Annotated in this window: 45 protein-coding genes; 19 read left to right on the forward strand and 26 right to left on the reverse strand. The window is 62.4% G+C overall.

The genetic code is table 11. The features are described 5' to 3' along the window. The first annotated feature begins 498 nt into the window (after window positions 1–498). Window positions 499–1,446, forward strand: coding sequence for a tRNA glutamyl-Q(34) synthetase GluQRS (gene gluQRS / locus HMPREF1546_RS14795; RefSeq protein ID WP_198016094.1), 948 nt, complete (start codon window positions 499–501; stop codon window positions 1,444–1,446). 38 nt (window positions 1,447–1,484) lie between these two features. On the opposite strand, the gene HMPREF1546_RS14800 is transcribed toward gluQRS, so the two are convergent. From HMPREF1546_RS14800 to HMPREF1546_RS14860, 13 genes are all read right to left on the reverse strand, one after another. Continuing rightward, window positions 1,485–1,949 carry a MarR family winged helix-turn-helix transcriptional regulator gene (locus HMPREF1546_RS14800; RefSeq protein WP_021751414.1) on the reverse strand — a complete coding sequence of 155 codons (465 nt, stop codon included), beginning with the start codon at window positions 1,947–1,949 and terminating at the stop codon, window positions 1,485–1,487. 54 nt (window positions 1,950–2,003) lie between these two features. Further along, window positions 2,004–2,441, reverse strand: a complete 438-nt coding sequence (fabZ, locus tag HMPREF1546_RS14805; protein WP_021751415.1) for a 3-hydroxyacyl-ACP dehydratase FabZ — start codon at window positions 2,439–2,441, stop codon at window positions 2,004–2,006. A gap of 4 nt (window positions 2,442–2,445) precedes the next feature. Beyond that, a complete protein-coding gene (gene fabF / locus HMPREF1546_RS14810; protein WP_021751416.1) occupies window positions 2,446–3,687 on the reverse strand; it encodes a beta-ketoacyl-ACP synthase II in 1,242 nt (413 codons plus the stop codon). Window positions 3,688–4,026: 339 nt separating this feature from the next. Further along, window positions 4,027–4,770, reverse strand: a complete 744-nt coding sequence (gene fabG / locus HMPREF1546_RS14815) for a 3-oxoacyl-[acyl-carrier-protein] reductase (protein ID WP_036631366.1) — start codon at window positions 4,768–4,770, stop codon at window positions 4,027–4,029. Next, window positions 4,770–5,714: an ACP S-malonyltransferase gene (gene fabD / locus HMPREF1546_RS14820; RefSeq protein ID WP_021751419.1), complete on the reverse strand. Its 945-nt coding sequence runs from the start codon at window positions 5,712–5,714 to the stop codon at window positions 4,770–4,772. The genes fabG and fabD overlap by 1 nt, the downstream gene beginning before the upstream one ends. Next, on the reverse strand, window positions 5,711–6,658 hold the full coding sequence (locus HMPREF1546_RS14825) for a DUF561 domain-containing protein (RefSeq protein ID WP_021751420.1): 948 nt from the start codon (window positions 6,656–6,658) through the stop codon (window positions 5,711–5,713). Before HMPREF1546_RS14825 ends, fabD begins: the two co-directional genes overlap by 4 nt. A gap of 98 nt (window positions 6,659–6,756) precedes the next feature. After that, on the reverse strand, window positions 6,757–7,704 hold the full coding sequence (locus tag HMPREF1546_RS14830; protein WP_021751421.1) for a beta-ketoacyl-ACP synthase III: 948 nt from the start codon (window positions 7,702–7,704) through the stop codon (window positions 6,757–6,759). Next, entirely contained in the window at window positions 7,701–8,519 is an 819-nt protein-coding gene (locus HMPREF1546_RS14835; protein ID WP_021751422.1) for an acetyl-CoA carboxylase carboxyltransferase subunit alpha, read from the reverse strand. Before HMPREF1546_RS14835 ends, HMPREF1546_RS14830 begins: the two co-directional genes overlap by 4 nt. Continuing rightward, window positions 8,516–9,370 carry an acetyl-CoA carboxylase, carboxyltransferase subunit beta gene (accD, locus tag HMPREF1546_RS14840; RefSeq protein WP_036631369.1) on the reverse strand — a complete coding sequence of 285 codons (855 nt, stop codon included), beginning with the start codon at window positions 9,368–9,370 and terminating at the stop codon, window positions 8,516–8,518. The genes HMPREF1546_RS14835 and accD overlap by 4 nt, the downstream gene beginning before the upstream one ends. A gap of 5 nt (window positions 9,371–9,375) precedes the next feature. Beyond that, entirely contained in the window at window positions 9,376–10,767 is a 1,392-nt protein-coding gene (gene accC / locus HMPREF1546_RS14845; protein ID WP_021751424.1) for an acetyl-CoA carboxylase biotin carboxylase subunit, read from the reverse strand. Next, on the reverse strand, window positions 10,761–11,186 hold the full coding sequence (locus HMPREF1546_RS14850; RefSeq protein WP_021751425.1) for an acetyl-CoA carboxylase biotin carboxyl carrier protein subunit: 426 nt from the start codon (window positions 11,184–11,186) through the stop codon (window positions 10,761–10,763). The genes accC and HMPREF1546_RS14850 overlap by 7 nt, the downstream gene beginning before the upstream one ends. A gap of 66 nt (window positions 11,187–11,252) precedes the next feature. Next, the gene (acpP, locus tag HMPREF1546_RS14855) at window positions 11,253–11,483 is read right to left on the reverse strand and encodes an acyl carrier protein (RefSeq protein ID WP_021751426.1); all 231 of its coding nucleotides are present in this window, start codon (window positions 11,481–11,483) and stop codon (window positions 11,253–11,255) included. A gap of 160 nt (window positions 11,484–11,643) precedes the next feature. After that, complete coding sequence (locus HMPREF1546_RS14860) at window positions 11,644–11,970, reverse strand: hypothetical protein (RefSeq protein WP_021751427.1); 327 nt, start codon at window positions 11,968–11,970, stop codon at window positions 11,644–11,646. Between the two features lie 210 nt (window positions 11,971–12,180). Between HMPREF1546_RS14860 and trkA the strand changes: the two genes are divergently transcribed. Then, window positions 12,181–13,548 carry a Trk system potassium transporter TrkA gene (trkA, locus tag HMPREF1546_RS14865; RefSeq protein ID WP_025544909.1) on the forward strand — a complete coding sequence of 456 codons (1,368 nt, stop codon included), beginning with the start codon at window positions 12,181–12,183 and terminating at the stop codon, window positions 13,546–13,548. Between the two features lie 17 nt (window positions 13,549–13,565). Next, window positions 13,566–15,032 carry a TrkH family potassium uptake protein gene (locus HMPREF1546_RS14870; protein WP_025544910.1) on the forward strand — a complete coding sequence of 489 codons (1,467 nt, stop codon included), beginning with the start codon at window positions 13,566–13,568 and terminating at the stop codon, window positions 15,030–15,032. 509 nt (window positions 15,033–15,541) lie between these two features. Here the strand turns inward: HMPREF1546_RS14870 and HMPREF1546_RS14875 are convergent. From HMPREF1546_RS14875 to HMPREF1546_RS14900, 6 genes are all read right to left on the reverse strand, one after another. Continuing rightward, window positions 15,542–16,426 carry a fumarylacetoacetate hydrolase family protein gene (locus HMPREF1546_RS14875; RefSeq protein ID WP_021751431.1) on the reverse strand — a complete coding sequence of 295 codons (885 nt, stop codon included), beginning with the start codon at window positions 16,424–16,426 and terminating at the stop codon, window positions 15,542–15,544. Further along, entirely contained in the window at window positions 16,423–17,253 is an 831-nt protein-coding gene (locus HMPREF1546_RS14880) for a carbon-nitrogen hydrolase family protein (RefSeq protein ID WP_301547034.1), read from the reverse strand. Before HMPREF1546_RS14880 ends, HMPREF1546_RS14875 begins: the two co-directional genes overlap by 4 nt. Before the next feature lie 14 nt (window positions 17,254–17,267). Beyond that, the gene (locus HMPREF1546_RS14885) at window positions 17,268–18,491 is read right to left on the reverse strand and encodes a LeuA family protein (RefSeq protein ID WP_036631370.1); all 1,224 of its coding nucleotides are present in this window, start codon (window positions 18,489–18,491) and stop codon (window positions 17,268–17,270) included. A 96-nt stretch (window positions 18,492–18,587) separates the two neighbouring features. Continuing rightward, the gene (locus HMPREF1546_RS14890; protein ID WP_021751434.1) at window positions 18,588–19,748 is read right to left on the reverse strand and encodes a UxaA family hydrolase; all 1,161 of its coding nucleotides are present in this window, start codon (window positions 19,746–19,748) and stop codon (window positions 18,588–18,590) included. A gap of 21 nt (window positions 19,749–19,769) precedes the next feature. After that, the gene (locus HMPREF1546_RS14895; protein WP_021751435.1) at window positions 19,770–20,069 is read right to left on the reverse strand and encodes a UxaA family hydrolase; all 300 of its coding nucleotides are present in this window, start codon (window positions 20,067–20,069) and stop codon (window positions 19,770–19,772) included. 31 nt (window positions 20,070–20,100) lie between these two features. Further along, window positions 20,101–21,081, reverse strand: coding sequence for a 2-keto-3-deoxygluconate permease (locus HMPREF1546_RS14900; RefSeq protein WP_021751436.1), 981 nt, complete (start codon window positions 21,079–21,081; stop codon window positions 20,101–20,103). 474 nt (window positions 21,082–21,555) lie between these two features. On the opposite strand from HMPREF1546_RS14900, the gene HMPREF1546_RS14905 reads away from it, so the two are divergent. Further along, window positions 21,556–23,346, forward strand: coding sequence for a sigma-54-dependent transcriptional regulator (locus HMPREF1546_RS14905; RefSeq protein WP_021751438.1), 1,791 nt, complete (start codon window positions 21,556–21,558; stop codon window positions 23,344–23,346). Between the two features lie 69 nt (window positions 23,347–23,415). On the opposite strand, the gene HMPREF1546_RS14910 is transcribed toward HMPREF1546_RS14905, so the two are convergent. Genes HMPREF1546_RS14910 through HMPREF1546_RS14920 form a run of 3 tightly spaced genes read right to left on the reverse strand, consistent with a single transcriptional unit; the run spans window position 23,416 to window position 27,086 of the window. Further along, window positions 23,416–25,545 carry an FtsX-like permease family protein gene (locus HMPREF1546_RS14910; protein ID WP_021751439.1) on the reverse strand — a complete coding sequence of 710 codons (2,130 nt, stop codon included), beginning with the start codon at window positions 25,543–25,545 and terminating at the stop codon, window positions 23,416–23,418. A gap of 4 nt (window positions 25,546–25,549) precedes the next feature. Then, window positions 25,550–26,293, reverse strand: coding sequence for an ABC transporter ATP-binding protein (locus HMPREF1546_RS14915; protein ID WP_021751440.1), 744 nt, complete (start codon window positions 26,291–26,293; stop codon window positions 25,550–25,552). Window positions 26,294–26,312: 19 nt separating this feature from the next. Next, window positions 26,313–27,086: a TraX family protein gene (locus HMPREF1546_RS14920; RefSeq protein WP_025544916.1), complete on the reverse strand. Its 774-nt coding sequence runs from the start codon at window positions 27,084–27,086 to the stop codon at window positions 26,313–26,315. 247 nt (window positions 27,087–27,333) lie between these two features. On the opposite strand from HMPREF1546_RS14920, the gene HMPREF1546_RS14930 reads away from it, so the two are divergent. Together HMPREF1546_RS14930 and HMPREF1546_RS14935 are read left to right on the forward strand one after the other, a co-directional pair. After that, complete coding sequence (locus HMPREF1546_RS14930; protein ID WP_036631374.1) at window positions 27,334–28,047, forward strand: LytTR family DNA-binding domain-containing protein; 714 nt, start codon at window positions 27,334–27,336, stop codon at window positions 28,045–28,047. Window positions 28,048–28,049: 2 nt separating this feature from the next. After that, complete coding sequence (locus HMPREF1546_RS14935; RefSeq protein ID WP_051320048.1) at window positions 28,050–29,339, forward strand: sensor histidine kinase; 1,290 nt, start codon at window positions 28,050–28,052, stop codon at window positions 29,337–29,339. 129 nt (window positions 29,340–29,468) lie between these two features. Here the strand turns inward: HMPREF1546_RS14935 and HMPREF1546_RS14940 are convergent, their stop codons facing one another. Together HMPREF1546_RS14940 and brnQ are read right to left on the reverse strand one after the other, a co-directional pair. Then, a complete protein-coding gene (locus HMPREF1546_RS14940; protein WP_021751445.1) occupies window positions 29,469–29,861 on the reverse strand; it encodes a VOC family protein in 393 nt (130 codons plus the stop codon). 40 nt (window positions 29,862–29,901) lie between these two features. After that, a complete protein-coding gene (gene brnQ / locus HMPREF1546_RS14945; RefSeq protein ID WP_021751446.1) occupies window positions 29,902–31,182 on the reverse strand; it encodes a branched-chain amino acid transport system II carrier protein in 1,281 nt (426 codons plus the stop codon). A 277-nt stretch (window positions 31,183–31,459) separates the two neighbouring features. On the opposite strand from brnQ, the gene HMPREF1546_RS14950 reads away from it, so the two are divergent. Continuing rightward, on the forward strand, window positions 31,460–32,275 hold the full coding sequence (locus HMPREF1546_RS14950) for a DUF4358 domain-containing protein (protein WP_021751448.1): 816 nt from the start codon (window positions 31,460–31,462) through the stop codon (window positions 32,273–32,275). A gap of 63 nt (window positions 32,276–32,338) precedes the next feature. Here the strand turns inward: HMPREF1546_RS14950 and HMPREF1546_RS14955 are convergent, their stop codons facing one another. After that, window positions 32,339–33,460: a DUF362 domain-containing protein gene (locus HMPREF1546_RS14955; RefSeq protein WP_021751449.1), complete on the reverse strand. Its 1,122-nt coding sequence runs from the start codon at window positions 33,458–33,460 to the stop codon at window positions 32,339–32,341. 87 nt (window positions 33,461–33,547) lie between these two features. Next, complete coding sequence (locus HMPREF1546_RS14960; protein WP_021751450.1) at window positions 33,548–33,958, reverse strand: hypothetical protein; 411 nt, start codon at window positions 33,956–33,958, stop codon at window positions 33,548–33,550. A gap of 201 nt (window positions 33,959–34,159) precedes the next feature. Here HMPREF1546_RS14960 and murI point away from each other — a divergent pair, with 201 nt between their 5' ends. The 12 genes from murI to HMPREF1546_RS15020 all read left to right on the forward strand — a co-directional run. Further along, window positions 34,160–34,975 (forward strand): glutamate racemase, encoded by an 816-nt coding sequence (gene murI, locus HMPREF1546_RS14965; protein WP_021751452.1) that lies wholly within the window; start codon window positions 34,160–34,162, stop codon window positions 34,973–34,975. After that, the gene (locus tag HMPREF1546_RS14970; RefSeq protein ID WP_021751453.1) at window positions 34,962–35,408 is read left to right on the forward strand and encodes a DUF1934 domain-containing protein; all 447 of its coding nucleotides are present in this window, start codon (window positions 34,962–34,964) and stop codon (window positions 35,406–35,408) included. Before murI ends, HMPREF1546_RS14970 begins: the two co-directional genes overlap by 14 nt. Window positions 35,409–35,710: 302 nt before the next feature. Beyond that, window positions 35,711–37,456, forward strand: coding sequence for an arginine--tRNA ligase (gene argS, locus HMPREF1546_RS14975; RefSeq protein WP_021751455.1), 1,746 nt, complete (start codon window positions 35,711–35,713; stop codon window positions 37,454–37,456). Window positions 37,457–37,490: 34 nt separating this feature from the next. Continuing rightward, on the forward strand, window positions 37,491–37,760 hold the full coding sequence (locus HMPREF1546_RS14980) for a GNAT family N-acetyltransferase (RefSeq protein ID WP_021751456.1): 270 nt from the start codon (window positions 37,491–37,493) through the stop codon (window positions 37,758–37,760). After that, window positions 37,751–38,488, forward strand: a complete 738-nt coding sequence (locus HMPREF1546_RS14985) for an AzlC family ABC transporter permease (RefSeq protein WP_021751457.1) — start codon at window positions 37,751–37,753, stop codon at window positions 38,486–38,488. The genes HMPREF1546_RS14980 and HMPREF1546_RS14985 overlap by 10 nt, the downstream gene beginning before the upstream one ends. After that, window positions 38,485–38,820 carry a branched-chain amino acid transporter permease gene (locus tag HMPREF1546_RS14990; RefSeq protein ID WP_021751458.1) on the forward strand — a complete coding sequence of 112 codons (336 nt, stop codon included), beginning with the start codon at window positions 38,485–38,487 and terminating at the stop codon, window positions 38,818–38,820. Before HMPREF1546_RS14985 ends, HMPREF1546_RS14990 begins: the two co-directional genes overlap by 4 nt. A 192-nt stretch (window positions 38,821–39,012) precedes the next feature. Then, window positions 39,013–40,200: a hypothetical protein gene (locus tag HMPREF1546_RS14995; protein WP_147629944.1), complete on the forward strand. Its 1,188-nt coding sequence runs from the start codon at window positions 39,013–39,015 to the stop codon at window positions 40,198–40,200. A gap of 71 nt (window positions 40,201–40,271) precedes the next feature. Next, a complete protein-coding gene (locus HMPREF1546_RS15000) occupies window positions 40,272–40,808 on the forward strand; it encodes a DUF6512 family protein (RefSeq protein ID WP_036631375.1) in 537 nt (178 codons plus the stop codon). 125 nt (window positions 40,809–40,933) lie between these two features. Then, window positions 40,934–41,656 carry a 5-bromo-4-chloroindolyl phosphate hydrolysis family protein gene (locus tag HMPREF1546_RS15005; RefSeq protein WP_036637052.1) on the forward strand — a complete coding sequence of 241 codons (723 nt, stop codon included), beginning with the start codon at window positions 40,934–40,936 and terminating at the stop codon, window positions 41,654–41,656. A gap of 14 nt (window positions 41,657–41,670) precedes the next feature. Continuing rightward, entirely contained in the window at window positions 41,671–42,048 is a 378-nt protein-coding gene (locus tag HMPREF1546_RS15010; RefSeq protein ID WP_021748861.1) for a hypothetical protein, read from the forward strand. Between the two features lie 26 nt (window positions 42,049–42,074). Next, window positions 42,075–43,247, forward strand: coding sequence for a toxic anion resistance protein (locus HMPREF1546_RS15015; RefSeq protein WP_051320049.1), 1,173 nt, complete (start codon window positions 42,075–42,077; stop codon window positions 43,245–43,247). 217 nt (window positions 43,248–43,464) lie between these two features. Next, window positions 43,465–44,419 (forward strand): YgcG family protein (locus HMPREF1546_RS15020; RefSeq protein ID WP_021752084.1); only part of this gene is annotated, 955 nt, incomplete at its 3' end.

Raw genomic sequence — 44,419 nt, forward strand, 5'->3', positions numbered from 1 at the left:
AGGGCCGCCGCTATCAAGCGGCGGCCCTTTTTGCTGCGTGAAGAACGGTATGGTGCCTCAATGGCGCGGCAAAACTCCAGTGTGCAGTCCAGGAGGATATAAATGCGGGAAGCCCCCATATACCTCCAGATTTGCCCGACAGCGTAACAGGGATACAGCGTGTGGAGCTGCAGGGGGTACTGTACCGGTCGGGAAAGACGGGGCGTTTCATTTTCTCCTTTGCTTGTCCACGCCGATCTTTTATGAGAAATGCCGATCAGGAGATGCACGCTGAACGCTGAAGCATGGGATGAGGCAGGGGAATTCAACTGTCATGTTCACGCTTTTCTGGCATATACCTGCCTGTCGTTATGGTTATATCATAAATAGAGCGAAGATATTGCGCATGTTTTGCATCTGATACATTTCACCATGGAGAAACGGGAGGAACGGCCTTGAAGAAGCGGAGAAATCCCGCTATAATGGGGTGGCATGAACGGACAAGGAGGGCAGGAGACCATGGCGGTGACCGGACGGTTTGCGCCGTCGCCAAGCGGGCGCATCCATTTGGGGAATATTTTGTGCTGCCTGCTGGCTTGGCTCAGCGCCCGGCAGAAGGGCGGGAGAGTGATCCTGCGGATCGAGGATCTGGATATCGCGCGATGCCCGCGGCGCTATGGGGAGCAGATGTGCCGGGACATCCGGTGGCTGGGACTGGACTGGGACGAGGGACCTGTCATCGGCGGCCCCAGCGGCCCCTATGAGCAGAGCCGGAGGACGGCGCTGTATCAGGCTGCTCTGAGGCGACTGGAGGCCCAGGGGCTGGTCTACCCCTGCTTCTGTACCCGGGCGGAGCTCCATGCCGCCAGTGCTCCCCACCGGGAGGATGGACAGGTGGTCTACCCGGGGACCTGCCGCGGTCTGACCGCGGAGCAGGCGGCAGAGCGGGCCCGGCGCACAGGCCGCGCCCCCGCCCTGCGGCTGTGGGTGCCGGAGGAGGAGATCACTTTCACCGACGGCCACATGGGGGAGTACAGGGAGTGGCTGCCTGCGGACTGCGGGGATTTTCTGCTGCGGCGGTCGGACGGCATATTTGCCTATCAACTGGCGGTGGTGGTGGATGACGCGGCCATGGGCGTCACAGAAGTAGTGCGGGGGGCGGACCTGCTGGCGTCCACCCCCAGGCAGCTGCTGCTGTATCGGCTGCTGGGACTGGAGGCACCGGCGTTTTACCATTTCCCGCTGCTTCTGGGAAGCGATGGACAGCGGCTCAGCAAGCGGAACGCGGATGCGGGGCTGGACACGCTGGGAGAGCGGTATACGGCACCGGAAATCCTGGGAAAGCTGGCATATCTCGCAGGCTTCAACCCCTCGGCAGAACCCAGAAGCGGGGAGAGCCTGCTGGAGGACTTTGCCTGGGAGAGGGTCCCCAGAGCGGATATCCGCATTCCGGAGGGACTGTTTTGAAAAGGAAGCGGCACAGGCTGACAGCCTGTGCCGCTTCTTTAGTTGCTTTGTCCCGAAAGGGCGTCTGGAATCTCCACTTCTGCCATCAGCTCCCGGCTGATGATGGTGAGCATCTCCTCCAGCTTGGCGCACTCCGCCGGGGTAAACCGCTGCGTGATGCGGTTCATGACGGCGGTCATGTAGGCCGTGCTGATGTTGTAGTAGTCGATATACTTCTGAGTGATCTCCAGATGGTATTCCCGCCGGTCGTCGGAAGACTGGACCTTGCGGATGTAGCCTTTCTTGATGAGGCTGTTGACCTTGTATGCCGCGTTGGGAGGGGAGATCCGCATGAAGGTGGCAAATTCATTCACCGTGGGACTGCCCAGAGCCTGAATGGCCTCCATGCAGAAGGTCTCCACCGTCGTCAGACTGGCCTCACGATCCTGAAAGCGGCTGAAGATCTCCTGGTAAAAGTGCAGCTTGAACTTGGTGTACACGTTAAAAAAAGCGTCTTTCAGCATGGCTGCAAGCCCTCTTTCCCGCGCCTTGCCCGCATGGCGGGAAAGCGTCGGCTGTCATTCCGCACCGATGGCGAAGGTCAGTTCCGCCGTACAGGCCAGTTCGCCGTTGACCGTGGCCTTGCACTCGCCGATGCCCACCGCCCCGCGGCGCTTGGTGAGAACGCACTCCATTTCCAGCACGTCGCCGGGGGTCACCTTCCGGCGGAAGCGGGCGTTTTTCACGCCGCCGAACAGGGCGATCTTGCCCTGGTTCTCCGGCAGGGAGAGGATGGCCACGGCGCCCACCTGGGCCATGGCCTCCAAGATCAGCACACCGGGCATGACGTGCTCCTGGGGAAAGTGGCCGCAGAAGAACTGCTCATTGACGCTGACGCACTTGCGGCCCTTGGCCCACTGGCCGGGCTCGTAATCGGTGATCCGGTCCACCAGAGCAAAGGGGAACCGGTGGGGTAGGATCTGCGCGATCTGGTTGGAATTCAATTCGTTTGCCATGGTCTCACGCCTCCCATCGTTTGAACAGCAGGCTGCCGTTGTGGCCGCCGAATCCCAGAGAGTTGGACATGGCGTAGCGCACATCGGCGCTGCGGCCGTGACCCGGCACCACGTCCAGGTCGCAGGCGGGATCCGGCACCTGATAGTTGATGGTGGCGGGAAGATAGCCGTCATGCAGCGCCATGGCGCAGAACATGGCCTCCACAGCACCGGCGGCGCCCAGCATGTGGCCGGTCATGGACTTGGTGGAGCTGATGGCCAGCTTGTAGGCGTGGTCACCGAACACAGTCTTGACGGCGGCCGTCTCGCCGGCGTCGTTCAGGGGGGTGGAGGTGCCGTGGGCGTTGATATAGTCCACATCCTCCGGCTTGGCGCCGCCGTCTGCAAGGGCCATCTCCATGGCCTTGGCGGCACCGCTGCCGTCGGGCCGGGGAGCGGTCATGTGATAGGCGTCGCAGGTGGCGCCGTAGCCCACGACCTCCGCAAGGATTCGGGCGCCCCGGGCCTTGGCGTGCTCCAGCTCCTCCAGCAGGAGGATGGCCGCACCCTCGCCCAGCACGAAGCCGCTGCGCTCCGCGTCAAAGGGGATGGAAGCCCGCTTGGGATCGGGATTCTGGGTCAGGGCCTTCATGGAGGTGAAGGCGCCGATGGCCAGAGGCGTCACAGCGGACTCCGTACCGCCGCAGAGCATCACATCAGCATAACCGTCCCGGATATAGTGGAAGGCATCGCCTACGGCATTGGTGCCGCCGGTACAGGCGGTCACCGGACAGGAGCACATGCCCCGGAAGCCGGTGTGGATGGCGATCTGGCCGGCGGCCATGTTGCAGATGCCAGTGGGGATATAGAAGGGAGAGACCCGGTCCCAGCCCTTCTCCTTGCCCTTGTCGTGCTCTGCCTCCGTGATGGAGAGGCCGCCGATGCCGCTGGAGACAATGACGCCGCAGCGATCCGCCTCCGCTTCATCCAACGTGAAGCCAGCACCGTCCAGTGCCTCCTTGGCGGAGACGACGGCCATCTGGGTGAAGCGGCCCATCCGCTTGGCCTCTGGCTTGCTCATGTAGTTCTCCGGCACGAAGCCCTTGACCTCCGCGGCCAGATGGACCTTCAGATCGGTGGGATCGAATTGGGTGATGGGAGCGATGCCGCACACACCGTCCTTCACAGCCTGCCAGCTCTCTGCCGCGGTAAGGCCAATGGGGGTCACGGCCCCCAGGCCGGTGATCACGACTCTCCGTCGTTCCATAGTATACCTCCTGTAGATAGAGTTGGGAGCACCCGGAAAAGGTGTTCCAAAAGGCCCCGCAAAAGGAAGGGGGCTGGGGAAATCCATTCGGGGTTCCCCGGTTGATCTGCCAGAGGCAGATCAAGAAATTCCAATCATTTTCGGCAGGGCGCACCCCAGGGCGGCTTCTCTTGCCCCTGCGGGGCAATTCACCTTCTGTACCTGCCGAAAATACTTTGACCCAAGCCGCTGAAAGCGGCGCGGAAGTGCCCTTGGGGTGCAGACTGGTGATGGGGGTTCAGCGGAGCCGGTGGCATACCGGCGGAGCGTCCAAGGGGGACACTGTCCCCCTTGGATGCTTCACATCGCCATGCCCCCGTCGACGGCCAGGACCTGGCCGGTGACATAGGCGGCCTCGTCGCTGGCCAGGAAGGCCACGGCCTTTGCCACATCCTCCGGCGCACCCAGCCGCTGCATAGGGATGGTGGGCATCATGGCGTCCTTGGCGGCCTGGGGCATGGCAGCGGTCATGTCCGTCTCAATGAAGCCGGGGGCCACGGCGTTGACCGTCACGCCCCGGGAGGCCAGCTCCTTGGCCAGGGACTTGGTCATGCCTACCACACCCGCCTTGCTGGCGGCGTAGTTCACCTGGCCGGCGTTGCCCCGGAGGCCCACCACGCTGGAGAGGTTCACGATCCGGCCGTACCGCTGCTTCATCATGATTCGGGACACGGCCTTCATGCACAGGAAGGTGCCTTTCAGGTTCGTGTCGATCACCGCGTCGAAGTCGGCCTCCTTCATCATCATCACAAGGCCGTCCCGGGTGACGCCGGCATTGTTCACCAGAATGTCGATCCGGCCGAATTCCTTCACAGCGGCATCCATCAGGGCCTTCACCTGGGCCTCGTCCGCCACGTTGCACTGCACGGCCAGGGCCTTGGCACCCAGGTCCTCGCAAGCGGTCACGGTCTCCTGGGCAGCTTCCGCCCGGCCGGCGTAGCACAGCACCACATTGGCGCCGCCCCGGGCCAGCTCCTCGCAGATGGCCCGGCCGATGCCCCGGCTGCCGCCGGTGACCACGGCGGTCTTTCCAGCAAAATTCATCATGCCTTCTCCTTTATCAGTTGTTCCAGCGTGTCGGGCAGGTTCTCCACATTCGCTGCGGTCTCCACCGCGCAGACCGGTATGCCGGGAACGGTCTTTTTCACAAAACCGCTGAGGGCTTTGCCCGGGCCGATCTCCACGATGGCGTCCACGCCCATGTCGGCCATCTTCCGGATGGAGTCCTCCATGAACACGCTGCTCTGCACCTGCTTTACCAACAGCTCCTGGATGGGGGTGCTGTCATCCTTCACATCCCCCAGGCAGTTGAAGATCACGGGGATCTGGGGATCCGCAAACGCCACGCCCTGGAAGTATTCCCGCAGGGCATTCCCGGCAGGGGCCATCAGGGGGGTGTGGAAGGGGCCGCTGACCTTCAGGGGCAGGCACCGGCGGGCGCCCTTCTCCTTGGCAATGGCGGCGGCCTTCTCCACAGCGGCCTTCTCACCGCCGATGACCAGCTGGCCGGGACAGTTGTAGTTGGCGATTACCACGCACCCCAGGTCAGAGGCCGCGTCGCAGGCATCCTGCAGGGGGCTGCGGTCCAGATTCAGGACGGCCATCATGGCGCTCTCCCGGCCGGCAGCCGCCTCCTCCATGGCCTTGCCCCGGAAAGCCACCAGACGGATAGCTGTGGCGGCGTCGAACACACCGGCGGCGTGAAGGGCAGAGTACTCACCCAGGGAGAGGCCCGCCGCCACAGCGGGGGTGATGCCCTTCTCCCGCAGCACCGCCGTCATACCGGCGGCAAAGGCCACCATGCAGGGCTGGGTGTAGCGGGTCTGGTTGATGATGCCGTCCGGGTCCTCAAAGGAGACCTTCTTCAGGTCAAAATCCACCTCCGCATGGTCGTAAACAGCCCGGAAAGCGGAAAACGCCTCGTACAGATCGGCGCCCATGCCGGCATGCTGGCTGCCCTGACCGGCGTACAAAAAGCCCAGTTTCATTCTGCGTCGCTCCATTCTGCGGCGGTGGCCTTCGCCCGTGCGATACCGCTCTCATACAGATCACGGAAAATCTCGGCCACGGGCCGGATCTCGTGGAGCATACCAGCCACCTGGCCGCTCATGACGCTGCCCATTTCCACATCGCCCTCCAGCACGGCCCGGCGCAGGCCGCCCAGGGTGACCTTCTCCAGCTCCTCCAGAGAGGCGCCGCGCTTCTCCAGGGCCAGATACTCCCGGGCCATCTTGTTCTTCAGGATTCGGACCGGGCCGCCGATGGAACGGCCGGTGACCACCGTATCACTGTCCTTGGCCTTCAGCACAGCCTGCTTGTAATTGGGGTGGATGGGGCACTCCTCGCTGGCAAGCAAACAGGTGCCCACCTGGATGCCGCAGGCACCCAGGGCAAAGGCCGCAGCCGCCTGACGGCCGTCCGCGATGCCGCCGGCCGCCACCACGGGAACGCTTACCGCATCGATGACCTGGGGCACCAGGGCCATGGTGGTCATCTCGCCCACGTGGCCGCCGGACTCCGTGCCCTCGGCGATGATGGCGTCCACGCCATAGCGCTCCAGCCGCTTGGCCAGAACCGCCGCCGCCACTACGGGCATCACCTTGATGCCCTTTTCCTTCCAGGCGGGAATGTACTTGCCGGGATTGCCGGCGCCGGTGGTGACCACTTTCACGCCCTCTTCCAGAATGATCTGGGCGATGTCGTCGGCATAGGGGCTCATCAGCATCAGATTGACGCCGAAGGGCTTGTCCGTCAGCTCCTTGGCCCGGCGGATCTCCTGGCGGAGACGGTCGCCGTCCCAGCCGCCGGTGGCGATCATGCCCAGGGCCCCGGCGTTGGAGCAGGCGGCGGCGAACTCGCCGGTGGCGATGTTGGCCATACCGCCCTGGATAAAGGGGTACTTGGTTCCCAGGATTTCATTGAGCTTTTTCATAAAAATCTCCCATTCGCCGCTGTGCGCGGCCTAAATAAAGCTGAAGTTTTCGCCGGTAACAGGCTTGCGTCCAGAGCGCCTGCTTGACGTGCAGGGAGTCAGGCGAACTCCACCAGGGCGCCGCCCCAGGTGAGGCCGCCGCCGAAGCCCACCACCAGGACCCGGGAGCCGGGCCCCACCTTTCCCAGGTCATGGAGCTCACTGATGACCAGGGGGATGCTGGCGGCGGAGGTGTTGCCGTATTTCTGGATGTTCTTGTAGTACTTCTCCGGGGGGATGTGGTACTTTTTGGCTGCCAGGTCGATGATCCGGGCGTTGGCCTGGTGGAAGACGAAGAAGTCCACGTCCTCAATGGCCATGACGGCCTTTTCCAGCACCTGGTCGATGCAGTAGGGCACTGCCTTAACGGCGAACTTGAAGGTGGGCTGGCCGTGCATGAAGATGCGGGCCGGCGCCGGCTTCTCCGCGCCGGTGACGCCCAGCATGTCCGGGTCGCCGTGGCAGCCCAGAACGGCGTGGATGGAGGGATAGTCCTCCCGCCACTCCACCACCACAGCGCCGGCGCCGTCTCCGAAGAGGACGCAGGTGCCCCGGTCCTCCCAGTTGATGAACCGGGAGAGCATCTCCGCGCCGATCACCAGGCCGTACTTCCGGGGGGCCTGGGCCAGCAGGCACTCCATGGTGTGGATGGCGAACAGGAAGCCGCTGCATGCGGCATTCAGGTCAAAGCACACCGCGTCGTGGGGCAGCCCCAGCCCCCGCTGCACCATGCAGGCGGCAGAGGGGGACAGGTAGTCGGAGGAGAAAGTGGCCACCACGCAGGCGCCGATGTCCTCCGGGGAAATCCCGGCGTTTTCCAGCGCCTGCCGGGCGGCGCCCACGCACATATCCGTGTGGGTCTCCGTGGTGCAGTGGTGGCGGGTCTGGATGCCGGTGCGGGTGGTGATCCACTCGTCGCTGGTATCCACGATTTTTGCCAGGTCGTCGTTGGTGACGATTTTCGCAGGGGCGAACCGGCCGGTGCCTCTGATTTTGATTCCGCTCATGCTTCCTCCTTCTGGGGTGCTGCGCCCATGCGTCTGAATTTTTGATACCGGCCTGCGGCCAGAGCGGCTCCGCTCTCTTTGGAGAGCTCCGCCAGGCAGCGGCTCAGAGCCCGATCCACCTGCCGCATGTGGGCGGCAGGAGCCAGATGGGCGCCGCCCTCCGGCTCAGGGATGATGCCGTCGATGACGCCCAGCTCCAGCAGGTCCGGCGCCGTCAGCTTCATCAGCTCACAGGCTTCCTCATGTCTGGCGGAGTCCTTCCACAGAATGGAGGCGAAGCCTTCCGGAGAGAGGATGGCGTACACGGAGTTCTCCAGCATCAGCACCCGGTTGGCAACGCCCAGCGCCAGCGCGCCGCCGCTGTTGCCCTCGCCGGTGATGAGGGCGATGACGGGGACGGTGAGGCGGCTCATCTCATAGAGATTCCGGGCGATGGCCTCGCCCTGGCCGTGGGCCTCGGCCTCCAGGCCGGGATAGGCGCCGGAGGTGTCGATAAACGTGAGGATGGGGCGGCGGAACTTCTCCGCCTGCCGCATCAGCCGCAGAGCCTTGCGGTACCCTTCCGGATTGGGCATGCCGAAGTTGCACTTGAGGTTCTCCTCCAGCGTTTTGCCCTTCCGGGTGCCGATGACGGTCACGGGGCGGCCGTGGTACAGGGCCACGCCGCCCAAGATCGCGGCATCCTCGCCGCAGAGGCGGTCGCCCTTCTGCTCAAAGAAGTCTGTGAACAGCGCCTGAATATAATCTGTGATATTGGGCCGCTGGGGGTGGCGGGCAATGGCCACCCGCTGGGCGGCGGTCAGCGGTTCGCTCATGTGCGTCCCCCTTTCTCATGGAGCCGCAGCAGCTGGGACAGGGTGTCCCGCATCTGAAGGCGCGGCACCACCGCGTCCACAAAGCCGTGCTCCTCCTGGAACTCCGCCCGCTGGAAGCCCTCCGGCAGGGTCTGGCCGATGGTCTGCTGGATGACCCGGGGACCGGCAAAGCCGATCAGAGCGCCGGGCTCCGCCAGGATGATATCGCCCAGAGAGGCGAAACTGGCAGTGACCCCACCAGTGGTGGGGTCCGTAAAGACGGAAATATACAAAAGCCCTTTCTCCGAGAAGCGGGCCAGCGCCGCACTGGTCTTGGTCATCTGCATCAGGGAGAGGATGCCCTCCTGCATCCGGGCACCGCCGCTGGCGGCGAACAGGATCAGGGGCAGGCGGTTCTTGGTGGCGTACTCAATGGCCAGGGTGATCTTCTCACCCACGGCGGCACTCATGGAGCCCATGAAGAAGCGGCTGTCCAGCACACCCACTACGCATTTGCGGCCCCCGATGGTGCCGGTGGCGGTGACCACGGCCTCCGTCAGGCCGGTCTTGCGCTGGGCGGCCTCCACCTTGGCCCGGTAGCCGGGGAAGGAGAGCGGGTCCGCCGCAGGCAGCTTTTCAAACAGCTCCCGGAAGGAGCCGGGGTCCAGAATCGTGCTGAGCCGATAGTAGGCGCCGATGGGGAAATGGTAGCCGCACTTGGGGCAGACCGACAGGTTCTGCGCCACGGATTTGCGGTCGCTGTCCTGCCCGCACTTGGGACAGGTGATGGCTTTATCGCCGGGAATGTGATTGTCCCGGATGGCCTTCATGGCCAGCAGGCGCGCCCGGCGCTTGGCGAAGACGCCGTTCATCCCACTCATGCATCCACCCCGCTTTCACTGAGCTTGCGGCTGAATTCCAGCAGCTCCGACAGGTGTTCATCCAGGAAGGCAGTGGTGCACTCTCCCAGAATGAACTCCGGATGGTACAGAATCTGATAGGAGAGCTCCGCATTGGTGGGGAAGCCCTCCAGAGTGAACTCCTCCAGGCAGCGGCGCATCCGCCGGATGGTCTCCATCCGAGTGGGGGCGTAGGCCAGGATCTTGGCCGCCATAGAGTCGTAGTAAGGAGACAGCTCGCACCCGCTGTACAGGCAGGAGTCCACCCGCACGCCGGGGCCGCCGGGGAAATGGAGGAAATCCACCCGTCCGGGGCAGGGGCGGAACCCCTGCACAGGGTCTTCGGCGTTGATGCGGCACTCGATGGCATGGCCCTGGAGCGTCACATCCTCCTGCCGCAGGCGCAGCGCCAGGCCGGAGGCAATCCGCAGCTGTTGGCGCACCAGATCCACACCGGTGACCAGCTCGGTGACGCCGTGCTCTACCTGGATGCGGGTGTTCATCTCCATGAAATAGAAATGCTCCCGGTCCGGGTCCAGCAGGAACTCCACTGTGCCGGCATTCTCATAGCCAACGGCTTTGGCCGCCTTTACGGCGGCGGCGCCCATCCGCTCCCGCAGCTCCGGCGTCAAACACCGGGCAGGGGCCTCCTCGATGAGCTTCTGGTTCCGCCGCTGGACCGAGCAGTCCCGGTCCCCCAGATGGATGACGTTGCCGTAGCGGTCCGCCAGCACCTGGAACTCGATGTGCCGGGGCCGGAGCACCAGCTTCTCCAGATACATCTCGTCATTGCCGAAGCAGGCCTGGGCCTCTGCCTTGGCCTCCGCAAAGGCCGCGGACAGATCCTCCGGCCGGTCGCACCGGCGGATGCCCCGCCCGCCGCCGCCGGCGGACGCCTTCAGCAGCACAGGATAGCCTACGGACTCTGCCGCGGTCAGCGCCTCCTCCACAGAGGCGACCGGGCCGTCGGAGCCGGGGGTTACGGGCACGCCGGCGGCGCGCATCAGGTCCCGCGCGGCAGATTTGGAGCCGGCCTTGCGGATGGCGTCGCCGGAGGGGCCGATGAAGGTCAGGCCAGCTGCGGCGCAGGCGTCTGCAAAGTCGGCGTTTTCAGAGAGGAAGCCATAGCCGGGATGGACGCCGTCGCACCCGGTGGCTTTGGCCACCGTCAGAAGAGCATCCTGATTCAAATAGCTGTCTGCCGCCCGGGCAGGGCCGATGCACACCGCCTGTCCCGCCAGCTGGACATGGAGCGCGTCCGCGTCCGCCTGGGAGTATACGGCCACCGTCTCGATCCCCAGCTCCCGGCAGGCCCGCAGGACCCGCAGGGCGATCTCTCCCCGGTTGGCGATCAATACCCGCCTCAGCATGGCCGATAACGGAACAGCGGCTCGCCGAAGGCCACCAGCTCGCCGTTGCTCTTGCACACGCTCTCAATGACGCAGTCACAGGGAGCGGGAACTTCGCTCATCATCTTCATAGCCTCGATCAGGCAGACGGTCTGGCCCTTGGACACCCGGTCGCCGGGCAGGACAAAGGGGGCCTGGTCCGGGGCGGGCGCCGCGTAGAACGTGCCCACCAGAGGCGCGTCGATAGAGGAGGAGCTGCTCTGGGGCGCAGGCACCGGAGCAGCGGCGGCAGCCGGAGCGGCCGCAGGTGCGCTGGCCGCAGGCGCAGACGCGCCGCCACGGGTCAGCTCTATGGTGAACTCCTGCGTGGACAGCTTCATCGTCTGAGCGGTGCTGCGGTCGAAGCAGGCGACAATCTCAAAAAACTCTTGGTTGGTCATAGCGCATTCCTTTCTCAGCGGAAAGTGAACCCGCCGGAGGGCGCGGGCCCGCCGGCGGGGCAGGGATTACTGCTTGTGGGCGTTCAGGTAGTTCATCACGTCGCCGACGGTCTTCATCTCCGCCAGGGCGCTATCCTCAATGGAGATGCCGGTGGCCTCTTCCAGAGCCATCACCAGTTCCACGGAAGCCAGGGAATCAGCACCCAGATCGTCAGCCAGGGAGGCGTCCATTGTGACCTGCTCCGCGTCGCAGCCCAGGGTCTCCACGATGATATCACGTACTTGCTCGAATTCCATATTGGTACTCCTTATGTCGAAAAATGATGAAATTATTTTAATTAAAATAATTTAACTAAAATAATTTCACGTTGATTTTATGCGGTTTATGCCGGTTTGTCAAGTAAAATTTTGGAGAACGCCCGCCTTCTCCGGGACGTGGCAGCCGCACCTTATTTAATTATAAGGAAGACAGCGCCTGCCGCAGCGCGTCGTCGCTGGCGGGGACGCCCCAGAACCGGAGTGTTCCATTGATCTCCAGGGCGGGAGTGCAGAGGGTCTCCGGATGCTCACTCGTCACCTGTTCGTTCAGCACCCGGCAGCCGGGGCAGTAGGCGTACAGGCAGGGCATCAGCAGGTCCATCCGGTCGATCACATCGTCGTCTGTGATTTTCTCCAGAGTGTAGTCCAGGCCGAGACCGTCGGCAACGGCCCGGATGCGGTCCATGTAGAAGTCGTTCCGGGCACAGATGGAACAGTACAGGCGCAGTTTGACAGGGGTGCTCATTTCATCGTCTCCTTATTCTCCGGGCGGGGCCCATATTCCGCAGAACAGCATACCACAAGGGGAGGCAGGGGGAAAGACGGCGTCCTATTTTTTGGAGATTTGACGAAAAAGATATTTGCTTTTGCCGATATATCCGCTATAATGTGGGAGGATTGCGCCGGAGGATCCCCAACGGAACCTGTCCCGGCGGAAGAAAGGATGGAGGACCGCATGAAGATCGTCATTGTGGGCGCGGGCAAGGTGGGCGTGGCCCTGACGCGCCATCTGGCCGTGGAGAACAGGGTCACAGTGATCGACCAAAATCCACATCTGGTTGAGAACATCATCAACATCTATGATGTGATGGGCGTATGCGGCAACGGCGCCAGCTACGATGTGCAGAAGGAGGCGGATGTGGAGCAGGCCGATCTGCTGATCGCCACTACCTCCAGCGACGAGATTAATATCCTCACGTGCCTTGTGGCGAAGAAAATGGGTGTGCAGCACACCATCGCCCGTATCCGCAGCCCGGAATACGGCCGCCAGCTGCGGTTTATGCGCAGTGAGCTGGGGCTGTCCATGGCCATCAATCCGGAGGCGGCAACGGCCCGTGAGATCGCCCGTGTGCTGCGGTTCCCCACCGCCATGAAGCTGGAGTCCTTCTCCAAGGGGCGGCTGGAGCTGGTGGAGTACCGGGTGGCGGAGCACACGGCCCTGGACGGCACCCGGCTTTCGGAACTGTACCGGAATTTCAAGGTCCGGGTGCTGATCTGCGCCGTGGCCCGGCAGGGGGAGACGATCATTCCCTCCGGCGATTTCACCTTGCGGGCGGGAGACAAGATCTATCTCACCGCCGCACCCCGGGAACTGGAGAAGTTCTTCCGGCTTCTGGGCGTATTCCGGGCCCGGGCCTCTTCGGTCATGATCGTGGGCGCCAGCAAAATGTGCTACTATCTGGCATCTGAGCTGCTGGAGATGGGCATGTCCGTAAAGATCATCGACCAAAACGAGCAGCGGTGCGTGGAGATGAGCGAGAAACTGCCCCGCGCGCTGGTGATCGTGGGAGACGGGACGGACAGCGAGCTCCTCAGCGAGGAGGGAATCAGCCAGACGGACGCCTTCGTGGCCATCACGGGCCTGGACGAGGCCAACATCCTCATGGCACTCAGCGCTGCCAAGCAGTCCGGCGACTGCTGTAAGGTGGTGGCGAAGATCAACCGCAAGTCCCTGCTGGAGCTGGTCTCCACCGAGAGCCTGATCGACAGTGTGGTGTCCACCGGTGCGGTGACCACAGAGCTGATCCTCCAGTATATCCGGGCCATGAAGAACGCCTCCGCCTCCAAGGTGAAAACGCTGCACCGCATCGTGGATGAGAAGGTGGAGGCTCTGGAGTTCAGCGTGACGCCGGACATCTCCTTCGCCGGCGTGCCCCTGCGGGATCTGAATCTGAAGCGGGGCCTGCTACTGGCAGGTATCGTGCGGCAGAACGGGCAGATCGTCATCCCCTCCGGCAATGATGTCCTGCACCTCCACGACGATGTGATCGTAGTGACCACGGACACCCAGCTGGAGGATCTTCGGGATATCCTTGCAGAGTGAGAAGGCAGGTAAGTTCTGTGAATTATCGAATGATCGGCTTTGCCATTGGCCGTATCCTGCTGGTGGAGGCGGCGCTGCTGCTGCTTCCCATGGCGGTGGCTCTGGGATATGGGGAATCCCCTGTCCCGTATCTGCTCCCTGCGGCGCTGCTGGTGCTGTGCGGAGGATTGCTGAGCTTCAAAAAGCCGCGGCAGGCGTCTCTGTTCGCACGGGACGGCCTGGCGGTAGTGGCGCTGGCGTGGATTGCCGTGTCCCTCTTCGGTGCGCTGCCCTTTTACATCTCCGGCTCCATAGAGAGCTTTGTAGATTGCTTCTTTGAGACAGTCTCCGGCTTCACCACCACGGGGGCCACCATCCTGACGGAGGTGGAGTCGCTGAACCGGGGCATTCTGTTCTGGCGCAGCTTCACCCACTGGGTGGGCGGCATGGGTGTTCTGGTGTTCGTCATGGCCATTCTGCCTATGGGCGGGGATGGCCACGGGATGCACATGCTGCGGGCGGAGATGCCTGGACCCGCGGTGGGAAAGCTGGTGAGCCGCATGAGCGACACCGCCAAAATCCTCTACGGCATCTACCTGGTGATGACTGTCATTGAGATCGTGCTGCTGCTGGCGGGCGGGATGCCGCTGTTCGACGCCTGCATCCACTCCTTCGGCAGTGCGGGCACCGGCGGCTTCAGCAGCCGGAATCTCAGTGTGGGAGCTTATAACAACCCCTATTTTGAAATTGTGATCGGCATTTTCATGCTGCTCTTCGGCATCAATTTCAATCTGTATTACTTCCTGCTGGTGCGGCGGTTCCGGGACGTGTTCCGGTCCGAGGAGCTGTGGGCCTATGTCCTCATTGTGGCGACGGCAGTGGCTGCCATCACCCTGGATATCGTGCACATGTACGAGTCGGTGGGCACCAGCCTGCGGCACGCGTTTTTCCAGGTGTCCTCCATCATCACCACCACCGGTTATGCCACGGTGGATTTCAACACCTGGCCCACCTTTTCAAAGGCCATTCTGGTGGCGCTGATGTTTATCGGCGGCTGCGCCGGTTCCACCGCTGGCGGCATCAAGGTGGCCCGGGTGGTGATCCTGCAGAAGGTGTCTGTCAGCGAGATGCGGCGGATGCTCCACCCCAATGCGGTGCCCGCCATCCAGTTCGAGGGCAAGCCCCTGAACGAGCGGAGCATCCGGGGCGTCCATCTGTTTCTGGCGGTGTACCTGATGGTCTTCGTGGCGTCCTGCCTGTTGGTGTCTCTGGAGCAGTTGGACCTGGTGACCACGTTCACAGCGGTGGCTGCCTGCATCAACAACGTGGGGCCCGGTCTGGAGATTGTAGGTCCCATGGGTAACTTCTCCAGCTTCTCCCCTTGGTCCAAGCTGCTGCTGTCCTTCGACATGCTGGTGGGACGGCTGGAGATCTTCCCCATGCTGCTTCTGTTCGCCCCTTCCATCTGGAAACGGCGGCTGCCGTCCCGCAGGCTGGTGGACTGACTTGCCTGAAAATCAAATCCAACGGAACAGGACCGCCGCGGAGATCTGCGGCAGTCCTGCCGTCCTGTCAAGCGCCCTCCGCCGCCGCGGAGGGCGCTTTTTTTCTGCGGTGGGGGGAGATTGCCGGGCAGCGCGGGACAACGGCCACCGGCAACCGCGTCTCCAAAGCTGCCCGCCCCAAACAGAGGAATATGTTTCCCCGGAGCGCCGCCCCACCGGCAAGCGGACAGGAGGGCCTGCGGGACGCTGTGAGCGGCGTCCCGCGGGATGGGCTTCGGGCATCACGGCGGCTAAAGGATCGGCTGACGGATACGAAGAGGAGGCAAGTAGACGGCGGCATCCGGACAGAGGCGGGCTCTGGAGAGACGCCCGGCCCGGACCCTGATGGGCGAGAAGAAGCTGCACCCCGGCGGAGCTGTGGAATCAAAAGAGCGGGGCCCCGGAGGACAATGGCAAAACCTCCGGGGCCCCTTGAAGGGATTGGACAGGAATCGTTTCAAAACAGAACGCTAGCGGATGGGGTTGGAGATGCGACCGATCCCGTCGATCTCGCAGGTGACCACATCTCCGCGCTTGAGGAAGCAGGGGGGATCCATTCCCATCCCCACTCCGGCGGGGGTGCCGGTGATGAGGATGGTGCCCGCCGGCAGCGTCATGCCCTGCGAGAGCTCACTGACGATGTGGCGGATATTGAAGAACACCTGGTCCGTCACGCTGTTCTGCCGCAGCTCTCCGTTGACAAAGCTTCTGATGGATAGCGCGGGCGGGCAGGGGAATTCGTCCGCAGTGACAATGACCGGCCCCATGGCAAAAAAGGTATCCAGGCTTTTTCCGAGGAAGTTCTGCTTGTGGCGGTACTGGACGTCCCGGGCGCTGACGTCGTTGGCCACGCTGTATCCGAAGATGTAGTCGCCCACATCTTCCTCCCGGACATGGAGCGCGTCCCTGCCCAGGACAACGGCCAGCTCCACCTCATAATCCAGCTTGGAGACAAAATCCAGATGACCGTCGATCGCCTCCCCATCGCCCAGGGCTCGAAGGACCTTTTTGTCGAAATAGACCGCGTAGGGCTGTTCGCCGTGATAGTCCACCTTCTGGAAACGGTAGGATTCCTCGGCGTGCTGCATGTAATTTTCGCCCAGGCAGATGACATTTCCCACGGGATGGGGGATGGGGGCGCATTTGCACACCTGTGCATAGTCCAGTCCGCAGCTGTGGCCGTGCTCAGCCGCTTCCTGCAGCAGACGGCGCTTCTCCGGCGTAAAGGTCCGGATGAGATCGTTCATCGTGGCGTCCTGCAGGCCCAGCTTTTGCAGGGGGTAGACTTTGGCGGAATCCTGAGACAGGACGCAGACCTGCTCCAAGTCTCCGATCCGACAGGTGAGGAGCTTCATGAGAGTCGACTCCTTTCTTGTTTGCAGATGGTGTCGTAGATATCGGTGCGGCGGCCTGACAGGATCGGCAGGGACCGGCGCACGGTCGGGAGGGTGTCTAGGTCCAGTTCTGTGACGGTGACGCCCTCTTCCGTGCCCATCCGCCGCAGGACTTCTCCCCATGGGCCGGCGATCATGGAGTGTGCATAGCTGTGATAGACGCAGTCCATATTTCTCGCCGGTGCGCAGGAGATCAGAAAACACTGCTGGTCCAGTGCCCGCATCCGCACGGAAATGTCCCAGTGTGCCGGACCGGTGGACAGGTTGAACGCCGCCGGATGGAAGATCATGCCCACGTTCTGGAGGCTCATCAGGCGGAAGAGCTCTGAAAAGCGGATGTCAAAACAGATGACGAGGCCCACCGGCCCGAATTCCGTCTGGACTACGGTGATGTGGTCTCCTGCCTGAATGGCGTCGGACTCCCGGTAAACGCTGCCGTCCTGAAAGACAGCGTCGAACAGGTGCATCTTTTGATGTTTGCCCAGGACCTGCCCGTTCCGGTCGAAAAAGTAGCTGGTATTATAGACCTTGCCGCCGTTCAGCTCCGGGATGGATCCGGCCACGAGATACAGCCCGTGGTACTTGGCGAGATTGCTGAGGAACTGAACGGTGGCACCGCCCGCCTCCTCTGCATTTGGCCTAAAGTTACAGTTGGCAAAGGGGCACACAAACATCTCCGGCAGGATCGCAAAATCTGCCTGGGCGCGGGCAGCCTGACCGACCAGCTCCGCCGCCCGGCTGAGATTGACGGCTTTTTCCTCTGCAATGTCCAGCTGGCAGAGGGCCACTTTGACAGGCCTCATCAGCCGCAGATGTTCGCCGCCAGCTCATCGAAGTCGGCGCCATCCAGAAGGCCGTGCTTCTCATAGGCGCGCTCCTTCACGGCGTCCACCAGAAGCCGCTTCTGCTCCTTGGTGAGGTCCAGCTTTCTGGCGGCCAGATAGCAGTCCACGGAGGAGATGCCGGAGTGCTTGCCCAAGACGATTTTTGCGTCGGGATGGCCCGTGAGCGCGGGCAGATAGGAGTTGGTGATGAGGGGATCGGAGTCGTGGGACTTCATGTACCAGTCCGCCACAATGCCGGACTCGATATCGAATACCGTGTCGCCGGTGATGCCCCGATTGCCGCGGAATTGCAGGCCGGAGAATTCTCGCAGCATTTTGGACAGGGGATAGATCTGGCTGTAATCCAGGCCCAGGTCCACGCCGTACAGGGTCAGCAGGGACAGCACCACATCTTCATAGGGTGCGTTGCCGGCCCGCTCGCCCACGGCACCGATGGTAGTATGGGCCACATCCGCGCCGGCGGCCAGGCCCATGATGGTGTTGGCGGCGCCCAGGCCGTAGTCGTCATGGAAATGCAGCTCGACAGGCTTGCCCGGGATGCGGGCCTTCACGGCCTTGACCAGATAGGGGACGGTGTGGGGGGCCAGCACGCCCATGGTGTCCACAATGGCCAGGGCGTCCATGTGGCCGTTGTCGGCCACGTGCTCCAGGAGATCCAGAGACCACTTCATGGAGGCCCGGGTCATGTCGATGGGGAAGAATACCGTGTAGAGCCCGGCTTCCTTGGCGGCCAGAGAGGCCTGGATGGACAGCTCCAGCGCCCGCTCCATGGTCCAACCGTATGCCTTGGTGATCATCTCCTCGTTACAGGGGATCTCGATGACAACACCCTTGACGCCGCAGTCGGCGGCCCGCTTCACATCGTCCACCATGCAGCGCGCGAAGGCGAAGATCTCGCTTTTGATATCGCTGCGCTTGGCCAGGTCCACGATGACCTGCCGGTCCTGGGCGGACACGGCGGGCATTCCGGCCTCGATACGGTGGATGCCCATTTCGGAGAGCTTTTCGGCCAGGGCAATTTTCTGCTTATAATCAAAGATCAGGCCGGCCTGCTGCTCACCGTCCCGGAGCGTCACATCATGAATTTTGATATGGTCGGAGAAGTGCAGGCTGTTGCGCACCTCCTCCGCAAAATTCCAGCTGCTGGTAAACCAGTTTTCATTGCGCCATTTTTCACTCATGTGAATCATACTCCTTTTTATCAGTATCGGCCCGGGGCCGAAGAGCGGACGCGGAGCCGCAGGCGGTGTGCCAGGGCTCCGCGTTCCGGGACCGGATCAGATGAACCGGCAGATGCGGTCGATGGCGATATCGGAGAAGCCATAGGATTCAGCCTTGGTGGTCTTTCCGTTGCAAACCTCCAGTACCTCGTCCAGCATGGAGGCGCCGGCTTCCTCAATGCTGACTTCGCCCTCGGTGACTCCGCTGGCATCAATATCCATGTTGTCGATCATGTTCTGGTAGGTGGCCCGGTTGGCGGTGACCTTCAGCACCGGAGCCAGCGCGTGGCCGGTGGGCGTGCCGCGCCCGGTGGTAAAGACAACCACCTGGCAGCCGCCGGCCACCATGGCCGTGACGGAGGCGATGTCATATCCTGGGGAGTCCATGACGATGGCACCCTTCTTTGTGGGCCGCTCGCCCTCCATAACCACCTCCACGATGGGACGGGTTCCGCCCTTGTAGATACAGCCCAGGGATTTCTCCTCAATCGTGGAGAGGCCACCCTCCTTGTTGCCGGGCGTGGGCTGGCCGTGGCGGCAGTCTTGCCCGGCGGCTGCCAGATGGGCTTCGTAATCCCGGCAGATCTGGATGATCTGGTCGTGGATTTCCTTGGTGGCGCCCCGGCGCGCCAGGATGTGCTCCGCACCGACGAATTCGATTGTCTCGGACATCATGGTGGACGCGCCCAGATCCACCAGCCGGTCGCTGAGATTTCCGACGGCGGGGTTGGCGCCGAAGCCGCTGGTAGCGTCGCTGCCGCCGCACTCGATGCCCAGCATCAGATTGGAGATGTCACAGGGCTCCCGGGTTACCCGGGAGGCGTCCGCCACCATCTGGCGGGCCACGCGGACCGCCTTTTCGATGGTTTTGAGCGTGCCGCCCTCCTCCTGGATGCCGAAGGAGACGACGGGCTTGTTGGTGACCTTGAGAATGCTTTCCCGCAGCTGACTGTGAGAGACGTTTTCACAGCCCAGGCCGATGACTACGACGCCGTAGACGTTGGGGTTGGCAGCAAAGCCCACTAAGATCTTCTGGGTCATGTCCTCGTTGCCCTTGACTTCGGCGCAGCCGGAGTTGTTGATGATGTTAACAGCCCCGCTGACCTGAGAGGCTACCACGCGGCAGGTTTCGCTGGCGCAGGCACAGCCCGGCAGGATCAGAACATGATTGCGGATTCCGACGGAGCCGTCCGGCCGCTTATAACCCATAAAATTCATATATGTACCCTCTCTTTCGCCTTATTTGCTCAGTTCGCTGCCATAATCCCGGGGCAGGCTTTCAATATTCAGGTGAGAGACCCAACTCCCCACGGGGATGTCAACCTGTGCGCCGCCGATGATCTCGCCGTACTTGATGATATGTGCGCCCTTTGCAATGGGGGCTACTGCAATTTTGTGGCAGGGGGGGATGTCCTCCGTGGTGATGACAGAGCAGAGTTCTGCGCCCTTGAAGTAGTGGACCTCCTCCCCGGCCTTTGCGCCGTGGACGACCGTCACAACATTGTCTTTCGGTGTTACCATGATGGCTTCCGCTTTCATAAGATTTTCCTCCGATCAAAAAATAGCTGTATCAGGTGTTTCCGGCCTTGGCCGCCTTTTTGGCCTCCCACTCAGCGGCAGTGCCCCACTTTTTGGCGGCCCAGGTGGTCACCAGGGGCACCAGAAGGACTGTAACGATCACGGCGGCGGCGCACTGCGCGGTAGCGGATTCCACATAGGGCTCAAAGGCGGGCGCCGCCACGGCAACAGCCGCAGGCGTCGCAACGCAGTTTCCGGCTGCGGAGGACAGCGCGGCACCGGCGTAGCCGGGGCGCTTGAGGATGAACTTATCCGCCAGGATGCAGAACAGACCGGACCAGGCCACGCAGATGACGCCCAGCAGGATTCCGGACAGGCCGCCCGTCACCAGGTTGCCAAGGCTGATGCCGGCGCCCAAGCAGAAGGCAAAGAACGGAATCAGAACATTCAAACCAGGCTTCAGGAAGTCTGCGATATCCTTGTCCAGATTGCCCAGGATCAGGCCGACCAGGATGGGGGCCACAGCGCACAGGATGCTCTGCAGGGGAATATCGGCCATGCCGGAAGCACCCACAGCAACCAGGGTCAGGAAGGGGCCGTCATTGATATTCAGAATGGCCTGGGCCGCGATGTCGGTATCATCGCCGAAAGTTCCGGCCAGGGACATGAACAGGCCGCCGTTGGAGTTGGTGACCGCGCTGATGATGGCCAGGGTAGAAAGACCGAGAACACCGGCGGTACCGAAGATGGCACCGATCACCCAGCCCAGTACAGCGCCGGCCAGGAATTTTGCAAACAGCAGAACAAAGCCGCGCTTGAGAATCTGTCCGCCCTGGCGCAGCTGGATCTGCGCGCCCACGCAGAACAGGAAGATGGCAATGGCTGTGTTGGCGCCGCCGCTGGACCAAAGCGCCGTGACATAGCCTCCGGCCTGGAGCAGGGAGGGACAGACGGTATTCAGAATCACACCCAGCAGCAGCGGAATAACCATCATGCCGCCAGGAACCTTTTGCACGGTTTTTAAAATCTTCATTGTGTATCCTCCTAAAAATGTAACGATCAGCACGATATGGAAAGACTAAAAACACGGTTTTTCTCAGGAAATGATGGATCCAGATACGGGGTCCGTATTTTGTGCAGCTGCCGGCAGTCGGGCGGACTCATCTGCTATTGCGAAAATGAAACACATGTGCTTCGGGATCCGGATGATTGTAGTTTAGCGAGCCGCTGGAGCGGAATCAACATAGAAAAAGATTAAAAACGATTCAATATGGAACAATATATTTTAACGAGATTAAAATTTAAACAGAAATTTGTTCAATTTGACACAATTTGGGAGAAAAATCCAAAAGAAACAAATGTGTATTTGGTAGAGAAAAACAAGAAATGAAGCGTTTTGAAACAGAGGACTGTTGAGTAGGGGCAAGACTTCACGGCTTGGCACGAGAGAGTGTTCTTGCAAAAGGTGTTTTGTTTTGATACACTTTGAGGAGATGAGGTGAGGAAGATGGAAAAAATAAAAATTTTGGGAATCGCGCCGTATCAGGAAATGGAGCCGTTGATGCGGGACATCGCCAAATCCTATGACAATCTGGAGCTCTATACCTTTACCGGCTTCTATAAAAACGCCATTCAGTTTGCAAAGGCGTTTCCGGACAAGGAGTTTGATGTGATCGTCTCCCGCGGCGGAACAGCGGATCTGGTGCGCTCCCTGAATGACACGCCGGTGGTAAAAATCAAAGTATCCACCCTGGACCTGCTGCGGGTGATCACCCAGGCGCTGCAATGCTCCTCCCGGGCGGCGGTGGTCAGCTATTCATATATTACTGACCGGGTGGAGATGCTGGCGAAGTTCCTCCGGCTGGATATCCGGACCTTTTCTTTTGAGACGCCGGAACAGATCGAAGATACGGTTAAACAGTGTGCCCGGGCCGGATATGATCTAATCGTGGGCGGCGCGGCGACCAGGGACTACGCCGTGGCAGAGGGGGCGCAGTTCCTGCTGATTACCTCCAGCCGCGAAAGTGTAGAGGCCAGTATCCAGCAGGCCATTGAACAGCACCATCTCATCAACGATGTGCTGGACAAGAACCGACTGTTTCAGAGCGTCATTGACAAAAGCGGCTCCGCCGTATTCATCTTCGGGGAACAGCGGGAGCTCCAGTATACGAATGTAGCGGCGCGAAAAATGCTGAACGACGTGGAGCGGATGGAGCAGTTCCTCTCCCGGGGGATCTCCACGCTGCAGGATACAGGGACACTGCACCTAATCAAAAAGCTGAACAATGATTTTTATGAGATCACGGGCGGTATTCTTCAGGTCCGCCAGGAGATCCGCTATCTCTTTGAGGTACACTTCCGCGCCGCTGGCTATCGGGTATCCTCCTTCGCCAAGCTGGAGGACCCGGAGGACATCCGCCAGGCGCAGAGCCTGCCGGCTTCCAGCGAGCTGTATCTGCGCCCAATGAACAAGCTCATCCAGACTGCCGGCAGTTCCGCACTGCCCGTTCTGATCCAGGGGGCGGTGGGGACCCACAAGGGCGTGGTGGCCCGTCGCATTCACACCAAAAGCGCCACGGAGGGGACCACGCTGATGCGCCTGCAATGCAGGGACCTGACGGAGAAAAACTGGGACATGCTGTTGAATAATGCCGCGTCTCCCATTCACGCCACGGGATACACGGTATATCTGGAAAACGTGGATACGCTGCCGAAGGATCTGCAGCAGCAGGTGGGGACCTATATTGAGGATACCAAGATGACCCACCGCCATCGGGTAATCAGCTCCAGCTGCTGCGACCTGTCTGCCGAGGTGGCCCGGGGACAGTTCTCCAGCCGGCTCTATCTGCAGCTCAGCGGATTCACCATCAATGTGCCGTCTCTGGCCCAGCGGAAGGAGGATATTCCCGCCTTTGTCAATATGATGATTCCCCAGTACAATACCGCGCTGGCCAAATCCACCGTGGGCATGGAGCCGGATGCCATGGAGCTGATGGTGGAATTTGAGTGGCCGCTGAATCTGGTGCAGCTGGAAAAGGTGCTGCGCCAGATGATCGCGGCGTCCTCGGGATTTTATATCACTGCCGCTGAGGTGGCCGCGGTCCTGCAGAACGAGATGCGGAAAGTGAGTGCCCTTCCGCCGGCGGTGGATCTCTCCGGGACCTTGGAGGACATCGAGCGGAGAGTGATCGAACAGGTGCTGCGGGAGGAGAACATGAATCAGTCCGCTGCGGCCAAGCGGCTTGGAATCGGCCGAAGCACCTTGTGGAGAAAGATCGCCGGCAGCGGCGGAAAATAAACAAAAAGGTCCGGGGGCACAGGGAATATCCCTGTGCCCCCGGACCAAATTTCCGGCAGCGCGGAAGCTTCACTTGCCTTGGATTCCCAGCGCGCGGCAGACGCTGCGGCGGGTGATGCGGTATACCCCATAGAGCACCGCCGAAAGCACGGCGATCACCGCAGCACAGACGGCCATGCCGGCCATCTCGCCGGGGGTGAAGCGGTTATCATTGAAGTACATAATCATGAGGTAGAAGGCGGAGATGACTGCCGTGCCCACGATGGCGGGCACAAGAAACACCTTGGACACCTGCCCCTTTACGGACCGGAACAGATAGCGGTTCGGCGCCCCCAGGTGCCGCAGGTCGTCGTACACCCGTGCGTTGGTGAGGGCGATGGTCATGCACCGGGTAAAGGCAATGACGATGACCGCCGCGAAGCAGATCAGGGCGATAAAGATGAACAGCACCAAAAACACCGCCATGGTGGTGACGAAGTCGTTCTGATCCAGCACCCGGAACTGGGGCATGTAGAGCCAGTAGTTGCGGAACTCCGAGGTGTCCCGGTCCTCCCGCTCTATCACCGGGAAGCCATGGGCGGCGATATGTGCCCGGTCGTAGTCATAGACCTCGCCGGCCTCCTCCGCCAGCGCCGCACTTACCAGGTCGTAGGCGTCCATCTGCAGCACATCGTCGCCAGAGCGGTCCACGATCTCGTTGAACAGGGCGTCGGCAAAGGGATAGCTGGCCTCCGCGTCCGCCACATTGAAGAATACCCAGGTCTCCCGCCAGAGGTCGGTGAGTCCGGCGGTGAGGATCTCGTAGTCGGCGTCATCCAGCACGTAGCAGCCCAGCAGCATGGTGAAACACAGAGGCTCCGCCGGGGTAACGGACAGACTGGCCCCGGTGACCATATTGGTGACCAGCGTCACGTCGCCGCCGGAGAGGTAGTCGCTGCCGCCTTCATCATCCAGCACATTGGCACAGGTGCCGGGGGCCAGGTCCACAGCTTGGCCGGTGAGGGCGTTCCAGGCGCTCTCGGAAAAATAGGTGGCCCCGCCTTGGATCTCCCGGTATTCCTTGGTGTAGGTGGTGCCCAGAGCTCCGGCGCTCTGCTCGATGGAGACGGTGCCGTCACAGCCCAGGGTGGCGGCGTCCACCTGGGTCCAGGAGGTGATGTCAACACCATGCTTCGACGCCAGAGATTCCACCTCGCCCCGCTCCGGCCAGTTCTGATCATTCCGCCAGTGGTACTCGAAGTCCACCGGCCGGGTGGAGAAGCTGTAGGTGGAGCTGGTATTCAGCATGGGGGCGTAAAAGGAGGCGAAATAGGCACCGGCGATCAGCAGCGTCATCACCAGCATGTTCCGCACCGTCTGGCGGCCTTGGAACTTCATCATGGACGTGGCGATGATGTCCCGGTACTTATGGCGCTTCCGCCAGCCGTTCACCACCGTGTGGAGCAGGATCATGTACATGCCGACCAGCGCCGGCAGGTAAAAGACGGCCTCCACCCCAGAGGGGGGATACCACTGGAGAACTGTGACAAAGAACGACGGCATCAGATACCCCGCCAGGGCGCCGATCACCACCAGGACGATGCCCACGCTTCCATACCACCGCTTTACCTCGCGGATAGGCTCGGACTTGTGGGACTCCTGGACGATGTCGATGATGTTGGTGCGGCGGATGGACCGGCCGCCCAGGAAGAACAGCATCCCCACCACGTAGGCGGCAAAGACCATGGACAGCAGATAGGACCGGGGATCGAAGGACAGGGCCATCTCCTGGGAGTCCACCAGGAACAGGCGGAACAGCTGCCACACGCCCCAAGCCAGAGGGCCGCCTAAGGCCGCCCCGGCGGCGCAGGAGCCCAGGGAGATCACCGCCAGCTCCTTGCCCATCTCCCGCTGCAGCTGGCGGCGGGTGGCCCCCAGGGCCAGGAACACGCCGGTCTCCCGGGACTTCTGCCGGAAGAACAGCCCGGCGGCATAGGCGGTGAACACGGCGCAGCCGATGACCGCCAGAACGAACACCATCATCACCTGCTTGCGGCTGTCGCCGCCCTCCGGCAAGACGGAGAGGATGGTGGGGGAGCGCATCATGCAGACATAGGCAGTGATCAGCAGCACGGAGAAGAAGCTGCACCCTGCCAGCAAGGCATACTGGCCCCTGTTTTTGCGGCGCAGGGCCGCGTAGGCGTCGGAAAAGTGCCGCATGGTCTCACTCCTTCCCCATGTCCCGGATGGCGTCCAACAGCTGGTCCTGAAAGGCGGTGCGGTCCGTGGCGCCCTTTTCCAGGGTCCGCCACACCACTCCGTCCCGGAGGATGACCACCCGGTCGCAGAAGGAGGCGGCAAAGGAGTCGTGGGTCACCATGAAGATGGTGGCCTCCAGGGATTCCTTGGCCTGTTCAAAGGAGCGAATTACCGCCCGGCTGGACTTGCTGTCCAGGTTGCCGGTGGGTTCGTCCGCCAGGATCAGCAGGGGATGGTTGATGAGCGCCCGGGCCACGGCGGTACGCTGCTTCTCACCGCCGGAGATCTCCGCCGGGTATTTGTCCCGGATGGCGGAGATACCGAATACATCGCACAGCTGGTCCGCCCGGGCCTCCGTCTGGCCGGTGACGGCGCCGCCGATGATGGCGGGCAGGAGAATGTTCTCCCGGACTGTCAGACCGTCCAGCAGCAGGAAGTCCTGGAACACAAAGCCTAGCTGCCGGTTGCGGACCTTGGCCAAAGCGTCCTCGCTGAGATTTGCCAGCTGCCGATCCCCCAGCATGATCTCCCCACTGTCGATGGGGATGTAGCAGGAGATGCAGTTTAAGAGCGTGGTCTTGCCGGAGCCGGAGGGGCCCATAACAGCCACGAACTCCCCCTTCTCCACCGTGAGGGACACGCCCTTGAGGACTTCATAGGTGGTCTTGCCCACTTGGTAGGATTTGTGCAGATCTTTGACTATTAACATAAAACTCTTCCTTTCTGTCTCACAGGATATTCCCCGCCAGGGCGATGGCCGCCAGATGGGCGGGATAGAAGGCGTAGAAGAACCAGCGGTTGATCTTGATGCGGGAGTGCGTGGCGCAGAAGATCAGGGGCGCGGCGAACACGGCGAAAATGGACCAGTCGATGCAGAGGCCGCCCACCGTCAGGCACAGGGGATCCTCCGGCCAGCCGTTCATCAGGGCCGGAAGATAACTGAGGAGGTAGAGGGCCGCGCCCAGGCGGGGCCGGTTCCGGCAGAGGTAGAAGATCAGCATCAGCTGGATGCCGGTGCCGGAGTAATCGAAGTTCCACCAGCTGACGGTGAAGAGCGCCAGGGCGAACAGCCACCATTTCCGTTCCTTCAGGCCGTACATGCCCAGCAGGCTCAGGAACAGGGTGAAGAAGATGTTCCAGTTGGTGAGGTTGGCCCAGAATTCGCCGACCGGGTGGAAGGCCAGGATGTAAAAGGGCTGGCTGACGAGGGCGAAGATGCCCAGCCGGGTCAGGTACTTCCGCACGTCGTGGGTGTACAGCAGGCCCACCGTCAGGCAGTAGCAGAAGATGGGGAAGGCCAGTCGGCCGATCCAGCGGAACACGCCCACCTCCGGGAAAAAGGCGCCGCCGATGTGGTCGATCAGCATGGCGGCGATGGCGATGAGCTTCAGCAGATCCGTGTCCAGATTGGTTTTCAGCCGTGGCCCCGTCTGGGGGATGGCGGCGGGAGTGGTGAGCACGCTCCACACACGGGAGCGGGAGATGGCAGTGGCGTTTGTCATGGTGTTTCCCTCCTTGTTGACACCAGCGTACCGCGAAAAAAGAGCCGCCGCAAACGGGGGTGTCATCTGCGGCGGCCTGGATGTCAAGTTTTGCGTTGGGAGGGGAGGGGATGTCAAGTTTGGCGGATTTGCCGTCAAGTTTGGTTTGGCAGACGGCGGTTCCTGTGGTAGAATGGGCAGGTAGTTTAGGGCGAAAAGCGCCCCCTGCCGGACCCCGGCGGGCAGTTTTCGGTTTGAGGTGATGGGGATGCTGCGGATCGGCATCTGTGACGATATCTACGACGCCAGGCTGGTGCTTCGGGCCGCTCTGGAGCGGGTCCTGGAAAAGCGGCGCGTTCAAGGGCAGTTCCGGGAGTTCTCCTCTGGCGAGGGACTGCTCCGCTGGCTGGAGAGCCACGCCGGGGAGCTGGACTTGGTGTTTCTGGACATGGAGATGGGGGAGCTGGACGGCATGGAGACCGCCCGGCGGCTCCGAGCGGCGGACGCCGGACTGCAGCTGGTGTTCGTCACCGGGTATGCAGAGCACGTCTTTGACGGGTACTCCGTGGGGGCCCTGGGGTATCTCTTAAAGCCCCCGAAGGCGGAACAGCTGGAGGAGGTGCTGGACCGGGCACAGGCGGCGCTGGTCCGGGATTTGGACCGGGCCTACATCTGCCGCAGCGGGGACACCCACTACCGGATCCCCATTGCCAACATTCTGTATTTCGTCTCGGACCGGCGGCAGGTGGCCTGTGTCACCGCCGGACGGGAGTACACGTTTTACGGCAAGCTGGACACGGTGGCGGCGGAGGTGGGGGCGGACTTTGTCCGCATCCACCAGCGGTATCTGGTTCGGACAGGAGCTGTGGACCGGATGGAGGGCGGCGAGGTGGTGCTGCGGGACGGCCGGCGGCTGCCGGTCAGCCGGTCCTGCCAGCCCTCGGCCCTGCTGGCCTTTACCCGGGCGGAGCTGGAGGGATGAGGATGCGGGATGTTCTCTGGCAGATCTGGCTCAACTGCGGCTATTTTCTGACCGTGGCGGCCAGCGGCTTTTTCCTCTACAAGCTCTGTGCCCCCTTTGTCCGCCCCCGGAATGGGCGCTTCTGGAGGGTGCTGCTCTTTCTGACCCTGGCGGGGTCCACCGGCATGGTGATTTGGATCGGCGACCCCAACCTGCTCTATACGCTGCCGGCGTTTTTCGCCTTGTTCCTCCTCTCTACCCGGGGTGACCGGATAGGGCGGGTGGCGGTGTGCATCATCCTCTTCTGCCTGGAGATGTCCGTGTGTGCCCTGCTGGACACCTATGTGGAGCGGATCAACAGGAATGCGCTCTATGACGTGCTGGTGCGCCTGGCCCGCCCGCTGGTGTTCGGCCCGCTGTGGCTGTTGCTGCGCCGCCGCCTGCCCCGGGAGCCGGTGGTGCTCTCCCGGCGGCTGTGGAAGCTGGTGCTGGGTCTAGCGGCCATGCCCCTGTGCGCCCTGATCGCCGTGGTGCTGCTGACCTTCCGGCGGTATGACTCTATCGAGGTCAATACCGTGGCGATGTACCAGGGCATGGTGGTGCTGCCCTTTGTATTTCTGACCTCTCTGGTCCTGTTGTTCGCCATTTTGATTCTGGCGGATCACGAGCGGCTGGAGCAGGCAAATCGCCTGGCAGGTCTGCGGGAGGTCTACTATCAGGGCCTCCGGCAGCAGGAGACCCAGGTGCGCCGTCTCCGCCACGATCTGCGGAATCACCTGACGGCGGTCCGGGGTTTTCTGGAGCAGGGAGATGAACAGGGGGCCATCGGCTATCTGGACCAGATAGCCGGTTCCCCGGCCCTGCGGGGAACCAGACGGCTCTGTGAAAACGAGGCGGCCAATGCCGTCCTCACCGCCAAGGCGGAGGCCATGGAGCGGGAGGGAGTCGCCGCAGACTTCGCCGTCTCCCTGCCCCGGGACCTGCCTGTGGCGGATATGGATCTGTGCGCCCTGCTGGGCAACGCTCTGGACAACGCCATCGAGGGCAGCCGGGGCGCCGGGGAACGGCGAATCACCATCCGCTGCAAGGCGGACAAGGGACTCTTCATGCTGCGGGTGGAGAACACCCTGGGCGGCGCGGTGCAGCCGGATCTTGCAACTACCAAGACGGACAAGGCCGCCCACGGCTTCGGCATCCCCGGGATGCGGGAAATCGCAGAGCGCTACGGCGGCACCCTGGACGCCGGGGTCCGGGACAACGGGTTCGAGCTGGTGGTGTGCCTGCCCCTGGCAGGGCAGGCCGAAACACTGTAAATCCCCATGCGCTGACGGCCGCCGCAGACACAGGAGAGAGCTCGATTTTCCATATCTGCGGTGTATTTGCACAGAAAAACAGGGAGGCCGTCCAATGGACGGTCTCCCTGTTCCGCGGCCAAAGCGGACTCAAAGCATCTTCAAAAGTTCGATCTGTTCCCCGGAGGGGCCAGTGAAGAACCAGTTCTCCAACCCGCCGAAGGTGTTGGGCATCACGCACTTCTCTGCGGTCTGGAAGGTGTCCACGCCGGCGGCGCGGAGATCCGCGGCGGCTTGGTCCACATCGTCCACATAGACGGCGAAATGAGGGATGCAGCCCGCACCCTCCGGCACAGGGGCGGCGATCAACTCCACCAGGAAGCCGCCGAACTCCACAAGGGCCAGCTCCCGCTGCTGTTCCGGCGGGCAGGCGGGGGCCCGGAGATGCAGGCTGCCGCCGATCTTCTCGTAAAAGGCGATGCTGGCATCCATATCCGCCGTATACACGGCAATGTGGCCGAGACCTTGATAGTGCTGTTTCATACAATCAGTCCTCCAGTATGTGAAAAATGAAAATATGGCATCAGGAGGCGGCAGTCCGGCCGCCGGGAATCAGGGCGCCCACTGCGCCGCAGACAGCGGCGGGCAACACCCAGCCGAAATCCAGAGACGCCAGGGGCAGCAGGTCCAGAAAGGCCAGCTCCACGCCGGTGTAGGTGCGGACTACCTCCAGCAGGCTCACTGCCAGGGCGCCCAGGGCCGCCAGGCGGAACACCCAGTCCCGGCGGATGCGGCTGCCGAACAGGGCCAGCACGATCAGCACCAGCGTGGGGGGATAGACCACGCTGAGGATGGGGGAGGCGATGGCGATGATCTCATTGAGACCAAAGTTGGATACCACGGCACTGAACACGCAGATGACGCACACCAGCGTGCGGTAGGAAACGCGGCCCCCCGAGAGGCCGGAGAAGTAATCGGCGCATGCGCTGACCAGCCCCACAGCGGTGGTGACGCAGGCCAGAGCCACCACCACGGCAAAGAGGATGATGCCCGCCTGCCCCAACAGGTTCCGGACAATGGACACCACCAGGAACGTGCGGTCCACGGTGATGTCGAAGAAGCGGGCGGTGGTGGCGCCCAGATAAGTCAGCCCCAGATAGACCGCCAGCAGGCCGATGCCTGCCACCAGACTGGCGCCGGACACCACCCGGAGCTGGGCGCCGGGAGTCGTGTGTCCCTTCTCCCGAGCGCTCTTCAGAATGATATAGCCGAACACGATGGCCGCCAGCACGTCCATGGTCTGATAGCCGGCTTCCACGCCGGTGGCGGCCACATTCTCCACCAGCGGCTGCTCACCCACCGGCCCGATGGGATTCACCACACCCACCACGATCAGGATCAACAGGCCAATCAGCAGAGCGGGGGTCAGGATCTTTCCCACGATGTCCACCACCGCTGTTTCCCGCACGCACAGCAGCAGGATCAGCAGAAAGAAGAGGATGGAGAAGAGCGCCGGACTGAAGCCGGACACCAGCGGGGCCAGAGAAGTTTCGTAGGTGGTGGCGGCAGTCCGGGGAATGGCCAGCATGGGACCGATGCACAGCACAATGGCGCACATGAGCGCTGTGGAGGGAATCCTGCCGATGCGGGCGGTGATCCCGTCGGGACTTCCCTGCCGGAGAATGGCAAACATAGCCAGCAGGGCCAGTCCGATGTCGGCCATAAAGTAACTGAAAAAGCCGGCCAGCCACTCCGGACCCGATTCCAGTCCCAGATAAGGGGGGAAGATGACATTACCTGCGCCGAAAAACATGGAGAACAGGGCGAAACCGATGACCAAGCTGTCCTGAAGGTGTTTCTTCATAGGAGACCTCCTCTTGCCTTGCAGGTGGACGGATGTCCGCTGAATAAGGGCAAAGCGGCCGCGCGGACGACGCGCGGCCTGTGTATTTATTTGATGTTTGGATAAAACAATTATATTTGAATTTCCGAAAAAAGTCAATGTTATACACACCGGGGCGGTCATGGGCGGAGCAGCGGAGAAAAATCGCCGGAGCGGGAACTTTTTTCCGTAGAGCCCGTCTAACCTCTCAGACCGCGGCGGAGCGCCGTGAAATCCCGTGAGAGGTTAGGAGAAAAACATGAAAAAGAGAGGACTTGCAGGATTGCTGGCTCTGGCGCTGATACTGGCGCTGGCTGCCTGTGGAGGAACGGAGGCGCAGGAGGACGCCGCCCAGGACCAGAAGATGGAGGAAGCTGCGCCGCCCCAGGAGGAAGAGACTTCGGAAACCGATGGGGAGGACGGCGTCCCTGTGACCATAGAGGGCCCTGAGACGGCGGATGATTCCCAGCAGCTCCAGGAGGACGAGCCGGATCTGGGCTCCCGCCCCGCGGACCCGGCGAAGGAGCCGGAGACGGGGAGCCGTCCGGCAGACCCGGCGGAGAAGCCGGTATACCAGCCGGTGGAGGACACAAAGCCCCAGCAGCCGGACAAGGAGCCGGAGACGCCGGCCCAGCCCGCCCCTGCCCCTCCAGCGGAGTCTGCTTCCGGCGTGGATCTGGCGGATTTCTGCGCTTCCGTGACCGGGGACCAGGAGACGTGGCCCGCCCTGATGGCCGTGGAGGGTGAGACGCTGGATACGTTCTATGCGGGACTCTCCGCCATCGCCACCCAGCAGTGTCTGGTGCAGATGGCCATGATCTCCGCCTCCGGTGACGAGATTGCCCTGGTAGAGGTGGAGAACAGCGGCGATGTCCAGGCGGTGAAGGACATCTTCCAGGCCCGAATCGACTATCAGGTGGGGGACGGCACAAGCCCCGGCGGTGCCTGGTACCCCGCGCCCACGGAGATGTGGCGGAACGAGTCCCGGATTGTCTCCAATGGCAACTTTGTGATGCTGGTGGCGCACACCGGCGCGGACGCGGTGGTGGAGCAGTTCAACGCCCTGTTCGCCTGAGCGGGGGCCCGCAATGCGGAAAACGAAGCAGGACTTTTTAAGTCCTGCTTCGTTTCGTTCAGATCAGATTTTGATGAGCTCGTATGCCCGGGTGCCGATGCCGATCTTCTCCGCGTGCTCCAGGCAGACGGCCCAGTCCGTGTCCGGATGGGCGGCGTGGAAGTAGTCACCGGAGGAGCAGTCGCAGCCCTCGTCAAACAGGGCGGAGTTGGGCGCGGGAGTCTGGGCCAGCACGGCGTCGGCACAGGCTTGGTCCAGAGCCACCGGGTCGAAGGAGGCAAACATGCCCACGTCCGGGACGATGGGGACATCGTTCTCCGCGTGGCAGTCGCAGTTGGGGGAGACATCCACTACCAGGGACACGTGGAAGCAGGGGCGGCCGTCTACCACGGCCTTGGTGTACTCGGCGATCTTCTTATTCAGAATAGCGGGCGCCTCGTCATACAGGCACTGGATGGCATCCTTGGGGCACACCGCCAGACACCGGGCGCAGCCCACGCACTTGTCCGTGTCGATGGTGGCTTTGCCGTCGGCACCGAACTGGGGCGCGCCGTGGGCGCAGATCCTGGCGCAGGCCCGGCAGCCGATGCACTTCTTCTGCTTGACGAAGGGCTTGCCGGAGTTGTGCTGCTCCATCTTGCCGGCCCGGGAGCCGCAGCCCATGCCGATGTTCTTCAGAGCGCCGCCCATGCCGGCCTGCTCGTGGCCCTTGAAGTGGGTCAGGGAGATGAACACGTCCGCGTCCATCACCGCACGGCCGATCTTGGCGGACTTCACATACTCCCCGCCCTCCACGGGAACCTCCACCTCGTCGTTGCCCTTCAGGCCGTCGGCGATCAGGATGTGGCAGCCGGTGGAGTAGGGGGTGAAGCCGTTGATATAAGCCGATTCGATGTGGTCCAGGGCGTTTTTCCGGCCGCCCACATACAGGGTATTGCAGTCCGTCAAGAAGGGCTTGCCGCCGTGGGACTTCACTAGGTCCACCACAGCCCGGGCCCAGTTGGGGCGGAGGTAGGCCAGGTTGCCCGGCTCGCCGAAGTGCATCTTGATGGCCACGTACTTGCCGTCCATATCGATATCGCCGAAGCCGGCAGTCATCATCAGCCGGGCCAGCTTCTGGGGCAGGTTCTCCCGCCAGCTGGGGGCGCGGAAGTCCGCAAAGTAGACTTTGGATTTTTCAGCCATGATCTCGTTGCTCCTTTTTCTCTTTCTGTTCTTTGAAACAAGCCTGGAGAGAAATCTCTCCGGTGCCGGGGCGGCGTGCCTTCCGCCTTACGGCAGGTCCACAGAGATGTTGTCGGTGCCGTGCTCGTCAAACTCGGAGAGATAAGCGTCGATCCGCTCCATCAGCTCCCCATAGTTTTCACGGGTCAGGGGTTCCCCATCCATGTCCCGCAGGGCCAGCTCCTCCGCCAGGATCTCATAGAACACCACGTCCTCATACTGCTCGATGGCCTCGTGGATGCCGCCGTCCGCAAAGGCCCGGGAGGGGATCAGCTCCCCCCGGTACAGCTCCACCAGCTTGCTCATCTTGTGGTGCAGGCAGTGGGAGAAAATCAGGCTCTCCACCTGGTCGTATTCCTGGATGCGGTCGTTCTCCCGGGTGGAATTGATGACCCAGTTTCCTATGTATACCAGATCCAGCAGATACCGGAACTGCTGTTCCGTCAGTTCGATCTTCATGGGGCAGACACCTCCCAAATAGATGATACTGTCACGATTATAGCAGAGACATACGCAGAATTCCACATAAAAAACAGGGCAAAAAGACTAAAATCTGTCTTGCGGCAGAAGGCGCCGCATAGTATAATATGTAATCCAGATGCAAAATGAGCATGAGGCGGCCGCCGGTCCGGCGGCGGGAGAAGAAGGAGGCGGAGCGGGATGGACCAGCGTCCCATCGGGGTATTCGATTCAGGCCTGGGGGGTCTGACGGCGGTGCACTCCCTCTGGCGCATCCTGCCGGAGGAGGACCTGATCTACTTCGGCGACACCGCCCGGGTGCCCTATGGCAGCCGTTCCCGGGAGGCCATTTTGAAATACGCCCGCCAGGATGTGCGTTTCCTGCGCTCCTTCGATCTGAAGGCCATCCTCATCGCCTGCGGGACGGTGACCACCACCTCGCTGGCGGCGCTGCAGGCGGAAAACGACCTGCCCATGGTAGGCGTGGTAGAGCCCACTTGCCGCCGGGCGGTGCTGATGACCCAAAACAAGCGGGTAGGGCTCATTGCCACGGCGGCCTCCGTCCGCTCCGGTGCCTACGAGGCGGCTCTCCGGCGGCTGGACCCGGAGGTGACCGTGTTCAGCCGGGCCTGCCCCCTGTTCGTGCCCCTGGCGGAGGCCGGGCGCATCCGGCGGGGAGACGTGGTGATCGAGACCGTGGCCCGGGAGTATCTGACGCCCCTGAAGAATGCGGGGGTGGACACCCTGATTCTGGGCTGTACCCATTACCCGCTGCTGACGGATGTGATCGGGGACGTGATGGGGCCGGGCGTGGAGCTGGTGTCCGCCGGGGAGGAGTCCGCCTTTGAGCTGAAGCGGATGCTGAAGGCCCGGGAGCTGCGGGCGGACGAGCGCCGCCGCGGCGAGACGGAGTTCTACGTCAGTGACCGGGTGGAGGATTTTGAGCGGACGGCCTCGCTGTTTCTGCAGGAGGACCTGCGCCATACAGCACGGAGGATTGACATTGAACGATATTGAGACGCGGCGGAAGAAGCTGCCGGTGCTGCTCTTCATCCGGGGAGAGCAGTATTTTGACGATGTGGACCCGGATGCCACGGAGCTGACGACGGAGGGGACCCTGGAGCTGACGGAGGAGGGCCTGCTGCTGACCTATCAGGAGACAGCCCTCACCGGCATGGAGGGGACGACCACCACCTTTGAGGTCAGCGGGCCCCAGGTGATCCTGCGCCGGGTGGGCAGTGTGAACTCCCAGATGGTGTTTGAGGAGGGGCGGCAGCACACGTCCCTGTATGAGACCCCCTACGGGGAGCTGTCGGTGGATATCCAGACCAGCGCCCTGCGGCACAACCTCAGCGAGCGGGGCGGCCTGCTGGAGATCAAGTACTCCATCGCGGTCGAGCATACGGTGACAGGAAGAAACAGCTTCAAGATCCGGGTAAAGCGAAAGTAAGAGAGCGTTCCGGCAAACCGTGCGGCAGCGCGTCCAAGTATTTTGGAGGAGCCAAAATCTTTGGCGGAGGGCGAATTCATTTCGCCCGGGGATTCCGAGAAAAGGGGTCCCCCGGGATCTGTCCCGTGGGAAGCGCACGGTGACAGGGAAAAACAGCTTTAAGACCCGGGTAAAACGGGAAAAACAGGGGTTGGGAATTAGGAATTGCGGTGCCGCCGCAGGTGGCAATTGGAATCTGTCCGGCTTTGCCGGACACCAAAATTCCTCATTCTGAATTCCTCATTCACGAAAGAGGGAACGATATGATCAACATGGTACAAAACGCGAAGGACCAGGCGGCGGCGCTGGCCATGGCCGCCTATCAGGCTGCAGTGGCGGACGGGACGCTGCCCCAGGCGGAGGTGAAGACCGCCCCGGTGGAGATCCCCAAGGACACCGCCAACGGCGATTTCACCACCACGTTTGCCCTGGCGGCCTCCAAGGCGCTGCGGCAGCCGCCCCGTAATATCGCCCAGGCACTGCTGGACCACATGGACCTGGCGGGGAGCTACTTTGCCTCCGCGGAGATTGCGGGACCGGGCTTTCTGAACTTCCGTCTCAACGACAGCTGGTACGCTGCCGTCTGCGAGGCGGTGGAGAGCGAGGGTGCCGGCTACGGCACCGCCGACCACCTGAAGGGGCAGAAGATCATGGTGGAATTCGTCTCCGCCAACCCCACGGGCCCCATGCACATGGGCAATGCCCGGGGCGGCGTGCTGGGAGACACCCTGGCCAGCGTGCTGGCGGCGTGCGGCGCCGACGTGACGAGGGAGTTTTACGTGAACGACGCGGGCCACCAGATCGATAAGTTCGCCCACTCCATTGAAGCCCGGTATCTCCAGATCATCCGGGGGGAGGACGCGGTGCCCTTCCCGGAGGACGGATACCAGGGTGAGGACATCAAGGACCTGGCCCGGGCCTATTATGAGAAAAACGGAGACAAGCTGTTGGATGTGCCGGAGGCGGAGCGCCAGGAGGCGCTGGCCCAGTTCGGGTTGTCCATCAACCTGCCTAAGATGAAGACCGATCTGGAGCGGTACAAGATCCACTATGACAACTGGTTCTACGAGTCCTCTCTCCATGAGAGCGGCTATGTGAAGGAGACAGTGGATCTGCTGGCGGAGCGGGGCTGGACCTATGAGAAGGACGGCGCCCTGTGGCTCCGCACGGCCGACATCCTACGGGACCACTACCGCAGGCAGGGGAAGAAAGAGGCGGACATCGAGAAGCTGGACCTGAAGGATGACGTACTGCGCCGGGCCAACGGGTTTTACACCTACTTCGCCGCGGACATCGCCTATCACCGGAACAAGTTCGCTGTCCGGGGCTTCGACAAGGTCATCAACATCTGGGGTGCGGACCACCACGGCCACGTGGCCCGGCTGAAGGGCGCCCTGGACGCGCTCGGCCTCAACGGCAGCGAGCGGCTGGACATCGTGCTGATGCAGCTGGTGAAGCTGCTGCGGGACGGTGAGGTGGTACGGATGAGCAAGCGTACCGGCAAGGCCATCTCCCTGTCCGACCTGCTGGACGAGGTCAGCGTGGACGCCGCCCGGTGGTACTTCAATGCCAAGCCGGATACCCAGATGGAGTTCGATCTGGGTCTGGCGGTCCGGGAGGACAGCGAAAACCCCATCTACTACGTGGAATACGCCCACGCCCGGATCTGCTCACTGCTGCGGGCTCTGGCGGAGGAGGGCACCTCCGTGCCCAGACAGGCGGACGTGGACATGTCCCTGCTCTCCGGCGAGGCGGAACGGGCCCTGCTGAAGCAGATCGCCCAGTTCTGCGAGGAGATCAAGCTGGCGGCCCGGGATTACGACCCCAGCCACATCAACCGCTATCTCCAGGAGCTGGCGGCCTGCTTCCACCGGTTCTACACCGCCTGCCGCATCAAGGGCGAGGAGTCGGCGGTCCGGGACGCCCGGCTGAAGCTGGCGGATGATACCCGGATCGTCCTGCGGAACGGCTTGAAGCTCATCGGCGTGGACGCGCCGGAGAAGATGTAAAAAGACGGCGGGACAGGATGCAGGAGGAAGACCCATGGAATTTCAGAGAGAGCCGGGGCGTATCTACGCCGAGGAAGAAGGCCGGGTGATCGCGGAGGTGACATTTCCCGACCGGGATGGGGCGGCGGATATCGACCACACATTTGTGGACGATACGCTCCGGGGTCAGGGCGTGGCGGGGCAGCTGCTCCAGGCGGCGGCCGACCAAATCCGCGCGGAGGGAAAGCGCGCCAGGGCGACGTGTTCCTATGCCGAAATCTGGTTTGAAAGGCACCCGGAGGAGGCCGATCTGCTGTGCCCCTGAGAGACGACGAGAGCCGCCGCGCCGGTGGGAGCAGCATGGCGCTCCGGGCGGCGTTTCCCGCCACCATCCCGGTGATGACGGGCTTTTTGTGCCTGGGGACTGCCTATGGCCTTTTGATGCAGTCCAAGGGGTATGGGCCGGGATGGTCCGTCCTCATGAGCGCCATCGCCTTTGGGGGCAGCATGCAGTTTGTGGCCGTCACGCTGCTGACCACGGCCTTTGACCCTGTGCAGGCGTTTCTGCTGTCCGTCATGGTCAATGCCCGGCACATGTTCTACGGGCTGAGCCTGCTGGACAAGTACAAGGGCCTGGGGAAGGTGCGGCCGTTTCTGATCTACGTGCTGTGCGATGAGACGTTTTCCCTGGTGTCCACTCTGGAGCCGCCGGAGGGCGTGGCCCGGAAGGACTTCTACTTCTGGATCTCCCTGCTGGACTACCTCTACTGGATTACGGGCACAGCCCTGGGCGGCCTGCTGGGGAGTTTCCTCACCTTTGACACCACGGGCCTGGACTTTGCTCTGACGGCGCTGTTCGTGGTGCTGTTCCTGGAGCAGTGTAAGAAGCTGGAGAACCGGCCCGCCGGGGTGATGGGGATCCTCTGCGCCGCCGCCAGCCTGGCGGTGTTCGGAGCGGACAACATGGTGATCCCCGCCATGGTGCTGGTGCTGGCGGTGCTGCTGAGTGCACGGCACCGCCTGGACCGCAGCGGAGAGGAGGGAGCCCTGTGACGCTGACGCCTTTGCAGACGCTGGGCATCATCCTGGCGGTGGCCGCCGGGACCCAGCTGACCCGATGGCTGCCCTTTTGGTTGTTTCCGGAGAAGAAACGGCCCCCCGCCGTGGTGACATACCTGGGGAAAGTCCTTCCGCCCGCCATGATGGGCCTGCTGGTGGTGTACTGCCTGCGGAGCGTCTCCTGGCTGTCGGTGCCCCACGGGGCGCCGGAGCTGATCGCCATTGCGGCGGTGGCGGGGCTCCACCTCTGGAAGCGGAATGTGCTGCTGTCCATCGCCGGGGGCACTGTGCTGTACATGGTGCTGGTACAGGCGGTGTTTGTCTGAGAAAAGAGAAGAGATGCCGGCCGGCGGAAGCCCGGCCGGCATTTTTCAGTGCCGGGGGAGGCTTCCTTGTTTCCGAATCGTTACAATTTGTTGTGAAACTGAGAGGATTTTTGCGAAAAATCAGGGTATTCTGGGTATAAAATGCAGAGAACGGAGCGCAAAAACCAGGATCTGGAAAGCGAGGTGCGGAACATGAAGCGATTTCTTCTCTGCGGGGTGCTGCTGGCGCTGCTGGCCGGCTGCGGCACTGCCGGGGAGCAGCTGCCGGAGGAAGTCCCGGAAGAGACGGAGCCCCTCTCCGGCGAGGAGCTGACGGCCTCCGCCATGGCGGCGTACGCTGAGATCACGAAGGACCTGACTTTCACCCTGGATGTGGAAGAGGAAGATGCCACAGGCATCAGCCTCTCCATCACCCCGGAGGCCGCCCGGAACGTGGCGGGGCGGGAGAACCTGTTCTCCATCGGCTACCAGTGGGAGCCGGCCTCGGCGGAGGCCTGGGGAGACCAGTGGAGCGACATCGAAAGCAGAGGACGGCTCTTTGCCATGACCGCCCCGGACGGGGAGACCACCCTCCAGTGCTGCACCGGCGGGGACGTGGTGCTGTGGACCGTGGACGGGGAGACCCACTATGCCTGTGTGACGGCTGCGGCGGAGGGGGAATCCGGCCTGAGCGGTCTGCTGCAGGGGATCGCCGAGGACGCCCTGTGGGACGCGGCGTTTTGCGGTCCCGCGGTGGATGGGGCAGAGACGGACTACGAAGAGATCGCCCGGCAGCTGAACGAGGCCGTGGCGGAGAATGTCCGCCATGTGCCGGACTGGGTCAGCTGGAAGCCCCTGGACTTCCAGGCCAACGGCGCCAGCGTGTTTGACGCCTATTACGGTGAGCCGGAGAACTTCTGTGCCGGGCTGGGCTTCCGGCTGCTGGTGGATGACCCGTATGGAGAGATGGCCAACAGCTGGCAGGCGGGCGCAGGGCTGGGAGAACCGGATGCGGACGGGTACTACGGCTATGGCGGCGAGGCCAGTATCCAGAAAAATGAGGACGGCGACTGGACCTGTGACGGTCTGGCCACCGGAGGCAGCGCCGTGGCGCTGCCACTGTCCGGCTCTGGGGAGGAAGCCCCGCTTTCGGAGCTGGTGGACGCATTCTTCCTGACGGAGGGGTTCTCCCATGACTGGCTGCTGCCCAACTACATCCTGGACCACCCGGCAGAGGACATGACGGCCCTGCCCGACCTGCTGGATGACCGGACAGACGCAGAGGTCCGGGAGCTGTGTGCCGTCCTGGGCCGGTGCCTGCGGGACGCCGACTACTGGGACTGGACGCCGGAGACGCTGGCGGAGACTCTGGGAAGCTATGGGGCGTATCTGGATGCATAAATCTGCCAACGCCGGTATAAACTGGGACTGCGGCCTGGCCGCAGTCCTTTTGTTTTGTCATGGAGGCGGATATGGGGAAGCGGTTGTTTTACTGGGAGCTGGCGGGTGCGCTGTTCACGGCGGCGCTGGGGACGCTGCTGCACTTTGTCTACGACTGGAGCGGCGGATGGGGCGCGGCGGCTGCCTTCTCTGCGGTGAATGAGTCCACCTGGGAACATATGAAGCTGCTGTTTTTCCCCATGTTCCTGTTTTCCGTGGTACAGGTGTGCTGCCTGGGACGAAACTATCCGAACTTTCTGGCGGCCCGGGGCGTCAGCACGGTGACAGGGGTCGCGCTGATCCCGGTGCTGTTCTATACGTACACCGGCGTGCTGGGGCGGCATCTGCTCTGGGCGGACATCGCCGTGTTCTACCTCTCCGTGCTGGGGGCCTTCGCCCTGGATTTCCGGCTTCTGCGGCGGGGGCGGTTCACCTCTCTCTGGCAGCAGATCCTGGGCCTGCTGGCGCTGTGGGGGCTGGCGTTCCTTTTCGTCTACTGCACATTCCATCCGCCGGAGCTGGGGCTGTGGCAGGACCCGGTGACGCTGGGCTATGGAATCCCCAAATGAAAGCAGGCGCCCCTCTTTCGAGAGGGGCGCCGCTTTGCTTCCGGGGATTTTCTGTCCCTGCCGTTGACCGGCTCTCTCCGGCGGGGTATAATATTGTTAAAAGCGACCTGGGGAGGCTGAAGCGGATGAAGACCACAAGACAGAAGCGTGCGGCGCCTTTTTACGCCGCTGCGGCGGTATGGCTGGCCTACGCGCTGGTGCTGCCGCTGTATGAGCCGCTGCACTATGCCCTGGCGGCGGGGGCCTCCCTTCTGGCGTTCGCGGCGGCGTCCGCCCTGTGCCGGGGCGGCCCCGCGGGGGAGGAGGCCGGCGAGGCGCCGCCGGAAAAGGCGGAGGAGCCCGCTGAAAAGAAACCGGCCTCCACTGGCAATCCGGAGCTGGACAAGATGGTCCGCGACGGGGAGCTGGCCACCCGGGAGATGAAGCGGCTGGACGAGAATATCGCGGACCCCGGCATCTCCGCCGACATCGTGCGGCTGGAGCAGGTGAGCGCCCGGATCTTCGACGAAGTGCGCACGCACCCGGAGAAGCTGCCCCAGATCCGGCGCTTTCTGGACTACTACCTGCCCACCACCCTGAAGCTGCTGAACGCCTATGACCGCATGAGCGGCACCGGGATCTCCGGGGAGAACATCGACACCACCCTGGCCAAGGTGGAGGGGATGATGCGGACCATCGTGGCGGCCTTTGAAAAGCAGCTGGACAGCCTGTACGGCGCCGAAGCCCTGGACATCTCCACGGACATCACGGTGCTGGAGAACATGATGGCCCGGGAGGGACTGGTGGACAGCCCGCTGAAGGCGGAGCCGGACGAGAAGAAAGAGACCGATATCCGGCTGGAGCTGTGATCGGAGGAAACGCCATGAGAAAGATCGCCATCAGAATGGCGGGCCTGGTTTTCTATATGGCCGCAGGATTTGTCCTTCTGTTCTGGAAACTGGAGCGTGGCGGGTTGCATAACGCGGAGCTCCTGCTGCCGCTGGCATGGCTGGCGGGGGCGGTGGCTTTGGGCCTTCGACTGGACAAGGCCTGTAAACAGGCGGGAAGGTGGGGAGAGGCTGCCCATCACTTTTTCTCTTCTGTGATATGGCTGCTGCTAGGTATCGGTTTTATGAAGCAGGCCCCGGGCATCTGCAACCTCTGCGGTGTGCTGGGGGTGGTGTACGCAGTGGTTTATGCTGTCTGCGGTGTGCGGGCGGCGGGAAAAGCCCGCCGGAATGAAGAAAATGGCAGAGAGTGAATGATACTATGATGGAGGATGACACAATGGCAGACGAGAAGAGCATGATGCCTGAACTGACCCTGGATCCCAGCCGGACGGATGCGGTGCCCCAACTGACTCTGGACCCGGCAGCGCCCGCCGCCCCCGCACCGGAGGCCGCCAAGCCGGAGGCGACGCCGGTGCGGCTGGACGAGAACCTGCTGAACGACGCGGAGAAACAGGCGGTGGAGGCGTTTTCCAAGAAGATCGACCTGACGGACTCCAACCTGATCCTGCAGTACGGCGCGGCGGCCCAGAAGAACGTGGCCAGCTTTTCTGAGAACGCCCTGAACTCTGTGCGCACCAAGGACCTGGGAGAGGTGGGCAAGTCCCTCAGCGAGCTGGTGGTGGAGTTGAAGGGCTTCGGCGAGGAAGAGGAGAAGAAGGGGCTCTTCGGCCTCTTCAAAAAGACGGGCAGCAAGCTGGAGGCCATGAAGGCCCAGTACGCCAAGGTGGAGTCCAACGTGGACAAGATCGCCCGGGAGCTGGAGCAGCATCAGGTCACGCTTTTGAAGGATGTGGCCATGTTCGACCAGATGTATGAGCTGAACCTGAAATACTACAAGGAGCTCACCATGTACATTCTGGCGGGCAAGAAGAAGCTGGAGGACATGCGGGCGGGCGAACTGCCTGCTCTGAAGGCCAAGGCAGAACAGTCCGGCGCTCAGGAGGACGCCCAGGCATACAACGACATGGTCCAGATGTGTGAGCGGTTTGAGAAAAAGCTCCACGACCTGGAGCTGACCCGGATGATCTCTGTGCAGATGGGCCCCCAGACTCGGCTGCTGCAGAACAACGATACCTTGATGGTGGAAAAGATCCAGTCCTCCCTGGTGAACACCATCCCCCTGTGGAAGAGTCAGATGGTGCTGGCCCTGGGGCTGGAGCACGGCCGCCAGGCCACGGCGGCCCAGAGCGCCGTGACGGAGATGACCAATGAGCTGCTGAAAAAGAACGCGGATCTGTTGAAGATGGGCACCATTGAGACCGCCAAGGAGGCAGAGCGGAGCGTGGTGGACATTGAGACGCTGCAGCACACCAACCAGCAGTTGATCTCCACGCTGGACGAGGTGCTGAACATCCAGCGGGAGGGCGCCCAGAAGCGCAGGGCCGCCGAGGCGGAGTTGGGCCGCATCGAAGGCGAGCTGAAGCAAAAGCTGTTGGAGCTGAGAAATTAAAGGGAGAGCAGGATCCCCCTTTGGAATCCCCACCAGTCTGCGCACTGGTGAACGCGCCCGGGGCGCTTGGATCAAGGTAGTTTCGCCACGTACACGCTGCGGCGAAAATGATTCAAATTTCTTCTTTCGCCAATGGCGGAAGAACTGGGGAAAACCGGAGGCTTTCCCTTAGCCCCCTTTCCCGCTTGCGGGGAAGGGACGGAGAGGACATACGCTTATGAAGTTTTTTCAGAAACGGGCCGTGGCGGCGGTGGTGCTGATTTTAGCCATCGTGGCCGGGGTGGTGATTGGGCAGGCCAAGAAGCCGGACACCGGAGGCCAGGCGTCCACCGCCATTGTGGGGTCCTATACGTATGTATATGACTACGCCGGGGTGCTGACGGATGAGACCATGGAGCATATCGACGCCATGAACGCCTCCTTGTTTGCCCAGACCGGGGCCCAGATCCTGGTAAGTGTGGTGAACTCCACTGGCGGCGCGGACATCATGGACTATGCCTCGGATCTGGGGAACAGCTATGGCGTAGGCTCCGCAGAGCGGAACAACGGCGTGGTGATGCTGCTGGCGCTGGACAACATCTCCCAAAGCGGCCTGATGGGCGACTACTGCGTGGTGGTGGGGACCGGGCTGGAGAGCCACGCGGACGATTTCATGAGTCTGCAGTCCTATTACCTGGAGAATGATTTCGCTGCCGGGGAGTACGACGCCGGTGTGAAGGCGACTTTTGATGCCTTCATCGCCTGGTTCGCCGACTTCTACGGCGTCACGATCCGGGAGGGGTATATCCCTGCCGTCCGGGAGACCTATTCCAGCGGCAGCGGGTACTACTATACGGAGACCCACGGCTATGTGGCGCCGGCCCTTGGGTCCCTGGTGAGCGGCGTTGTGGTTCTGCTAGTGGTGCTGCTGGTGCTGTGGGTGATCCTGGACGGAATGCGGTACTCCCGCTACCGCCGGCGGTATCTGCGGCCCGGTATGGGACGGCCCACGGTGCTGTACTACCCCATCTTCTGGGGACGGCCCCAGCGGCCCAGGCCACCCCGTCCTCCAAGACCGCCAAAGCCACCGCGCCGGCCGCCCTCCGGCGGAACATTCGGCGGGGACGGCTTCGGCGGCAGCCGGGGAGGCATGTTCGGCGGAGGCTCCTTCGGGAGTGCCGGAGGGTCCCGGG

This window comes from Oscillibacter sp. KLE 1745, from assembly GCF_000469445.2.
GTDB lineage: Bacteria > Bacillota > Clostridia > Oscillospirales > Oscillospiraceae > Oscillibacter > Oscillibacter welbionis.

Bases quoted from the DNA above. Each gene is read 5' to 3' on its own strand.
- HMPREF1546_RS14950 (WP_021751448.1), top strand. From the start codon at position 31,460: ATGAAAAAGAGAGGACTTGCAGGATTGCTGGCTCTGGCGCTGATACTG.
- HMPREF1546_RS14920 (WP_025544916.1), bottom strand. From the start codon at position 27,086: ATGACAAACGCCACTGCCATCTCCCGCTCCCGTGTGTGGAGCGTGCTC.
- HMPREF1546_RS15000 (WP_036631375.1), top strand. From the start codon at position 40,272: ATGGGGAAGCGGTTGTTTTACTGGGAGCTGGCGGGTGCGCTGTTCACG.
- brnQ (WP_021751446.1), bottom strand. From the start codon at position 31,182: ATGAAGAAACACCTTCAGGACAGCTTGGTCATCGGTTTCGCCCTGTTC.
- HMPREF1546_RS14885 (WP_036631370.1), bottom strand. From the start codon at position 18,491: ATGAGTGAAAAATGGCGCAATGAAAACTGGTTTACCAGCAGCTGGAAT.
- murI (WP_021751452.1), top strand. From the start codon at position 34,160: ATGGACCAGCGTCCCATCGGGGTATTCGATTCAGGCCTGGGGGGTCTG.
- HMPREF1546_RS14825 (WP_021751420.1), bottom strand. From the start codon at position 6,658: ATGAAAAAGCTCAATGAAATCCTGGGAACCAAGTACCCCTTTATCCAG.
- HMPREF1546_RS15005 (WP_036637052.1), top strand. From the start codon at position 40,934: ATGAAGACCACAAGACAGAAGCGTGCGGCGCCTTTTTACGCCGCTGCG.
- accC (WP_021751424.1), bottom strand. From the start codon at position 10,767: ATGCTGAGGCGGGTATTGATCGCCAACCGGGGAGAGATCGCCCTGCGG.
- HMPREF1546_RS15015 (WP_051320049.1), top strand. From the start codon at position 42,075: ATGGCAGACGAGAAGAGCATGATGCCTGAACTGACCCTGGATCCCAGC.
- HMPREF1546_RS14930 (WP_036631374.1), top strand. From the start codon at position 27,334: ATGCTGCGGATCGGCATCTGTGACGATATCTACGACGCCAGGCTGGTG.
- HMPREF1546_RS14915 (WP_021751440.1), bottom strand. From the start codon at position 26,293: ATGTTAATAGTCAAAGATCTGCACAAATCCTACCAAGTGGGCAAGACC.
- gluQRS (WP_198016094.1), top strand. From the start codon at position 499: ATGGCGGTGACCGGACGGTTTGCGCCGTCGCCAAGCGGGCGCATCCAT.
- HMPREF1546_RS14800 (WP_021751414.1), bottom strand. From the start codon at position 1,949: ATGCTGAAAGACGCTTTTTTTAACGTGTACACCAAGTTCAAGCTGCAC.
- HMPREF1546_RS14980 (WP_021751456.1), top strand. From the start codon at position 37,491: ATGGAATTTCAGAGAGAGCCGGGGCGTATCTACGCCGAGGAAGAAGGC.
- fabZ (WP_021751415.1), bottom strand. From the start codon at position 2,441: ATGGCAAACGAATTGAATTCCAACCAGATCGCGCAGATCCTACCCCAC.
- HMPREF1546_RS14910 (WP_021751439.1), bottom strand. From the start codon at position 25,545: ATGCGGCACTTTTCCGACGCCTACGCGGCCCTGCGCCGCAAAAACAGG.
- HMPREF1546_RS14905 (WP_021751438.1), top strand. From the start codon at position 21,556: ATGGAAAAAATAAAAATTTTGGGAATCGCGCCGTATCAGGAAATGGAG.
- HMPREF1546_RS14900 (WP_021751436.1), bottom strand. From the start codon at position 21,081: ATGAAGATTTTAAAAACCGTGCAAAAGGTTCCTGGCGGCATGATGGTT.
- trkA (WP_025544909.1), top strand. From the start codon at position 12,181: ATGAAGATCGTCATTGTGGGCGCGGGCAAGGTGGGCGTGGCCCTGACG.
- fabF (WP_021751416.1), bottom strand. From the start codon at position 3,687: ATGGAACGACGGAGAGTCGTGATCACCGGCCTGGGGGCCGTGACCCCC.
- HMPREF1546_RS14960 (WP_021751450.1), bottom strand. From the start codon at position 33,958: ATGAAGATCGAACTGACGGAACAGCAGTTCCGGTATCTGCTGGATCTG.
- HMPREF1546_RS15010 (WP_021748861.1), top strand. From the start codon at position 41,671: ATGAGAAAGATCGCCATCAGAATGGCGGGCCTGGTTTTCTATATGGCC.
- HMPREF1546_RS14830 (WP_021751421.1), bottom strand. From the start codon at position 7,704: ATGAGCGGAATCAAAATCAGAGGCACCGGCCGGTTCGCCCCTGCGAAA.
- HMPREF1546_RS14935 (WP_051320048.1), top strand. From the start codon at position 28,050: ATGCGGGATGTTCTCTGGCAGATCTGGCTCAACTGCGGCTATTTTCTG.
- HMPREF1546_RS14860 (WP_021751427.1), bottom strand. From the start codon at position 11,970: ATGAGCACCCCTGTCAAACTGCGCCTGTACTGTTCCATCTGTGCCCGG.
- accD (WP_036631369.1), bottom strand. From the start codon at position 9,370: ATGAACGGCGTCTTCGCCAAGCGCCGGGCGCGCCTGCTGGCCATGAAG.
- HMPREF1546_RS14940 (WP_021751445.1), bottom strand. From the start codon at position 29,861: ATGAAACAGCACTATCAAGGTCTCGGCCACATTGCCGTGTATACGGCG.
- HMPREF1546_RS14850 (WP_021751425.1), bottom strand. From the start codon at position 11,186: ATGACCAACCAAGAGTTTTTTGAGATTGTCGCCTGCTTCGACCGCAGC.
- HMPREF1546_RS14955 (WP_021751449.1), bottom strand. From the start codon at position 33,460: ATGGCTGAAAAATCCAAAGTCTACTTTGCGGACTTCCGCGCCCCCAGC.
- argS (WP_021751455.1), top strand. From the start codon at position 35,711: ATGATCAACATGGTACAAAACGCGAAGGACCAGGCGGCGGCGCTGGCC.
- acpP (WP_021751426.1), bottom strand. From the start codon at position 11,483: ATGGAATTCGAGCAAGTACGTGATATCATCGTGGAGACCCTGGGCTGC.
- fabD (WP_021751419.1), bottom strand. From the start codon at position 5,714: ATGAAACTGGGCTTTTTGTACGCCGGTCAGGGCAGCCAGCATGCCGGC.
- HMPREF1546_RS14875 (WP_021751431.1), bottom strand. From the start codon at position 16,426: ATGAAGCTCCTCACCTGTCGGATCGGAGACTTGGAGCAGGTCTGCGTC.
- HMPREF1546_RS14995 (WP_147629944.1), top strand. From the start codon at position 39,013: ATGAAGCGATTTCTTCTCTGCGGGGTGCTGCTGGCGCTGCTGGCCGGC.
- fabG (WP_036631366.1), bottom strand. From the start codon at position 4,770: ATGAATTTTGCTGGAAAGACCGCCGTGGTCACCGGCGGCAGCCGGGGC.
- HMPREF1546_RS14890 (WP_021751434.1), bottom strand. From the start codon at position 19,748: ATGAATTTTATGGGTTATAAGCGGCCGGACGGCTCCGTCGGAATCCGC.
- HMPREF1546_RS14835 (WP_021751422.1), bottom strand. From the start codon at position 8,519: ATGAGCGAACCGCTGACCGCCGCCCAGCGGGTGGCCATTGCCCGCCAC.
- HMPREF1546_RS14895 (WP_021751435.1), bottom strand. From the start codon at position 20,069: ATGAAAGCGGAAGCCATCATGGTAACACCGAAAGACAATGTTGTGACG.